This is a genomic window from Desulfovibrio legallii (assembly GCF_004309735.1).
Taxonomy (GTDB): domain Bacteria; phylum Desulfobacterota; class Desulfovibrionia; order Desulfovibrionales; family Desulfovibrionaceae; genus Desulfovibrio; species Desulfovibrio legallii.
Window position 1 is genome coordinate 1 of the sequence record NZ_SIXC01000006.1, and the last position, 55,959, is coordinate 55,959.

General features: G+C 63.6%; 52 protein-coding genes, 1 rRNA gene and 1 riboswitch (1 of these 54 only partly in view). Of the genes, 25 read left to right on the forward strand and 28 right to left on the reverse strand.

The window, feature by feature from the left end:
• Positions 1–21: 21 nt before the first annotated feature.
• Positions 22–136, forward strand: a 5S ribosomal RNA gene (gene rrf, locus EB812_RS05700).
• Positions 137–487: 351 nt separating this feature from the next.
• Here the strand turns inward: rrf and EB812_RS05705 are convergent.
• Positions 488–1,843, reverse strand: coding sequence for a sigma-54-dependent transcriptional regulator (locus tag EB812_RS05705; protein WP_118229257.1), 1,356 nt, complete (start codon positions 1,841–1,843; stop codon positions 488–490).
• Entirely contained in the window at positions 1,840–3,819 is a 1,980-nt protein-coding gene (locus tag EB812_RS05710; RefSeq protein ID WP_130957922.1) for an ATP-binding protein, read from the reverse strand. The genes EB812_RS05705 and EB812_RS05710 overlap by 4 nt, the downstream gene beginning before the upstream one ends.
• A gap of 354 nt (positions 3,820–4,173) precedes the next feature.
• On the opposite strand from EB812_RS05710, the gene EB812_RS05715 reads away from it, so the two are divergent.
• Entirely contained in the window at positions 4,174–4,398 is a 225-nt protein-coding gene (locus tag EB812_RS05715) for an SHOCT domain-containing protein (protein WP_118229255.1), read from the forward strand.
• Between the two features lie 258 nt (positions 4,399–4,656).
• Positions 4,657–5,205, forward strand: a complete 549-nt coding sequence (locus EB812_RS05720) for a hypothetical protein (RefSeq protein ID WP_118229254.1) — start codon at positions 4,657–4,659, stop codon at positions 5,203–5,205.
• A 417-nt stretch (positions 5,206–5,622) separates the two neighbouring features.
• Here EB812_RS05720 and EB812_RS05725 read toward each other — a convergent pair whose 3' ends face one another.
• Positions 5,623–6,156, reverse strand: coding sequence for a hypothetical protein (locus tag EB812_RS05725; protein WP_118229253.1), 534 nt, complete (start codon positions 6,154–6,156; stop codon positions 5,623–5,625).
• 296 nt (positions 6,157–6,452) lie between these two features.
• Between EB812_RS05725 and EB812_RS05730 the strand changes: the two genes are divergently transcribed.
• The 8 genes from EB812_RS05730 to EB812_RS05765 all read left to right on the forward strand — a co-directional run bounded on the left by EB812_RS05730 (position 6,453) and on the right by EB812_RS05765 (position 16,488).
• A complete protein-coding gene (locus EB812_RS05730) occupies positions 6,453–6,905 on the forward strand; it encodes a universal stress protein (RefSeq protein WP_118229252.1) in 453 nt (150 codons plus the stop codon).
• Between the two features lie 109 nt (positions 6,906–7,014).
• Positions 7,015–8,157 carry a histidinol-phosphate transaminase gene (gene hisC, locus EB812_RS05735; protein ID WP_118229251.1) on the forward strand — a complete coding sequence of 381 codons (1,143 nt, stop codon included), beginning with the start codon at positions 7,015–7,017 and terminating at the stop codon, positions 8,155–8,157.
• Complete coding sequence (gene cmk / locus EB812_RS05740; RefSeq protein ID WP_118229250.1) at positions 8,154–8,855, forward strand: (d)CMP kinase; 702 nt, start codon at positions 8,154–8,156, stop codon at positions 8,853–8,855. Before hisC ends, cmk begins: the two co-directional genes overlap by 4 nt.
• Before the next feature lie 407 nt (positions 8,856–9,262).
• On the forward strand, positions 9,263–10,345 hold the full coding sequence (gcvT, locus tag EB812_RS05745; protein WP_118229249.1) for a glycine cleavage system aminomethyltransferase GcvT: 1,083 nt from the start codon (positions 9,263–9,265) through the stop codon (positions 10,343–10,345).
• A 50-nt stretch (positions 10,346–10,395) separates the two neighbouring features.
• Entirely contained in the window at positions 10,396–10,782 is a 387-nt protein-coding gene (gcvH, locus tag EB812_RS05750) for a glycine cleavage system protein GcvH (protein WP_118229277.1), read from the forward strand.
• Between the two features lie 254 nt (positions 10,783–11,036).
• Positions 11,037–12,368, forward strand: a complete 1,332-nt coding sequence (gene gcvPA / locus EB812_RS05755) for an aminomethyl-transferring glycine dehydrogenase subunit GcvPA (RefSeq protein ID WP_118229248.1) — start codon at positions 11,037–11,039, stop codon at positions 12,366–12,368.
• Positions 12,365–13,813 (forward strand): aminomethyl-transferring glycine dehydrogenase subunit GcvPB, encoded by a 1,449-nt coding sequence (gene gcvPB / locus EB812_RS05760; RefSeq protein WP_118229247.1) that lies wholly within the window; start codon positions 12,365–12,367, stop codon positions 13,811–13,813. Before gcvPA ends, gcvPB begins: the two co-directional genes overlap by 4 nt.
• A gap of 647 nt (positions 13,814–14,460) precedes the next feature.
• Positions 14,461–16,488: a methyl-accepting chemotaxis protein gene (locus EB812_RS05765; protein WP_130957923.1), complete on the forward strand. Its 2,028-nt coding sequence runs from the start codon at positions 14,461–14,463 to the stop codon at positions 16,486–16,488.
• 249 nt (positions 16,489–16,737) lie between these two features.
• Here EB812_RS05765 and ychF read toward each other — a convergent pair whose 3' ends face one another.
• The 4 genes from ychF to EB812_RS05785 form a co-directional block, all read right to left on the reverse strand.
• On the reverse strand, positions 16,738–17,838 hold the full coding sequence (gene ychF, locus EB812_RS05770; RefSeq protein WP_118229244.1) for a redox-regulated ATPase YchF: 1,101 nt from the start codon (positions 17,836–17,838) through the stop codon (positions 16,738–16,740).
• 663 nt (positions 17,839–18,501) lie between these two features.
• Positions 18,502–19,113, reverse strand: coding sequence for a FlgO family outer membrane protein (locus tag EB812_RS05775; protein WP_118229243.1), 612 nt, complete (start codon positions 19,111–19,113; stop codon positions 18,502–18,504).
• A gap of 9 nt (positions 19,114–19,122) precedes the next feature.
• Positions 19,123–19,458, reverse strand: a complete 336-nt coding sequence (locus EB812_RS05780; protein ID WP_118229242.1) for a hypothetical protein — start codon at positions 19,456–19,458, stop codon at positions 19,123–19,125.
• A 10-nt stretch (positions 19,459–19,468) separates the two neighbouring features.
• Entirely contained in the window at positions 19,469–20,152 is a 684-nt protein-coding gene (locus EB812_RS05785; RefSeq protein WP_118229241.1) for a FlgO family outer membrane protein, read from the reverse strand.
• A 193-nt stretch (positions 20,153–20,345) separates the two neighbouring features.
• On the opposite strand from EB812_RS05785, the gene ispG reads away from it, so the two are divergent.
• From ispG to EB812_RS05820, 7 genes are all read left to right on the forward strand, one after another.
• Positions 20,346–21,419 carry a flavodoxin-dependent (E)-4-hydroxy-3-methylbut-2-enyl-diphosphate synthase gene (gene ispG / locus EB812_RS05790; RefSeq protein WP_118229240.1) on the forward strand — a complete coding sequence of 358 codons (1,074 nt, stop codon included), beginning with the start codon at positions 20,346–20,348 and terminating at the stop codon, positions 21,417–21,419.
• Positions 21,419–23,146: a proline--tRNA ligase gene (locus EB812_RS05795; protein ID WP_130957924.1), complete on the forward strand. Its 1,728-nt coding sequence runs from the start codon at positions 21,419–21,421 to the stop codon at positions 23,144–23,146. The genes ispG and EB812_RS05795 overlap by 1 nt, the downstream gene beginning before the upstream one ends.
• A 231-nt stretch (positions 23,147–23,377) precedes the next feature.
• The gene (gene xseA / locus EB812_RS05800) at positions 23,378–24,841 is read left to right on the forward strand and encodes an exodeoxyribonuclease VII large subunit (RefSeq protein WP_130957925.1); all 1,464 of its coding nucleotides are present in this window, start codon (positions 23,378–23,380) and stop codon (positions 24,839–24,841) included.
• 150 nt (positions 24,842–24,991) lie between these two features.
• A complete protein-coding gene (xseB, locus tag EB812_RS05805; protein WP_118229237.1) occupies positions 24,992–25,264 on the forward strand; it encodes an exodeoxyribonuclease VII small subunit in 273 nt (90 codons plus the stop codon).
• A complete protein-coding gene (locus tag EB812_RS05810; RefSeq protein ID WP_118229276.1) occupies positions 25,264–26,157 on the forward strand; it encodes a polyprenyl synthetase family protein in 894 nt (297 codons plus the stop codon). The genes xseB and EB812_RS05810 overlap by 1 nt, the downstream gene beginning before the upstream one ends.
• Position 26,158: 1 nt before the next feature.
• A complete protein-coding gene (gene dxs, locus EB812_RS05815) occupies positions 26,159–28,072 on the forward strand; it encodes a 1-deoxy-D-xylulose-5-phosphate synthase (RefSeq protein ID WP_118229236.1) in 1,914 nt (637 codons plus the stop codon).
• Positions 28,073–28,437: 365 nt separating this feature from the next.
• Positions 28,438–29,808 (forward strand): TolC family outer membrane protein, encoded by a 1,371-nt coding sequence (locus EB812_RS05820; protein WP_118229275.1) that lies wholly within the window; start codon positions 28,438–28,440, stop codon positions 29,806–29,808.
• Between the two features lie 355 nt (positions 29,809–30,163).
• Here EB812_RS05820 and EB812_RS05825 read toward each other — a convergent pair whose 3' ends face one another.
• Positions 30,164–30,391: a hypothetical protein gene (locus EB812_RS05825; RefSeq protein WP_118229235.1), complete on the reverse strand. Its 228-nt coding sequence runs from the start codon at positions 30,389–30,391 to the stop codon at positions 30,164–30,166.
• Positions 30,384–31,295 (reverse strand): serine O-acetyltransferase EpsC, encoded by a 912-nt coding sequence (gene epsC / locus EB812_RS05830; RefSeq protein WP_118229234.1) that lies wholly within the window; start codon positions 31,293–31,295, stop codon positions 30,384–30,386. The genes EB812_RS05825 and epsC overlap by 8 nt, the downstream gene beginning before the upstream one ends.
• 232 nt (positions 31,296–31,527) lie before the next feature.
• Here epsC and EB812_RS05835 point away from each other — a divergent pair, with 232 nt between their 5' ends.
• Complete coding sequence (locus EB812_RS05835) at positions 31,528–32,457, forward strand: phosphoglycerate dehydrogenase (RefSeq protein WP_118229233.1); 930 nt, start codon at positions 31,528–31,530, stop codon at positions 32,455–32,457.
• 228 nt (positions 32,458–32,685) lie between these two features.
• On the opposite strand, the gene EB812_RS05840 is transcribed toward EB812_RS05835, so the two are convergent.
• The 12 genes from EB812_RS05840 to era all read right to left on the reverse strand — a co-directional run bounded on the left by EB812_RS05840 (position 32,686) and on the right by era (position 43,089).
• The gene (locus tag EB812_RS05840; RefSeq protein WP_118229232.1) at positions 32,686–33,210 is read right to left on the reverse strand and encodes a serine/threonine protein phosphatase; all 525 of its coding nucleotides are present in this window, start codon (positions 33,208–33,210) and stop codon (positions 32,686–32,688) included.
• On the reverse strand, positions 33,211–34,194 hold the full coding sequence (gene glpX / locus EB812_RS05845; protein WP_118229231.1) for a class II fructose-bisphosphatase: 984 nt from the start codon (positions 34,192–34,194) through the stop codon (positions 33,211–33,213).
• A gap of 115 nt (positions 34,195–34,309) precedes the next feature.
• Positions 34,310–36,004 carry an NAD(+) synthase gene (gene nadE / locus EB812_RS05850; RefSeq protein WP_118229230.1) on the reverse strand — a complete coding sequence of 565 codons (1,695 nt, stop codon included), beginning with the start codon at positions 36,002–36,004 and terminating at the stop codon, positions 34,310–34,312.
• A gap of 18 nt (positions 36,005–36,022) precedes the next feature.
• Entirely contained in the window at positions 36,023–37,897 is a 1,875-nt protein-coding gene (locus tag EB812_RS05855; protein WP_118229229.1) for a UbiD family decarboxylase, read from the reverse strand.
• Entirely contained in the window at positions 37,897–38,409 is a 513-nt protein-coding gene (locus EB812_RS05860; RefSeq protein ID WP_118229228.1) for an NUDIX domain-containing protein, read from the reverse strand. The genes EB812_RS05855 and EB812_RS05860 overlap by 1 nt, the downstream gene beginning before the upstream one ends.
• Before the next feature lie 135 nt (positions 38,410–38,544).
• Entirely contained in the window at positions 38,545–38,814 is a 270-nt protein-coding gene (gene fliQ / locus EB812_RS05865) for a flagellar biosynthesis protein FliQ (protein WP_118229227.1), read from the reverse strand.
• A 39-nt stretch (positions 38,815–38,853) separates the two neighbouring features.
• Positions 38,854–39,651, reverse strand: coding sequence for a flagellar type III secretion system pore protein FliP (gene fliP / locus EB812_RS05870; RefSeq protein WP_242621214.1), 798 nt, complete (start codon positions 39,649–39,651; stop codon positions 38,854–38,856).
• Complete coding sequence (gene fliO, locus EB812_RS05875) at positions 39,584–40,072, reverse strand: flagellar biosynthetic protein FliO (RefSeq protein WP_242621215.1); 489 nt, start codon at positions 40,070–40,072, stop codon at positions 39,584–39,586. Before fliO ends, fliP begins: the two co-directional genes overlap by 68 nt.
• A complete protein-coding gene (fliN, locus tag EB812_RS05880) occupies positions 40,065–40,661 on the reverse strand; it encodes a flagellar motor switch protein FliN (RefSeq protein ID WP_118229226.1) in 597 nt (198 codons plus the stop codon). The genes fliO and fliN overlap by 8 nt, the downstream gene beginning before the upstream one ends.
• Before the next feature lie 71 nt (positions 40,662–40,732).
• Positions 40,733–41,389, reverse strand: coding sequence for a flagellar basal body-associated FliL family protein (locus tag EB812_RS05885; RefSeq protein WP_118229225.1), 657 nt, complete (start codon positions 41,387–41,389; stop codon positions 40,733–40,735).
• A 58-nt stretch (positions 41,390–41,447) separates the two neighbouring features.
• The gene (locus tag EB812_RS05890) at positions 41,448–42,161 is read right to left on the reverse strand and encodes a YggS family pyridoxal phosphate-dependent enzyme (RefSeq protein WP_130957926.1); all 714 of its coding nucleotides are present in this window, start codon (positions 42,159–42,161) and stop codon (positions 41,448–41,450) included.
• A 4-nt stretch (positions 42,162–42,165) separates the two neighbouring features.
• A complete protein-coding gene (gene era, locus EB812_RS05895) occupies positions 42,166–43,089 on the reverse strand; it encodes a GTPase Era (RefSeq protein ID WP_118229223.1) in 924 nt (307 codons plus the stop codon).
• 147 nt (positions 43,090–43,236) lie between these two features.
• On the opposite strand from era, the gene EB812_RS05900 reads away from it, so the two are divergent.
• Positions 43,237–43,737 (forward strand): VUT family protein, encoded by a 501-nt coding sequence (locus tag EB812_RS05900; protein WP_118229222.1) that lies wholly within the window; start codon positions 43,237–43,239, stop codon positions 43,735–43,737.
• A 162-nt stretch (positions 43,738–43,899) separates the two neighbouring features.
• Positions 43,900–44,604: a hypothetical protein gene (locus EB812_RS05905; protein WP_118229221.1), complete on the forward strand. Its 705-nt coding sequence runs from the start codon at positions 43,900–43,902 to the stop codon at positions 44,602–44,604.
• A 409-nt stretch (positions 44,605–45,013) separates the two neighbouring features.
• Here the strand turns inward: EB812_RS05905 and thiC are convergent, their stop codons facing one another.
• A complete protein-coding gene (gene thiC / locus EB812_RS05910) occupies positions 45,014–46,294 on the reverse strand; it encodes a phosphomethylpyrimidine synthase ThiC (protein ID WP_118229220.1) in 1,281 nt (426 codons plus the stop codon).
• Positions 46,295–46,351: 57 nt separating this feature from the next.
• Positions 46,352–46,472, reverse strand: a riboswitch (TPP riboswitch).
• A 75-nt stretch (positions 46,473–46,547) separates the two neighbouring features.
• Here thiC and EB812_RS05915 point away from each other — a divergent pair.
• Both EB812_RS05915 and EB812_RS05920 read left to right on the forward strand, forming a co-directional pair.
• Positions 46,548–47,912, forward strand: coding sequence for a TrkH family potassium uptake protein (locus EB812_RS05915; protein WP_130957927.1), 1,365 nt, complete (start codon positions 46,548–46,550; stop codon positions 47,910–47,912).
• Positions 47,913–47,959: 47 nt separating this feature from the next.
• On the forward strand, positions 47,960–48,619 hold the full coding sequence (locus EB812_RS05920) for a potassium channel family protein (RefSeq protein WP_118229219.1): 660 nt from the start codon (positions 47,960–47,962) through the stop codon (positions 48,617–48,619).
• A gap of 125 nt (positions 48,620–48,744) precedes the next feature.
• Here the strand turns inward: EB812_RS05920 and EB812_RS05925 are convergent, their stop codons facing one another.
• Positions 48,745–49,587: a M48 family metallopeptidase gene (locus EB812_RS05925; protein WP_130957928.1), complete on the reverse strand. Its 843-nt coding sequence runs from the start codon at positions 49,585–49,587 to the stop codon at positions 48,745–48,747.
• 220 nt (positions 49,588–49,807) lie between these two features.
• Between EB812_RS05925 and EB812_RS05930 the strand changes: the two genes are divergently transcribed.
• Positions 49,808–50,281, forward strand: a complete 474-nt coding sequence (locus tag EB812_RS05930; protein ID WP_118229218.1) for a FlxA-like family protein — start codon at positions 49,808–49,810, stop codon at positions 50,279–50,281.
• Between the two features lie 134 nt (positions 50,282–50,415).
• Positions 50,416–50,991 (forward strand): rubrerythrin, encoded by a 576-nt coding sequence (rbr, locus tag EB812_RS05935; protein WP_118229217.1) that lies wholly within the window; start codon positions 50,416–50,418, stop codon positions 50,989–50,991.
• A 294-nt stretch (positions 50,992–51,285) separates the two neighbouring features.
• Here rbr and EB812_RS05940 read toward each other — a convergent pair whose 3' ends face one another.
• The 5 genes from EB812_RS05940 to EB812_RS05960 form a co-directional block, all read right to left on the reverse strand.
• Entirely contained in the window at positions 51,286–51,990 is a 705-nt protein-coding gene (locus tag EB812_RS05940) for an ABC transporter ATP-binding protein (protein WP_118229216.1), read from the reverse strand.
• Positions 51,983–52,768, reverse strand: a complete 786-nt coding sequence (locus EB812_RS05945; RefSeq protein ID WP_130957929.1) for an ABC transporter ATP-binding protein — start codon at positions 52,766–52,768, stop codon at positions 51,983–51,985. Before EB812_RS05945 ends, EB812_RS05940 begins: the two co-directional genes overlap by 8 nt.
• A complete protein-coding gene (locus EB812_RS05950; RefSeq protein WP_130957930.1) occupies positions 52,765–53,991 on the reverse strand; it encodes an ABC transporter permease subunit in 1,227 nt (408 codons plus the stop codon). The genes EB812_RS05945 and EB812_RS05950 overlap by 4 nt, the downstream gene beginning before the upstream one ends.
• 2 nt (positions 53,992–53,993) lie before the next feature.
• Positions 53,994–54,902, reverse strand: coding sequence for a branched-chain amino acid ABC transporter permease (locus EB812_RS05955; protein WP_118229213.1), 909 nt, complete (start codon positions 54,900–54,902; stop codon positions 53,994–53,996).
• 180 nt (positions 54,903–55,082) lie between these two features.
• On the reverse strand, positions 55,083–55,959 hold the 3' portion of the coding sequence (locus EB812_RS05960) for a branched-chain amino acid ABC transporter substrate-binding protein (protein WP_130957931.1). It continues 257 nt past the right edge of the window; 877 of the gene's 1,134 nt are visible here — the last part of the coding sequence; the start codon falls outside the window, past its right edge — the gene reads right to left on this strand; the stop codon is at positions 55,083–55,085.

The window sequence follows — 55,959 nt, forward strand, 5'->3', positions numbered from 1 at the left end:
ATTATATTTTTGACAAATTTCTTTGGTGACCATGGAGGAGAGGGTACACCCGAACCCATTCCGAACTCGGTAGTTAAGCTCTCCATCGCCGATGATACTGCATAACGTCATGTGGGAAAGTAGGCCGTCGCCAAAGATTGCTCACAAAACGCCCCTCGCCGCTCAACAGCGCGAGGGGCGTTTGTTTTTGTGCGCTGTTCTCGTTGCGGTTGTGCGCGGTACTCGTTGCGTTTGTGCGCTGCCCGCGCACTGACCAGCTGTCCTTGCCCGTAAGCCGCCACCCGGCAATGGGTAGTGTTAGAGGTGGTCCCCATTGTGTAGCCGCCAAATGGTTATGCACGGGCTGGGCCTCAAGGCGCTGGCGTGGGACTTGCGAGCGACACATGCAAAGATGCCGGGGCGGCAAGCACCGTGCAGAAGAGCAGGCCGTCGCCAAATAGTCCTCCAATGCCTCGCGCCTCTGCATTGGGCGGTTTTCGTCATCATCCTATTTGCCGAGTTTGGCCAGCAGCGTTTTACGGTTGATGCCTAGGCGGCGGGCAGCTTCGCTTTTGTTGCCGCCCACCTGCTCCAGGGTGTCCTGCACGGCCAGGCGTTCAATTTCTTCCAGCGTCATGTGGGCGAAGTCCGGCCGGGTCGCAGTGCGGGTGGGGTCTTCGGCAGCGATGAGCGTGGGCGGTAACTCTCTTTCACTGACATAGTCGCCCACCAGCAGCACTACGGCACGCTCCACAGCGTTTTCCAGTTCGCGCACATTGCCGGGCCAACTGTGCTTGAGCAGCCGGTCCATGGCCGTGGGGGTGAACCCTTTGACGGTTTTGCCGTTGCGCTGCGCAAAAAGTTTCAGAAAGTGCATGGCCAGCAGAGGGATGTCTTCCCGGCGATCGCGCAGGGGCGGCAAGGTCAGGGCCACCACATTGAGGCGGTAGTAGAGGTCCTGGCGAAAGCGCCCTTCGGCCACTTCGTGAGCCAGGTCTTTGTTGGTGGCGGCCAGAATGCGCACGTCCACCTTGAGGGGCTGGTCGCCGCCCACACGCTGGATTTCCCGCTCCTGAATGACGCGCAGCAGCTTGACCTGCATGGAAAGGGGAATTTCGCCAATCTCGTCCAGAAAAATGGTGCCCTTGTGGGCGGTCATGAAACGGCCTTCGCGGCGTTTTTCCGCACCGGTAAACGCGCCTTTTTCGTGACCGAAAAGTTCCGATTCCAGCAGCGTTTCCGTCAGAGCCGCGCAGTTGACGGCCACATAGGGACCGTTGCGGCGGGCGCTGTTGGTGTGGATAAGCCGGGCCATCACTTCCTTGCCCGTGCCCGATTCGCCGGTAATAAGCACCGTGGCCTCGGAAGGGGCGATGGCCGCAGCCAGATCCAGCACCTGGCGCATAGCCGGGCTTTGCCCGATGATCTGCCGGGCGTCGAAAGCTGAGGCCAGTTCGTGGCGCAGGCTGCGCACTTCGTCCTTGAGCGTGGCGTGGTCCAAGGCCCGCTGCAGGGCCAGCTTAAGCACGTCAAAGGCCAGAGGTTTGGTCAGGTAGTCATAGGCCCCGGCCTTGAGGGCCTCTACCGCCCCGGCCACATCCGAGTAGGCCGTCATGATCAGAATGGGAATGGCCGGATTATAGGCCTTGATGGCCCTGGTGGCCTCCACGCCATTCATGCCGCCCATGCGCACATCCATCAGGATAAGATCAAAGGGCCGTTCGCGGCAGAGGGCCACGGCGGCCTCGCCGTTGTCCAGGCCTGTGGGGGCGTAGCCCCATTCTTCCAGTAGCGCCTGGAGCATCTCGCGGTGGTTGCGGTCGTCGTCCACCACCAGCAGCTGGATGGATGTTTTGGCGTTCATGACTGTTCCTTTTCCGGCGGTTCGTGGGGCGTGGCTACCGGGGTTGCGCTCCGGTTCGCGTCTGCATCTTCCATATTCGCATCGTTGGCGTCAGTGTTCGGACGCAGAGGCAGAATGAGGGTAAATTCCGCGCCTTGGCCGGGCGTGCCGCCCACATTGGCCGCATGCAGCCGACCCCCCAGGCCTTCTACAATCTGCAGCGCAATGGAAAGCCCCAGCCCCGTGCCCGAAGGCCTGGTGGTGAAGTAGGGTGTGAAGATGGAAGACAGGGCCGCCTCGGCAATGCCCGGCCCTGTGTCTGTGACCGTGATGCGATACAACGCATTGCCCGGCAGGGGCGTAAGGCAGACTCGCAGCGTGCCGCCAGAGCTCATGGCCTGGGCTGCATTAAGAAAGAGGTTGAGCAGGGCCTGGGTCAGGCGCTCGGCGTGGATAGGCACGTTGGGGAAGTCCGGCGGCAGATCCTCTGTCACGCGTATGCTCTTGGCCTGCAGATCCGCTTCTGCCAGGCGCAAAGCGTGCCGGATCACCGCGCGTACGTCTCCGTCGCTGCGGGGCATGGCTGCAGGCCGGGCAAACTGCAGCAGTTCGGAAACGACCCGGTCCAGCCGGTCCACTTCGTCCACCATGCGCCGGGCGGCTTCTTCCTCCCGTCCTCCAGGCGTAAGTCGGCGAGCCAGATATACGGCCACGCCCTTGATGGTGCTCAGCGGGTTGCGGATTTCGTGGGCCACGCCTGCGGCCAGGTTGCCCAGGGCGGCCAACCGGTCGTGGCGTTGGGCCTCGGCCCGCAGGCGTTTGACTTCAGTGATGTCGCGCACGGCAAAGACATGTCCCAGGAAGACCCCTGTTTCGTTGCGCACGGCGGCCGCACTCAGGCTAACGGCGGTGGGATCGCGCCCCGGCAGATGCAGGCGGGCTTCGCGGTCGGGGATTTTCCCTTTTTTGGTCAGCTCATGGGCCAAGGCGTTCCAGTCCAGACCTGGCAGGCCGCGCAGGGGCGCGCCCACGGCCTGATCGCGCACAAGGCCCAGCATGTCCAGAGCCGTGGCGTTAATGAGGGCGACGCCACCGGCGGGGTCGCTGGTGATAAGCCCCAAGGGCAGGTTGGCTACCACTTCCGCGGCCATGGCCCGCTGGTCGCGCAGCAGGCGTCGCGAACGGCGATAGTTGTGGGCCCAGAACAGGGAAACCACGGCGGCCAACGCCAGCGCTGCCACCAGAGCGGCACTGACCAGCGTGTTGCGGCGGTCGGCGGCCAGGGTTGCCTCAAACGGGCGCATATCCAGCCCGACCATGGCCAGGCCAAGCGTGCGCCGCACCTGCGGCAAAAGGATGCTTCCTGGCGGCGGGGGCGGCCAGACGCCGCGCTCTTGCGGGATTGCCGGGGCGTTCTGCGCATCGGGGTTGCGGCCCGGTTCCAGGCCGAGCCCTGGCCCCATGCTGCGGCCGCGCATATGCCCCATGCCCCGGCCCATGCCGTTGCCCGGATGTGTGGCGTGTTCGGGCTGCAGAGGGGCAAACAGCCGGTAGACTTCAAAAATTTTGCGATCTCCCCACTGACGCACGCGCCAGGCCGGGCGGTCGCCCACTTCTTCCGGCGGCGGCAGGACTCCGGCGGCCTGTTCCGGCGTGAGGGTTGCCGCGTCGTTGTGGACCAGCATAAGGCCGCCGTTGCCGGCCACGGCCATAAACACGATGCCCGGCTGTTTGGCCGTTTCCATGAGCAGGGGCTCCAGGCTGCGAAAATTATCGGCAGGGCGGCAGAAGCCGGAGCGCCCGCCCGCCTCCAGTGCCCAGATCAGGGCCTCGGCCCTGTCCACCATATTGTGGATCATGGCCGCGCGTTCCCGCTGGCTGCTGCGGACGGAAAGCACTGTTACGGCGGCGCCCAGAATCAGGGCCATGCCCAGCAGCATCCACGGGGACAGGCCGCGTAGCCGCAAAAAGCGGGGAGAAGACAACATCGCTCGCATGGTATGTCCTCGGCCGCGGCTTCACGGCCGGGGCGTGTAAGAATGGCAGCGCACGGGGCATGGCGCCGCAGGCTCTCCTTGCAATAGGTATTTTTTACGCACATGGCAAGATGTTTGGAAAATTTTGGATAGCGTAGCTCGAATGTGGGTAAAATTAGGACAACACCCAGGATTCTGTTTGTGCTGCGCTCATGTCCTGCTGTTGTAGTTTTATCTTTTATTTAAATATGTTGTGCTAATATTTGGGCTATTGGCACGCCCCTTGCTGTATGTCTGGCAACGGCGGCGCACAGCGGTCGGACACGGCAAAGGGCCGTGGCTGACGACGCAAACTGCCGCTGCAAGGATTAATATATGTTCGGGTGCTTTTCAGATGGATTTATGGGCGGAGGCGGCTGGCCGGGCATGCTGGGCATGCTCCTGCTGCTGGTCCTGGCGGGATGGCTCATCTACGGCTTGGTGAATTCCCGCCGGCAAAATCACGGCGACCGGCGCGATTCGCTGGAAATCCTCAAGCGCCGGCTGGCTTCAGGCGAAATAAGCCTGGAGGAGTTTGAAAACCTCAAAAAAGTGCTCTAACCCCACACGGCACGCGGACCAGCGGAGAAACTATGGGAATGCGCGGCACAGTGTTGTTGGGATTGCTGGCCCTGGCAGCGGCCTTATTGAGCGGCTGCCACGGAGCACCGGGGCCGGGTCGGTACGGCGGGTGTGACGGGTATTGGACCCCGCCCGCCGTGCAGGCCCCCCCGCCAGGGGGCCCAGGCTCCCGCCGGTGAGGAAACGTTTTTTTATGATGCGCGGCCTCGGCCGCAAAAACACAAAGGATATACGACCATGAAAAAGACTCGGATGAGCATAGTGACGCTTTCTCTGGCCCTGGCGGCCACGCTGGCTTTTGCCGGCATGGCGGCGGCCCGGCCCCATTATATGGGTGGCCCCGGCGGCCTTACGGTAGAACAGATGACAGCTATGCAGGAGTTGGGCCAGCAGTATGGTCAGAAGATGCAGCCCCTCATGCAGATGCAGTGGGCCAAACAGTCTGAACTGGAGGCGCTGTACGCGGCGGGCGCCAAGGACGATGACGCCAAGGTGCAGTCCGTCCGCAAGGAGCTGACCGACATCAGCAACAAACTTTACGCCGCCGATGCCGACATGCGCAAGCAGATGCAGGATAAGGGCATCCCCTACATGGGCGGCATGGGCATGATGGGCCGCGGTTTTGGCCCTTGCGGCGGCTATGGCCCGCGTGGCGGCATGATGGGCCCCGGCTACGGCCCGCGTGGTCACATGGGCTACGGCTCGCACGGCTACGGTCATATGGGCTACGGCGGCTACGGCGGCATGATGGGCCCCGGCTATGGCCCTGACAGCGACGAGCGCTGATCCCCGCCGACGTCGCCACGGGCCGGATGCAATGCCCCTGCAGGTCCGGCCCTGAGAAACTTCCCCCCTTGTCCGGCCATATGGACACAAACCCCTCCTGAACACGCCAACCTCAACCCCTGCGGCCTCGATGCTCCCCGGCGTCGGGGCCGCAGCTTTTTAGGGCATTGCAACGTTGCAATGCCTGGCGGTTGCGAAAGCAGGCGCCCGCCGCTGAGGCGCAAGCGCAATTCATTTGCGCGGGTCAGCGTCGGAACGGGTGTCCGTAAACGTTGGGCACATATATTCGCAAAAGTAATCTTTCTAGGTGTAGAGTTTTTGCGGCGTGGGGCAACCCCTGTGTGCGCAAAACAAACGGGCCGTCGGCATTGCCGATGGCCCGTTTGCGGGATGCCGCTTGAAAAGGGCGGTCGCAGCTCAGATCAGATAGTCCCCACGGTTGAACTTGATTTTCTCGGTGGTGGTGAGCACTTCCAGTTCGTTGAGCAGGGAGTCGAAGCCAGAGCTCTGCCCGCGCAGGGTCGTAGTGCTGTCCTTCAGCGCGGCGACCTGCCCGTCAATGCCCTGCAGCAGCTCGTAGGCCTGCTTCAGAGAGCCTTGATCTCCGGCGCCCAGGGTCTGCACATAGGTGTCCCACATATCCAGCGTGCCGGCGGCCTGGGATACGGCGTTCTCCAGGCCTGGCAGTTCGGGGGAGGCAGTTGCGGCTGCGGTGGCGGCCTGGGCGTCGGGCGCTTCGGCCAGCAACATCTGGCTGATCAGCGCGGCCTGAGAGGCCTGGGCTGTCTGCCCCACCTGAGCGGACGCGGCGGACGTGTCTTCTGTCGGGCTCAGCTGTTCGGCCAGGGCGGCGGCAAAGGCGTTGCCGTCGCTTTTCTGTCCAGCGGCGGCCCTGGCGGCAAGCTCTTGCTGTCGCAGCAGGGCTTCCAGTTGTTCGTTCTGAATCTTCATGACGCCTCCAGGGGTTGGCATTGCCGTATGGGCAGGCAAATGCAAAAACTTTGCCAGAAATAAGTCTAGACATAAGCCCCCGGTTTTGCAACATCGGCTTGCCCCTAAGGGGAAAATTTTTCCCTTCCGCCGCCATTCTATGGAAAAGACTTGTATATCGCTGTAAAAACCCCTACGATTTACTCCAGGTAAAGGCAAAAATCCGTGAGCGGCGGTTCGTGCTGTAGAGGCGGGGCGAACCGCGTCGTCCCGACCTTGTGAAAAACCTCTCTGCGTTCCGAGAACAGGAGTTTGCCATGAAGGAAATCAAGAAGATACTGTGCGCCGTAGACCTTTCTGACCACAGCAAGGACGTGGCCGAATACGCTTTTCTGCTGGCCCAAAAACTGGGCGCCAGTGTGCTGGTGGTGTATACCGCGCCTTCCTTGAGCCAGTATGTGGGCTTTCATGTGCCGCCCAACACTATTGAGAACTTTGTGGGCGAAATTGTCACCGGCGCGGAAAAGTCCATGGAATCTTTTGTCGCCGAAAATTTTTCGGGCGTGGAGGCCAAGGGCCAGGTGCTTATTGGCTACGCCGCCGAGGAAATTCTCAGCCGAGCCAAGGAAGAAGAGGTAGATCTGATAGTTATGGGCACCCACGGCCGCAAAGGCATTGACCGCATCCTGTTCGGATCCGTGGCTGAAAAGGTGGTCAAGAACGCCGACATGCCCGTGCTGACTGTGCGGCCTACGGATCTTGAGGACTAGGGCAGCTTCACTTTGAAGTTGCTCTGACGGCTGCCTGAGCAGACGTCCGTTTTTGTTCAGGCCCCCGCCCGCCGGGGGCCTGCCTTTGTTCAGCCAAACTGGAGTTTCCATGACCCCCAGCAGCGTCCGGGCGGAAATTGCCGGGCTCAAGCCCTATGTGCCCGGCCTTTCCATTGCAGAAATTCAGGAAAAATACGGTCTTGCCCAGGTCATTAAGCTGGCCAGCAACGAAAATCCCCTGGGCACGCCGCCCCTGGCCGTGGCGGCCGTCCGCCGTCACGCGGAGGGGGCCTTCCGCTATCCTCAGGGCGGCAACCCGCGCCTGGCCGCCGCCTTGGGCCGCCGCCATCAGGTGGACCCCGCGCAAATAGTGGTGGGCAACGGTTCGGACGAAATACTGGACCTGCTCATCCGGGTACTGGCCGTGCCCGGGCGGGATAATCTGGTCTGCTGCCGGCCCTGCTTCAGCATTTATCCCATCCAGGGGCAGATCTGCGGGGTGGAGGCGCGCCGCCAGCCCCTGCGCGAGGATTTTTCCTTCGATTTTGACGGCATGCTCAACCTGGTGGACCAGCACACCCGGCTTATGTTTGTGACTACGCCCGACAATCCCTCAGGCTATTGTCCCCCCCGCGCGGATGTGGCCCGCCTGGCCCGCGAGCTGGCGGCCCGCGCCCCCCAATGCCTGCTGGTGGTGGATGAAGCCTATATGGATTTTGCGCCGGACCCGGCCGGGGCTTCGCTGCTTGAAAGCGGCGAACTGCCGGAAAACGCGGCCTTTATGCGGACTTTTTCCAAACAGTACGGTCTGGCGGGCCTGCGCCTGGGGTACGGCGTGCTGCCGCGCGAGCTGGCGGACTATCTCTGGCGCGCGCGTCTGCCTTTTTCTGTCAATATCCTGGCCGAAGAGGCCGCCCTGGCCGCTCTGGAGGACAGCGCCTTTTACGCCGCCACCCAGGAAGCTGTGCACACCGGGCGGGACACGCTCACTGTGGGGCTCACGGCTCTGGGCTGTACCGTGTGGTCCAGCGCGGCCAACTTCCTTATGTTCCGCCTGCCCGAAGGCGCGCCCGCTGCGGCGGTCTGCTTTGAGGAACTGCTGCGCCGCGGCGTCATCATCCGCCCCCTGACCAGCTACGGTCTGCCCGATCTGCTGCGCGTAAGCGTGGGCGATGCGCGGGAAAACCGCGTTTTCCTTAATGCCCTGGACGACGTCTTGACGGCGACCCACGGCCGGGGAGGCGCGGCATGAGCGTTTTCCTTCCCATAGTGACTCTGGACGGTCCCGCCGGCGTGGGCAAAACCACGCTCGCCCGGCGTATGGCCGAAAGCCTGGGGCTGGCCTATCTGGACACGGGCGCCATGTTCCGGTGTCTGGCCCTCAAGCTGGGGCCGGGCGCGGAAACTCTGCCCGAGGAGGAACTGCGCGCCCGTTGCGGGCAGTACGCCTTTCGTCTGAGCGGGGCCGGGCGGGGCTCCACCCTGTTCTGCAATGATGTGCCTGTGCGGGGCGAGGTGCGCACCGAGGTCGTGGGCATGCTGGCCGCGCGCATCGCCACCGTGCCCGTGGTGCGCGAGGCCCTGCGCGCTATCCAGCGGCGTATGGGCGAGCGCGCTCCCCTGGTGGCCGAAGGCCGCGACATGGGTACGGTGGTTTTTCCCGACGCGCGTTTCAAATTTTTTTTGGATGCAGACCCGGAGGTGCGCGCGGTGCGTCGTCTGCGTGACCTGGAAAATCGGGGACAGAGCGCGGATCTGCACAGCCTTACGGACCAGATCCGCCGCCGCGACGCCATGGACCGCAACCGCGCCGTGGCCCCCCTGCGCCCGGCCCAGGACGCGTTGGTGGTGGATACGTCCCACCTGGATATCGAAGGCGTGCTGGGCGTCATGCTGCATCATATTGACGTACACGGCGGCGCACGCGCTTTGCGGCCGGTGGCGGACTGAACCCCGGTGGTGCGGCAGGCGCGGCAGGCAGTGGGGCCGTCCGCAAAAAAATCCGGACCTGGCGTCCGGCACAGGGCTAGAGCAGTTAGCGAATGAAATGAGCTAACTGCTCTGCAAGGATTTTCTTGAAAATCCTTGCCACGAAATGCGAGAAGGCAGGCTTTTGCCTGCCGTAAGCGAGCATTTCAAGTGTTAAATGCTCTAACGGCTTGACGCGGCGGGAACATATCCGCAAAGAAAGCGCTGTGTGATGGGCAGAGAGTCTGCCCTTTGCGGTCCGTGCCCGCCCTGGCCCGGCCCCTTTTTTTGTGACGGCGTCTTGTGCCCCGGCGGCCAGGGTGCTAACATGCCGCTGCCGCCGGAGAGACCGCGCGGCTTTCGGTTCAATGCAACTTCAAGGAGCTCCCATGTCGGAACTGCGCACGCCGCTCACCGCCTGGCACGAGGCGCACGGAGCCAAAATGGCCCCTTTTGCAGGCTGGCTTATGCCCATCCAATACGAGGGCATTCTGGCTGAGCACCAGCACACCCGCCAACACGCCGGACTGTTTGACATCTGCCATATGGGCGAATTTCTGGTGGAAGGGGCCGGTGCGGACCAGGCCCTGCCCCAGGCCGTCAGCCACAACCTGCAGACGCTCGCTCCGGGCAAATGTCGCTATGGCTTTATCCTTAACGAAGCGGGCGGCGTGTTGGACGACGGCATCATCTACCGCTTTGGGCCGGATTCCTTCATGGCTGTGGTCAATGCCGCCTGCGCCGCGGGCGATTTTGCCACTCTGCGCGCCCGCCTGCCCCAGAGCGTGCGGCTTACCGACGTTTCTGCAGACACGGCCAAAGTAGACCTGCAGGGGCCGGAATCTCTGGCTGTGCTGGAGCAGGCCCTGGGCGAAAAATTTCATGATCTTGGCTATTTTGCCTTCCGCAAAACCCAGTGGCAGGGCGAGCCCCTGTTGGTGAGCCGCACAGGCTACACGGGCGAGCTGGGCTACGAATTGTACCTGCCTGCCGCCAGAGCCGTGGAGTTCTGGGAGCATCTGCTGACCGACGCGCGGGTCAAACCCGTTGGCCTGGGCGCGCGCGACACCCTGCGCCTGGAGGCCGGTCTGCCCCTGTACGGGCACGACCTGGACGCGGAGCATACCCCGGCGGAAGCGGGCATGGGGCGCATGCTTACCAGCGCGGCCGACTATGTGGGCAAGATCGGCGCGCAGACCGTGCGCCAGGTGCTCACCCCGTTGAGCCTTGAAGGCCGCCGCGCCGCCAGGCACGGCGACGCCCTGACCCTGCCCGACGGCACGCCCGTGGGCCAGGTGACCAGCGGCTCTTTCGCCCCATCGCTGGGTCACGGCATTGCCCTGGCCTGGGTGGACGCGTCCCACGTGGGGGCCGAACATTTTGTGGTCCATGCCGCAAAAACGGCACTGCCTGCCGTGAAGGCGGATATCCCCTTCTACAAGGCCGGCACGGCMAGGCAGAAATTGGCGTAAACCCGCCGCAACGGCGGCACGTGAACTTCAGTTTTTTTGAGGAGCAGAACATGGCCAGCAATCCCACAGATCTTCTGTACAGCCAAAGCCACGAATGGGCCCGCCTGGAAGGCGACGAGGCCGTTGTGGGCATCACCTTTTTCGCTCAGGAATCTTTGGGCGACATTACTTATGTGGAACTGCCCGCCGTGGGCGACGCCCTGGGCGAGGACAAGGAATTCGGCACCGTAGAATCGGTCAAGGCCGCCAGCGACCTTATTTCGCCCGTTTCCGGCACGGTAACGGCCGTTAACGCGGCTCTGGAAAACAATCCGGAGCTGTGCAACAGCGATCCCTACGGCCAGGGTTGGTTACTGCGGGTCAGGCTGGACCACAAGCCCGGCGGGCTCATGGATGCGGCGGCCTATGAAGCGTACTGCGCTTCCGTGGCCCACTAGCGTTTTTGCCGCCCCCGTCGGTTCAGAGGCTGCAGCCCCAATGCCCCCTTTGTGGCGACGGCGCGTCCGCAAGGACTCAGGTTTTCCCCTGCGGTTTTCTGCGGCGTTGTGCACCAACGGCAACCGTTTCGGGGGAGGAGTGCGGGGGAGGGACGTTTCCTCCCCACGTTTCTCCCCCGCAAAAAGTTTTGTCACCCATATGCTGCGGCGCAACGGCTTTCTGTTGCGCCGCGCCGTTTGCGCAAGGAGCAACCATGCCGTATATCCCCCACACGCCTGAAGAGCTGCGGGAAATGCTCGATGTGGTGGGCGTGCGCGCGCTGGACGACCTGTTTGCCGACATCCCGGCCAGCATGCGTCCCCGCCGGTTCGATCTGCCCAAGGGGCGGAGTGAAGCCGCCGTGTGCGCCTATTTTGAGGATCTCGCCGCCCGCAACCGTACGGACCTCACGTCCTTTCTGGGTGCGGGCTACTACGCCCACGACATCCCCAAGGCCGTGGACGCCCTGGCCGGGCGCAGCGAGTTCTACACCGCCTACACCCCTTACCAGGCCGAATGTTCCCAGGGCACGCTGCAGGCCATTTTTGAGTTCCAGACGGCCGTAAGCCGGCTGATGGACATGGACTGCGCCAACGCTTCGGTCTATGACGGCGGATCCGCGCTGTTCGAGGCGGCCATGATGGCCGTGCGCAGCACCAAACGCCGCGTACTGGTGGTGGACGAAGCCGTGAACCCCATCTGGCGGGTCATGCTGGCCACCTACATTTCCAGCCTGGACGTGGAGCTCAGAACCGTGCGTCAGGAGCGGGGCGTGAGCCGCGTGAAGGCCCTCAAGGCCGCCATCGACGATCAGACCGCCGCCGTGCTGGTGCAGAACCCCAACTTTTTCGGTGCGGTGACGGATTTTACCGAGGTCTTTGCCGCGGCGCGCGCGCATAAGGCCTTTGGCATCATTTCCGTGTATCCGGTCATGCAGGCCGTGCTTAAAACCCCCGGCGAAATGGGCGCGGACGTGGCCGTGGCCGAGGGCCAGAGCCTGGGTCTGCCCCTTGCCTTCGGCGGCCCCTATCTGGGGCTTATGGCCTGCCGCAAGGAGCATATCCGTCAGTTCCCCGGCCGTATTGTGGGCCGCACTACGGACGTGGACGGCAAAACGGGCTATGTGCTCACCCTCCAGGCGCGGGAACAGCACATCCGCCGGGCCAAGGCCACGTCCAACATCTGCTCCAACCAGGCCCTCTGCGCCTTGCGCGCGCTCATCCACATGAGTCTGCTGGGCCCGGAAGGGCTTACCCGCCTGGCCGAACATAATATGGCCCTCACCCGCTACGCCGTGGAACGTCTTACGTCCCTCAAGGGCGTGGAACTGCTCAACGACGCGCCCTACGGCACAGAAGTTGCCTTGCGCCTGCCCGTGCCTGCCGTCCGGGTGGTAGAGGCCCTCACCGCCCACGGCTGCGTGCCGGGCTATGCCGTGGGCCGGTATTATCCCCAGATGGAAAACGTGCTGCTGTTGGCCTGCACCGAGCAGAACAGCCGCGCGCAGATCGGCATGCTTGCCGAAGCCGTGGGAGGTCTGCTGTGAACACTATTTTTGCCAAATCCGTGCCCGGGCGCTGCGCCTGCCGCCAGGAAAGCGACGCCCCCAGGGCGGCGGACATGCTGCCCCCCGCCTTGTTGCGCGCGCGTCCGCCCCGGCTGCCCCAGTGCTCGGAGCTGGACGTGGTGCGCCACTTTACCGAGCTTTCGCAGCGCAACTACAGTGTGGACGCCAACTTTTATCCCCTTGGCTCCTGCACCATGAAGTACAATCCCAAGTTTACGGAATATGTGGCCGCCTTGCCGGGCTTCAGCCGCCTGCACCCCCTGCTGGCCCAGTCCGGCCGGGGGGCCGCCTGCGTGCAGGGCGCGCTGCAGTGCCTCTACGAGGCCGAGGCCCTGCTTTGCGAGGTGACGGGTATGCGCGCCTTCACCTTCCAGCCCATGGCCGGAGCCAACGGCGAGTTTACGGGCGTGAAACTTATTGCTGCCTACCACAAGGCCAAGGGCCGCAACCGTAAAAAAATGCTCATCCCTGATGCGGCCCACGGCACCAATCCGGCTTCGGCCGCCCTGGCGGGATTTGAAGCTGTCAATCTGGTTTCGCGCGACGGCATGGTGGATCCGGAGGCCGTGGCCGCCGCTGTAGCCGAACACGGCGAAGATCTGGCGGGCATCATGATGACCTGCCCCAACACCCTGGGCCTTATGGAAACCCATCTGCCCCGTATTGTGGAGCTGCTGCACGGGGTGGATGCCCTGCTGTATTACGACGGCGCCAATATGAACGCCATTCTGGGCAAGATGCGCGTGGGAGACGCGGGTTTTGACGTGGTGCACCTCAACGTGCACAAAACCTTTGCCACGCCCCACGGCGGCGGCGGCCCCGGCGCTGGCCCCGTGGGCGTGAGCGAGCGCCTGCTGCCCTTCCTGCCTGCGCCCCGTGTGGCGGCGCGTGAGGACGGCAGCCTGTTCCTGGACTACAACCTGCCCCAGTCCATGGGGTATATGGGGCCGTTTTACGGCAGCTTCGGCGTGGTGGTCAAAGCCCTGGCCTATATGCTGCGTCTGGGAGGAGAGGGCCTGACCCGCGCGGCAGAATATGCGGTGCTCAACGCCAACTACTTGAAAAAGAAGCTGGAAGATGTGCTGGATGAGCCCTACAAAGACCGCTTCTGCGCCCACGAGTTCGTGGCCTCGGCCCCACAGGGGCTGCGTGCTCTGGACATAGCCAAGGCCTTGCTGGAGCGCGGCATCCACGCGCCCACCATTTATTTCCCGCTCATTGTGCACGAATGCCTTATGGCCGAGCCTACGGAAACGGAAAGCAAACAGACTCTGGACGCCTATGTGGCTGCCCTGGAAGATATTGTGGCCCAGGGCCGACGCGACCCCGAAAGCCTGGCGCGCGCGCCGGAAGGCCTGCCTGTGCGTCGGTTGGATGAAACGGCCGCCGCGCGGCATATGGTGCTGACCGAAGACATGGGCTAGAGCAGTTAGCGAATGAAATGAGCTAACTGCCCTCCAAGGATTTTCTTGAAAATCCTTGCCACGAAATGCGAGAAGGCAGGCTTTTGCCTGCCGTAAGCGAGCATTTCAAGTGTTAAATGCTCTAAGACTGCTGGCCCGGACATATGGACGGCCGGCCCTCCGCAGTGGGGGCCGGCCGTCTTTTGATTTTGCGCTGTGGCGTATTGCGCTGCGCAGCGTGGGCCAGCCGCCCGAAAGTCTTTGCATTATCGGCTGTAATGGCGTAAAAAAAGAAAAAAATCACATTGTACGCTCAGGACAAAAACTGGTGGCGGTCTTGGGCCCGGCGGGCACAAGCGTCAAGTAATGTTGACTTAATATTAATATATTATACTAAAAATAGTATTTATTTTTATATGTTATGAGGAGAAAAGTTTGTCCTGAGCCCTATTCCTTTCCAATGTTTTGCCGAATACAAAATAAAAAAGAACGATAAGGCTTGCCGCAGCATGGGTGCTGTAGCGCCGGAACGGCAGGCCGAAACAGACAGGCGGAGTTCTGCCCCCCCTCCGGCGTACGAAGGGCTACCGGAAAGTCGCGTGCGTACGTGGCCGGGACGTGGCCTGAAACCGGCCGGTTTATTGCGTGCACAGTCAAGGAGTAAACCCATGCGTTGGACGCTCATGCACAAGTATGTGGGCTCGCTATTCGGCGCGCTGATCACCTGTTGCGGCGTGGTGTTGTTTGTTTCTATCTATTTCATGAAAACGCCCATTGAGAACGAACTCGACAAGGGCATCCAGCGCATGTGCCAGGTGGTGCGCATGTCCAACGAGAGCACGGCCCAGCGTTTTGCCCAGAGCGCCGCGCTCATGGCCGACGAGGACAGCCTGGCCCGCGCCATTGCGGAAAAAGATCATGAAACGGCCTACCGCCTGGGCCAGACCGCCATGAAGAAGGCCAAATCGGACTTTATGACCATCACCGACGCCGAGGGGGTGGTGGTGGCCCGCGGCCATGCCACCAAATACGGCGACAGCGTGCTCAAACAGGAAACCGTGGCTAAAGCCCTTAAGGGTGAGCCGGCCGTGGCCGTAGTTGCGGGCACTGTAGTGCCCTTCACTATCCGGGCCAGCCAGCCGGTCATGTACGAAGGCCGTCTGGTGGGCAGCATTTCCATCGGCGTTTCGCTGGTGGGGCCGGCCTATATGGACTGGCTCGGCAAGGTCACCGGCTCTCATGTGACCATCTTTAAAGGCGATACCCGCGTCATGACCACCATTGTGCGGGACGGCAAGCGCGTCATCGGCACCAGGCTGGAATCCAAAGACATTGTCAAGGCCGTGCTGGAGCGGGGCGAAACCGTCTATGCCCACAACTCCATTCTGGGCGTGCCGTACAATTCCGCCTACTGGCCGGTCAAGGCCGCCGACGGCAAGACTGTGGGCATGTGGTTTGTGGGCATGCCCATTGACGTGCTGCGCAGTCTGGAAAAAACCGCCATCCAGAAGGCCATCATGGTGGGCTGTGCCCTGCTGGTGCTGCAGTTGGCCATTTCTGTCGTGCTGGGGCGGATGGTAGGTGCGCCTGTGGCCCAAATTACCCGTTATGCCCAAGACGTGGCCGAGGGTAAGGGCGATTTGCACCTGGACGTGCACAGCCGCGACGATATGGGCTTGCTGGCCGATTCGCTGCGCAGCATGGAGGCAAATCTGCGCAAACTGGTGGCTGAGGCCGCTGCGCAGGCTGAGGCGGCCCGCCGGAAAGGAACAGAGGCCGAGCAGGCCATGGCCGAGGCCCGCACGGCTCAAGCCAGGGCCGAAAGCGCCCAGCGCGAGGGCATGATCAGCGCCGCCGACCAGATAGAAGGGGTGGTGGAGCAGCTCAACGCTTCCATCAACGATATGGCCACCAAGGTGGAAAATACCGCCAGGGCCTTGGACCACGCCGCAGGGCGTTTGTCCGAAACCGCCACGGCTATGGAAGAAATGAACTCCACCGTGCTGGAGGTGGCCAAGAATGCCGGCGGCGCGGCGGACATTTCCAACGCGGCCAGAAACAAGGCCGAAACCGGCGCCACAGTGGTTTCCAAGGCCGTGTCCAGCATTCAGGAAGTGCAGCGGCAATCCCTGGCCCTCAAGGAGGGCATGACTGATCTGGACGATCATGCCAGGGCCATCAATCAGATCATGGGCGTGATTTCAGATATTGCAGACCAGACCAATCTGCTGGCCCTCAACGCGGCCATTGAGGCGGCCCGCGCCGGCGACGCCGGACGCGGCTTTGCCGTGGTGGCCGACGAAGTGCGCAAACTGGCCGAAAAGACCATGGCCTCTACCACGGACGTGGGCAACGCCATCCACGCCATTCAGGAAAGCACCGGCCGAAGCATCGGCCAGGTGGACGAATCCGTCAAAAATATTGCTGAAGCCACGGACTTTTCCAACAAGTCCGGCGAGGCTTTGGGCGAAATCGTGGGCATGGTGGAACAGACCGCCGACGAAGTGCGCGCCATTGCCACGGCCAGTGAAGAGCAGTCGTCGGCCAGTGAAGAAATCAACCGCTCCATCGCGGACGTGAATCAGATCGCCGCCAGCACCAGCGCAGATATGCGGGCCGTGAACCAGGAGCTGGACGCTCTGCGTGAGCAAGCCCGCAGCCTGGTGGAATTGATTGAAAAGATGAAGCGGGCCTAAGGCGGGAGCGTGGGCCTGGATGCAAAAAGGGGGGCGAAAGCCCCCCTTGCTGCAGCGGCGGTTGCCAGCCGGAGATTTTATCCTGCGCGCCCTCTGCCAAGCCCCTTTCTAAAGCAGTTAGCGAATGAAATAAGCTAACGGCTCTGCAAGGATTTTCTTGAAAATCCTTGCCACGAAATGCGAGAAGGCAGGCTTTTGCCTGCAGGAAGCGAGCATTTCAAGTGTTAAATGCTCTAAAGGGTACGTGCGCTAAACATTGAACAGGAAGTGCATGACGTCGCCGTCCTGCACCACATAGTCCTTGCCTTCCACGCGCAGCACGCCGTCGGCGCGGCAGGCGGCCTCACTTTCGTGGCTCATATAGTCGTCGTAAGCAATGACTTCGGCCCGGATGAAGCCCCGCTCAAAATCCGTGTGGATGACGCCCGCGGCCTGCGGAGCCTTCCAGCCTTTGTGGATGGTCCAGGCCCGCACTTCGTCCGGCCCGGCGGTAAAATAACTGCACAGCCCCAGGGTGGCATAGCCCGTGTGGATAATGCGGGCGAGGCCGCTTTTTTCAATACCGTAGGAGGCCAGCATTTCGGCCTGCTCCGCCGGGTCCAGGCCCTGCAGTTCCTCTTCCAGCCGGGCGCAGATGCGGGCAAAGCCCGCGCCGCGCGTCCGGGCCAGGTCCTCTACCTGCCGGGCCAGGGCATTGCCCTCGGCGGCGGCCCCTTCGTCCACATTGGCGCAGTAAATGACGGGCTTGGCCGTGAGCAGGCCCAATTCCCGCCAGGCCGCAAGAAAAGCCTCGTGTTCAGGCAGGGCGAAATCCCGCGCAGACTTGCCCGCATTAAGGTGGGCAAGCAGCACCTGCATATGCTCGGCGGCCGCCTTGGCCTCCTTGCTGCCTTTGGCCATCTTCTGCAGTTTTTCCAGGCGTTTTTCCGTGCTCTGCACGTCGGCCAAAAGCAGCTCCAGCTCAATGGTTTCCACATCGCGCAAGGGGCTTACGCTGCCATCCACGTGTGTGACGTTTTCGTCCTCAAAGCAGCGCACCACTTCCACAATGGCCGCGCATTCGCGGATATTGCCCAGAAACTGGTTGCCCAGGCCTTCGCCCTTGCTGGCCCCGCGCACCAGGCCGGCAATGTCGATAAAGTCCACGCTGGCATAGATAGTCTTACGCGGGCGGGCCTTGGCGGTGAGGGCGTCCACCCGCGCGTCCGGCACGGCCACTGTGGCCTTGTTGGGTTCAATGGTGCAGAAAGGGTAGTTGGCGGCCTGGGCGTTCTGCGCCTTGGTCAGGGCGTTGAACAGGGTGGATTTGCCCACGTTGGGCAGCCCAACGATTCCGATGCTGAGCGACATGCTGTCTCCTTGCGGTGCGGGGGCACGCGGCCCGCGCCGGTGTAGTTTGCCGAAGCGGGCCTGTTATAGCCGCAAGCGCGGCCCAGGGCAAGGCGCGGCTGCGGCGCGGGAGTGTGCGTGCGGGATGCGCAGCGGCACAGGTCTGTCGTATCCGCCGGGAGGGGATGGCACGGGGCGGTTCGGGGCAGAGGACGACGCATGATCGCACCGCTTGAGCAAAAACAGCCTTTTTTGCGCCGACGGCGTCAGCGGCGTTTTTTTGCTGCTCACGGACGTGAGTCCGCTGCGCGCAAAAATCCACCGCTTCCTTGCCGGCATCAAAAAAATCTTATTTTTGGCAACCCTCGCGACACCAGCCCCCGCCTCGCAGACTCGGCGGTCCAAGGTGGCTTCGCCCCATGATTCCAGGTCTGTCGACTTCTGGAAAAGGGAAGCCCAAAAAGACAGAGGGCGTGGCTGCGGCGCGGGAGTGTGCGTGCGGGATGCGCAGCGGCACAGGTCTGTCGTATCCGCCGGGAGGGGATGGCACGGGGCGGTTCGGGGCAGAGGACGACGCATGATCGCGCCGCTTGAGCAAAAACAGCCTTTTTTGCGCCGACGGCGTCAGCGGCAGCGGTTGCCGTTACGCACGTCCTGTTTTTCGCCTTCTGTGCGGACAGGCGTCTACTGCAGCCTGGTGCGCACAGTGGGGGTGAGGCCGTCCCCTGCGCCGGGGCCCCGGTCGCGCAGCAGGTTGCGCATGTCGTCGGTAATGGGCACGGTGGCCGTGCCCATGGCCAGCACTTCGCCGCTGGTAGTATGGATAAGACGCAGGCTGAAGCGCACCTGCTCACGGCTGACCACATAGGTGCCGGCCAGCACCGCCTGACCCGTGCCGCTGGCGGCGGCCAGCTTGCGCACATCGCGGGTGAGGTAGAACTCGCCGCGCTGTTTGTCAAAGCGAATGACGCTGCCCCGGCGGATTTCCTGAAAGCGGTACCCCGCGTTGACGAGCCAGCGCGCCACTTCTTCGGTCATCTGCCGGGCCAATGGCGAGGATTCTTCCAGATTGTTGATATTGGCGGGCGTGGTGCCCAAGATCATGATGCGGGCGCGGGCCAAGGATTTGCGTTCCTTACTGGTCATGCCGGGGTCGTCCCCGGCGTAGCGCATCATGAGTTGCTCGTCCATCTGCTTGGCGATGCTGTCCGCCGCGCGGGGCACGGTTCCGGCGGCCGCAGTAAGCGGAAAGAGCAGGGCCGCCAGCATGAGCAGGGTAATAATCCAACGGTACATGACACGACCTCAGCGCATGGTGCGCAGCAAAAGATCCACGCCTTCCAGTTCGCGGCGGATGATCTGCGCCGTGGCGTCGTCGGCGCAGATGGAAAGAGCCTGCAAATAACGCTGCCGGGCCAGCTCATAGCGGCCGTCGACGCGAAATTCGCGGGCCTCCTGCAGGTATTGCAGGCTGTATTTGTTGGCTTTTGCCAAATAGTCGGCATGGTCTTTGGCGGCCTGGCGGGCCGCCGCGTTTTGTTCGCTCTGTTCCCCATAGGCAGAGAGACTGTCTGCCCGCGCCGGGGACGCGACGGCAAGCAGTACGGCAAGGCAGCAAAGAACCGGCAGTGTTCGCAGCATGGTTTTTCCCTCATCGCCCCTGTCGGATGGGCACCACGCCGCTGCTCACGGACTGCATGGGCGTGTACAGGCTTGCGGGTCTGCGCGGCGCGGCGGCCTGCGCCACGCTTACGGGCCTGACTCTGGGGGCGTCGGGCTGGCTCAGACGGGCCACAATGGCCGTGTTGACCAGCACAAGCTGGCCCGTGCGCAGCACCAGGCCATCGCTGGCCCGCACCAGACGGGCGTTCACAAAGGTGGCGTCTTTGTCCACATGGTAGGTGCCCACCACCAGGGCGGCCCACTTCTGCCCCACAGTGCTGACCATCTGGTCCGCAGCCAGGGCAAGGTCTTCTCGCCCGCCCTGTACGGATATGGCCCCGTTCAGGCGGTATTCCCGCGCGGGAAAGCCGCGCTGGTTAAATTCGTAGAACAGCGATTCCGCCAGCAGACGCCCCAAGGCGGAACTGCGCGCGGTGTTGTTCTGGTCCACAAAGGCCGTGGGCATGGCCACCACGCCCTGCAGGGCGTCATTGGGCATGGTGGCGAGCATCTGATCTGCCAGTTCGCGGGCTTTGAGCTTGATCTCCACAGCATCCGTATAGCCGGGGTCCAGCGCGGAAGGCCCGTGCCTGCCGCAGGCAGGCAGCAGAAGCAGCAGAGCGCAGCAGAGGCAACAGCGGCAGAGGCAACAGCGGAGGAAGGGATGCGTCATATTCACCTCAAAAGGGTTCTTTTCCTCTTATCGGCGGCGCGGCCGAAAACTTGAGCGGGGGAAAAATCCGCCTGCTTGTGGGGCCGTGCCCTGAACCTTGCAAGACGTGTTCCAGGTGCGGACTTGGCTTGCGGGGCGAAATGGCATAAAGTATACGTTTGCAAAAAGCGCCCCGACGGGCGCAGGGGGAAGCATGGGCAGACGTAAGACCCGCGCCCTTCGCTTGGGCGGGCTGACCATCGGAGGGGACGCCCCCGTGATGGTGCAGAGCATGACCAATACCGATACCAGGGACGCGGCGGCCACCCTGGCGCAGATCGCCCGTCTGGCCGCGCGCGGCTGCGAGGCCGTGCGACTGGCCGTGCCGGACATGGCCGCCGTGGCGGCCTTGCCCGCCATCCGCGCGGGCACGCCCCTGCCGCTTATTGCGGATATCCATTTTGACTATCGGCTGGCTGTGGCCGCGCTGGAGGCCGGGCTGGAAGGCCTGCGCATTAATCCCGGCAACATCGGCCCCAGGGAACACGTGGACCGTGTGGTGGACGCGGCCAAGGCCCACGGCGCGGTCATCCGGGTGGGGGTCAATTCCGGCTCGGTAGAAAAAGGCCTGCTGCAAAAATACGGCGGCCCCCGGCCGCAGGCCCTGGTGGAAAGCGCCCTCAGCCATGTGCGCATGCTGGAGGCGCGCGGCTTTTATGATACCAAGATTTCCCTCAAGTCCTCTTCGGTGCTGGATACCATAGCCGCTTACCGTCTGCTGGCCCAGGCCTGCGATTACCCGCTGCATATCGGCGTCACCGAGGCCGGGGGGCTCATGCGCGGTACGGTCAAGTCCGCTGTGGGGCTGGGCATTCTGCTGCACGAAGGCATAGGCGACACCCTGCGCGTTTCGCTCACCGCCGACCCGGTGGAGGAGGTGGGCGTGGCTTGGGAGATTCTGCGCGCCCTGGGTCTGCGCTCCCGCGGGCCGGAAATCATTTCCTGTCCCACCTGCGGGCGCACGGAAATTGACCTTTTTGCCCTGGCCCACGCCGTGGAAGACCGTCTGGCCACGTCCACAGCGGACATCAAGGTGGCGGTCATGGGCTGCGTGGTCAACGGACCGGGCGAAGCCCGCGAAGCGGACTTGGGCTTGGCCGGCGGACGGGACAAGGGCGTCATTTTTCGCAAGGGCGAGGTCATCCGCTCGGTCAAGGGGCAGGAAGCCCTGCTGGCGGCTTTTATGGAAGAACTGCAATCACTGCTCAACGAAAAGGAATCACACTAATGCGCTTCAGTGCCTGCTACATCCCCACCCTCAAGGAAAGCCCGGCCGATGCGGAGGTGGTCAGCCACAAGCTGCTGCTGCGCGCGGGCATGGTGCGGCGGCTCACTTCGGGCCTGTATACCTATCTGCCCCTGGGCCTGCGCGTCATGGAAAAAATTTCGCGTATTGTGCGCGAGGAAGTCAACGCTGCGGACTACCAGGAGCTGCTTATGCCCATGGTCCAGCCCGCCGACCTCTGGAAGGAAACGGGCCGCTGGGAGYACTACGGCAAGGAACTTTTGCGCTTTAAGGACCGCAACAACCGCGACTACTGCCTGGGCCCCACCCATGAGGAAGTGATCACGGACCTGGTGCGCGGCGAAGTGCGCTCCTACCGGCAGCTGCCCGTGCGTCTGTATCAGATCCAGACCAAGTTTCGTGATGAAATCCGCCCCCGCTTCGGTCTCATGCGCGGGCGCGAGTTCATCATGAAGGACGGCTATTCTTTTGACGCCACAGACGCGGGCGCGGAGGCAAGCTACCGGGCCATGCACGGGGCCTACACCCGCCTGTTCCAACGCCTGGGTCTGCGCTTTCGCGCGGTGGAGGCCGATTCCGGCTCCATTGGCGGCAATTTTTCGCACGAGTTTATGGTCCTGGCGGATACGGGCGAAGACACCATTGCCTTCTGCCATGACTGCGATTATGCCGCCAATGTGGAGCGGGCCGAGGTGCTCTGGAAGGGCGCGCCCGCAACGGCCGTCTGCCCCCCGGCGGAGCAGGTGCCCACCCCCGGCGCGCACAGTGCCGAGGACGTGGCCGCCCTGCTGGGCGTGCCCGCCGCGCAGGTGGTCAAGACCATGCTCTTCAAGGCCGATGGGCAGACCGTGGCCGTGCTGGTGCGTGGCGACCGACAGGTCAACGACATCAAACTTAAAAATCTGCTCAAGGCGCAGGACGTAGCCTTGGCCGACGCTGCCGCAGTGGAGGCCGCCAGCCGTGCGCCCCTGGGCTTTGCCGGGCCCGTGGGCCTGAATGTGCCTGTCTATGCTGACAACGAGCTGCAAGGCGGCACGGATTATGTGACCGGAGCCAACACTGGCGACGCGCACCTGCGTCATGTGGACCTGAACCGCGACGCCACGGTCACGGCCTGGGCCGACCTGCGCGCCATCACCGGGGCGGACCCCTGCCCCCGTTGCGGCGGCCGCCTGGAGCTGACCAAGGGCATTGAAGTGGGCCACATTTTTATGCTGGGCTACAAGTACAGCGAACCCATGCACGCGGTTTTTCTTGACGAAAACGGCAAGGAAAAAGTCATGATCATGGGCTGCTACGGCATCGGCATTTCCCGCGTGGCCGCCGCGGCCATTGAGCAGAACCATGACGAGCACGGCATTGTCTTCCCGCCGGCCATCAGCCCCTTTGACTGCATGCTGCTCAACCTGGATCCGCGCGACGCGGCCGTGAGCGCCAAGGTTGAAGAAGTCTACGCCATGCTGGGCGATATGGGGGTGGACGTGCTGCTGGACGACCGGGAAGAACGCCCCGGAGTCAAGTTTAAGGACGCAGATTTGCTGGGTTTTCCGCTGCAGTTGGTGGTGGGCGGCAAGGGCCTGGCGCGTGGCGTGCTGGAATGCAAGGACCGCCGCACAGGGCAGAAGGGCGAACTGCCTCTGGAAGGCCTGGCTGCAGCCTTCCGGGCCTGGGCCGATGAGGTCCGCGCCGGCTGGAAGGCCCTGCTGTAATGTAACGTTTGGGGGCCTCCGTGCGGAGGCCCCCTTGCCCGGCGTCCTATCCCGCCGGCGCAACGGAACGCCGCACGTGTATTCCACGTATTCGCCCCCGGTCTGCGCAGATGCGGGCCAGCCCGGACCCGCCTGGGCCAGCCTGGACCTCATCGGGGCTGGACCTATCCGGACCCATGCGGCCAATCGGGAAGGCCTTGCCTTGCCACACTACTCTTCCACGGAGAGCCCATGTCCGACGTCATTCTGAGCGTGCGCGAGCTGACGGAAGAGCTGCGCAGGAGCCTGGAGGGGCGCTTTCCTTTTGTCTGGGTGCGGGGCGAGGTGACCAACCTTACGCGGCCCGGTTCCGGACATGTCTATTTTAGCCTCAAAGATCAGGACGCGCAKCTGCAGTGCGTGTGGTTCCGGCAGCGGCAGGGGCGGGGCGGGCAGGCATTTGATCCGCTCACGGGCGAGGTTTTTGACGCACCCCGGCCTGCCCCCGTGGACCTTTTGCGCAACGGGCTGGACGTGCTCTGCGCCGGGCGCATCAGCGTGTACGCGCCGCGTGGGCAGTATCAGCTTGCGGTGGAGCTGGCCCAGCCCGCCGGAGAAGGGCTTCTGGCCCAGGCTTTTGAGGAGCGCAAGCGCAAGCTGGCGGCTTTGGGCTATTTCGCGGCGGAGCGCAAGCGCGGGCTGCCCTGGGATCCGCAGCGCGTGGCCCTGATCACCTCGCCCACGGGCGCGGCGGTGCACGATTTCTGGCAGTTGGCGGCCAACCGGGGCAGTGGGGCGCGGGTACGCCTGTTCCCGGCCCTGGTGCAGGGGGCGGAGGCCGCGCCTTCTCTGGTGCGCGCGCTGGAAGAAGCCAATGCGCAGGGCTGGGCGCAGGTCATTGTGCTTGTCCGCGGCGGCGGTTCGTTGGAAGATTTGTGGGCCTTCAATGAAGAGAGCGTGGCGGAGGCCGTATTCCGCTCCCGGCTGCCGGTGCTGGCGGGCATTGGGCACGAGGTGGACGTGACCCTGGCGGACCTGACGGCGGACCTGCGCGCGTCCACGCCCTCCCATGCGGCGCAATTGCTCTGGCCCTTGCGTACTGAATTGGCGCAGCGGCTGGACCTGACGGCCGAAGGTCTGTCCACGACCTGGGGGCGGCAACTGCGCTGCCGGGAAGAAGCGCTGGCGCGTTGCGCGCAGGGCTTGCGCTGGTTTGCGCCCCAGCGACGGCAGGCCCGCCTGCAGGAGCGGCTGGCTGGGCTGGACGCGGGCCTGTGTCGGGCCGGACAGCGCTGGCAGGAAGGAAAATTTTTGCGCCTGGCGCGGCTGGAACAGGGCCTGCGCACCGTTGGCCGGGTGGGGCGGTTGGACGGCCCTGCAGCGCGGCTGACGTTTCTGCAAGCGCGGCTGCGGGAAAGCCTGCCCCGTTTGCTGCAGGGATGGGGGCGGGAGCGTGCGCGGCTGACGGCGATGACTACCGGCCTCTGGCGTGAGCGCCTCACCGCTGCGGAACGTCGGCTGGAGCGGCTGGATCTGGAGCTTGGCGGCGTGGACCCACAGGCTCCGTTGCGCCGGGGCTACGCCTTGGTGCGCGGGCCGGACGGGGCTTTGCTGCGCTCTGTGGCGGGCGTGCAGCCGGGTGCGGCTGTGAGCGTGCGCCTGGCCGACGGCAGCCTGGAGGCCGAAGTGCGCCAGGTGCGGCGCGGAGGGGAGTAGGCCGCACGGCGCGTTTGTACAACCGCGGGCAACTGGTGTACAAATTTTTCAGACAGGAAAGCGCCCCTGGGGGTGATTCCCCCTGCTCCGTTCAGGGTACGCCTGAGGTGTACCCTGCGGAAAAAAGAAAAAACCTTCCGGCGGTGGTTCATGAGCGACGATCAGGAACAGAGTTTTGAAAAAAAGATGGCCCGACTGCAGGAGATAGTCACGGCTTTGGAGTCGGACGATCTGCCCTTGGAGCAGGGCATGGCTCTGTACCGTGAGGGCATGGCCTGTTCCCGGTTTTGCCGGGAGCGGCTGGAAAAGGCCCGGCACGAGCTGGAGCTGTGGCAGGACGGTCAGGCCGTGCCTTTTGGGGCCGCCGGCGGCACGGAAGGCGGCGGCGCTGCGGGAGCGGCTGACGCCGGGGAGAGCGAATGATGCTGACTGTGGAGAGCATGAAGGATGTGCTGCGTGCGCGTGCGCGGCTGGTGGAAAACTTTCTGGCGACCTGCCTGGATGACAGGGAGGTGCAGCCCCGGCTTAAGGAGGCCATGCGCTACAGTCTGCTGGCCGAGGGCAAGCGGCTCAGGCCCGTGCTCTGCCTGAGCACGGCAGCCCTTTGCGGGCTTGCGGCGGAACGTGTGTTGCCCTTTGCCGTCGCCATTGAGATGATCCACACCTACTCGCTCATCCACGACGATCTGCCGGGCATGGATGACGACGATCTGCGTCGGGGGCGGCCTTCCAACCACAAGGCTTTTGATGTGGCCACGGCCATTCTGGCCGGGGACGGCTTGCTCACCGACGCCTTTCTGCTCATGGGCCGCGCGCCCTTGCCCGCGGAAAGAGTGCTGGCGGCTGTGCGCGAGATGGCCTTGTCGGCCGGGTCGTCCGGTATGGTGGGTGGTCAGGAGTGGGATATGGTCTATACGGGCGGGCCGCAGATCGGGCTGGAGCAGCTGCGTCAGGTGCACGCCCTCAAGACCGGGGCTTTGTTGCGCGGGGCCTGCGTGTGCGGCGCGCTGCTGGCCGGTGCTTCGGATGCGGTGCGGGAAGCCGTGGCGGCTTACGGCGCTGCCTTTGGCGTGGCCTTCCAGATTGCGGACGACATCCTGGACGAAACTTCGGATACGGCTACCTTGGGCAAACCCGTGGGCAGCGATGCGGCCCACGGCAAGATGACCTATCCGCGCCTGGTGGGGCTGGAAAAGAGCCGGGAGCTGGGCTGGCGGCAGGTGGAGAAGGCCCAGGCGGCTCTGCAGGGACTGGACGGGGCGGAAGCGGACTTTTTGCGTGCACTTGTCCACTATATGATGCAGAGGGCGGCCTGATATGGCTGACGAGCTGCATCTGGACGACATCGCTTCCCCGGCGCAGGTGTATGGTCTGGACGATACGGAGCTGACCCGCCTGGCTGGGGAGGTGCGGGAACGCATCATTGACGTGGTTTCGCACACAGGTGGGCACCTTGCGCCTTCTCTGGGCGTGGTGGAGCTGACCTTGGCCCTTCTGGCCACCTTTAATCTGGACGAGGATAAGCTGGTCTGGGACGTGGGGCATCAGGCCTACGCCCACAAGCTGTTGACGGGTCGGGCCAGACAATTCCACACTCTGCGCACCTTGGGGGGCATTTCCGGTTTTCCCCGGCCTTCGGAAAGTCCGTATGACCACTTTGGCGTGGGGCATTCTTCCACATCCATTTCCGCAGCCCTGGGCATGGCTTTGGCGCGGGATCTGGCCGGGCTCAGGCATCATGTGCTGGCGGTCATCGGCGACGGTTCGCTCACGGCGGGCGAGGCGCTGGAGGGGCTTAATCTGGCCGGGCACATGGGGCGGCGGCTCATTGTGGTGCTCAACGACAATGAAATGTCCATTTCGCCCAATGTGGGGGCGCTTTCGCTGTTTTTGAGCCGCACGCTCTCGCGCCGCTGGGTGCGCCAGACCCGCCGTGAAGTGCTCAAATTTCTGCGCTCCATCCCGCGCATCGGGCAGAAACTGGCCGTGTACGCACAGCGCGGGGAGTGGAGCTTCAAGTCTTTCTTCACGCCGGGCATGCTGTTTGAGGCCTTGCGCTTCACCTACATCGGCCCGGTGGACGGGCACGACATCACAGCCCTGCGCCGTCACCTGCAAATGGCCGCCGCCATTGAGGACGGCCCGGTGCTGCTGCACGTGCGCACCCAAAAAGGCAAGGGCTATGCCCCGGCGGAGCAGAACCCCACCCTCTACCACGGCGTGGGCCTGTTTACGCCGGAGACGGGCAAACCCTTGCCCAGCAAGGGCACGGTGCCTTCGTTTACCACCGTGTTCGGCAAAACCCTGGTGGATCTGGCCGAACGCGACGACAAAATCATCGCCATTACGGCGGCCATGCCCGAAGGCACGGGCACGGACAGCTTTCGGGAGCGCTTCCCCGATCGTTTCGTGGACGTGGGCATCTGTGAGCAGCACGCCGTCACCTTCGCCGCCGGCCTGGCCAGTCAGGGCTTCAAGCCTGTGCTGGCCGTCTACTCTACTTTTTTGCAGCGCGGCTACGACCAGGTGGTGCACGACGTCTGCATCCAGGATCTGCCCGTCACCTTCTGTCTGGACCGCGCCGGGCTGGTAGGCGAGGACGGCGCTACCCACCACGGGGCTTTTGACATAGCCTACCTGCGGCATATTCCCAATATGCGCCTGTTGGCCCCGCGCGATGAGGATATGCTGCGTCACGCCCTGCGCACCGCCCTGGACCTGGGCGGTCCCTGCGCGCTGCGTTACCCGCGCGGCGCGGGCTATGGGGTTGCACTGGCGGGCGAACCACGTCTGCTCACCCCCGGTCGGGGCGAGGTGCTGCAGGAGGGGGAGGGCCTGGCCGTCATTGCGGCGGGCAGCCGCGCGCACCCCGCTTTGGAGGCTGCCGCCAAGGTGGAGCAGGCTTGCGGGGTGCGGCCGCTGGTCTTTGACCCCGTGTGGCTCAAGCCCCTGCCGGAAGAGCAGCTGACCAGGATCGCTCAGGAATTCGACCGTATTTTGCTGGTGGAAGAGGGCGTGCTGGCCGGAGGGTTCAGTTCTGCCGTGCTGGAGTTCTGGAACGACGCCCGGCTGCTGCGCGGGCAGCGCATCAAGCGCGTGGGCTTGCCGGATGCCTTTGTGGAACACGGCAACCAACTGCGCCTGCGAGAAATGACCGGCCTGTGCAGCGGCAATCTGGCGGCGGACATGTTGGAGCTGCTGCAGGGCCGGGGGCCAGCGCAGGGGGCATAGCGCCGTTTGCGGCGGCCTTCGCTGTCCGCAGGCGTTTGTGCTTGTACTGCAAATATATAATATAATATATAAGATATTACTGCGTGCAGAGCCTGTACGGAGAGGCTTTTTCTAGAAAAATTAGTCCTGACAGTTTGTTAGTTCTTCTTTTTTGTGTCTGACAGACAATTCTCCATAAAAGAAATTGCCTTTTATGCGAAGAATGATTATCATCTAAAAGATATGCGTGTCGTTCCCTGATGAATATTGGCGGAATGTGGGCCTCATGCCGGCACGCGGCCCAAGGCGGGAAGGCGCTGTGCGGTACGCTTCCCCTGTCAGGAGTCTGAACCGTGAAACACCTGTTTGTTTTTTTTCTTGGCTTGATGTTTTTATTCCCTGCTGGTGCCCGTGGCGCCGAGTCCGCATATCCGCCGCCGCCCCCTGCGGGACAACCTTTTAGTGTTACAGATACCGTCTATGGCGTGTTGCGTACGCACCGAAACCTGCGCGGCATGCAGGAAAACCGGCAGGTGCTGGAGCATGAGCTGGATCGCGCCAAGGCGGGCTTCGGCCCCCGGGTTGACGTGACCGGCCGTGCCGGCAGCAGCGTGCTGAGCGACTCCACCACCCGCAGCGAAGATCTTGATTCGCAAATGTGGGGCCTGGTGGACGTAAGCGCGCAGCTGGTGCAGCCCATCTGGGACGGTTTTGCCACCCGTTCGCGCGTGCGTTCTGCCCGTGCTACGCTGGAATCGGTCAAACACCGTGTTTTCGACACAGCCACGTCCCTTTCGCTGGACGGCATCATCGCCCACATCGACCTTTTGCGCCGCCGCAACATCCTGGCGCTCTCCGAGCGCAATGTGGCCCGGCACAAGACCTTGGTGGGTCAGGCCCAGGACCGCGCCAGCCTGGGGGCGGATACCGCGGCCGACGTGACCCAGGCCCAGTCCCGTCTGCAACGGGCCCTCTCCAACCTTTCCGAGGCCAAGGCCGCCCTGCTGGTGGCAGAGGAAACCTATACACGGCTTACGGGGCTGCCGGCCATGGGCAGGCTGCAGCCTGTGTCCTTGCCGCCGGAGCTCTATTCCGGCCCCAAGGACGCCATTGCCCAGGCCGAGCAGAACAACCCCAAACTGGCCGCCTACCTGCAGGATATTCGCGCAGCGCGCGGTGAGCGTGAGCTGGCCGATGCGGCCATGTACCCCACGCTCAACCTGGAGGCCGGCCCCAACTACACGGACCGGGGCGGCGCTTCCGACCGCTGGGTCTACAGTTTTGACGTAATGGGCGTGGTGCGCTGGAACATCTTCAACAGCGGGGCGGACATGGCTGAACGCAGCGCCGCCGCGGCCCGCGTGCGCCAGACCCGCCAGACCATGTACAACTTTATGGACGAACTTAAGCTGGACATGGAAAGCACCTGGACCAACTACCAGGCTGCGCAGGAACAATTCAAACATTATTCCAAGGCGATAGAATACAACCAGTACACGCGCACGGCCTATGCAGAGCAGTTTCAGATCGGCCGGCGCAGCATCCTGGACGTGCTGGACGCCGAAAGCGAACTTTACAACTCCGCAACCCAGGCCGAAACCGCCCACGGCAATATTCTGGTGGGCGCTTACCGCATGTGCGCGCTCACCGGCAAGCTCTTGCCGCAGCTTTCCATCAACACGGCACCGTTGACAAAAACTCCCCCCAAGGACAAGGACGACCCGCGCGAGGAATTTGCCCCCGGCTGGTTTAACTGATTTTTCTATTCACAAAAATCCAACGCCCGACACGGATTGAACCATGTCGGGCGTTGGATTTTTTGCTCTGCAAACGTTTTTTGTCGTCTGGACGTTGCGGAATATTCTGATTCCGAGCGTGTCATAAACTTTGAGAATACATATTCTCAAAGGTAATTGCTCTAGAGTATTTAACACTTGAAATGCTCGCTTACGGCAGGCAAAAGCCTGCCTTCTCGCATTTCGTGGCAAGGATTTTCAAGAAAATCCTTGCAGAGCAATTAACTCATTTCATTCGTAAACTGCTCTAACTGTGCAGCATGCGCCCTTGCGCCTCGGCGGTGGGGTCTGATTGCGCCCGTGCCGCACGGAAGCCTTAGCGGCTGCCCACGCCAATGCTGGTCACGCTCTGGCCTTTGGCCTGCACCCGCGCGTTCTGGCCGCAGCCCGCGAGCGCCAGGGTCGCCGCCAGCAGCAGAACCAGGCCTCCGCCGCACAGGCCCGCGCCGATCCTGCCGTTGGGGCGGGCCCCTGTGCGGTTCCGCCAGCCGGAGGGCCGGGCCTTACACCCGCCGCTTTGCCATTGGGCACGGCCTTCAGTCACGGGGGGGGTCCTGGGTTACCCGTCCGCCTGCAGGCACGTCCTGGGTCACCCAGACGTTGCCGCCGATGACTGCGCCAGCGCCTATGGTCACCCGGCCCAGAATGGTGGCCCCGGCGTAAACAGTGACGTTGTCCTGCAAAATGGGATGGCGGGGAATGCCCTTGGTCAATGTGCCGTCGGCATTTTTGGGGAAGGACAAGGCCCCCAGGGTCACGCCCTGGTACAGGCGGCAGTTGTGCCCGATGACGGCGGTTTCGCCGATAACCACGCCGGTGCCGTGGTCGATAAAAAATTCCTCGCCAACGGCTGCTCCGGGGTTGATGTCTATGCCCGTGCTGGCGTGGGCCATTTCCGAAATCATGCGCGGGATGAGCGGTACTTGGAGTTTGTACAGCTCATGGGCGATGCGGTGATGGAACATGGCCCGCAGCGAAGGGTAGCAGAAGATGGTTTCGCCGGGGCTGGTGGCGGCGGGGTCGCCTTCGTAGGCGGCCTTGGCGTCGCCTGCCAGCAGGCGGCGAATCTCCGGCAGGCGGTCCATAAAAGTCAGAGCCGCGTCCCGGCCGTCGGTTTCGCAGGAGGTGCAAGGGGTGGCTTGCCCGGCGCAGCCAAAGCAAAATCCGCGCACCACCTGTTCACTTAATTGGCGGTAGATGCTGTCCAGGTTGGCGGCCAGGTGGTAGCGCATGGATTCGCGCTGTACGTTGGCCGGGCCGAAATAGCCGGGGAAGATGGCGGCGCGCAGACGCTCCAGAATTTCCGCCAGATCCTTGAGGGAAGGCATGGCTGCGCCTTGCGCCGGGCGGTGCCATACGGCGTCCAGGGAATCCGGGTGGCAGAGCCGTTCCACCAGACTGTCCAACAGGGGCATGGAGGTGGCGGTAATGGCGGTTTTTTCGTTCATAAGAAAAATCCTGTTTTTCTTTCTTTGTACACGGGCCGGGCCAGAGCCGCAAGGGCCCGGCTGTTGACAAAGCAGCGCCGCAGGATAAGCCTGAACCGGCGTGGGCGGCCTTTCATAAAAGGCTGGCGGCGCGTTGGCGTATCCGCTATTTTTGGCGCAACACAACAGGCGGTTGCTGCAGCGCGCGGCCGACGCCTGTCCCGGCGCGACCATTCCAGAAGGAGTATACCCTGTGAACGTTCTTGTGACCCCCCGGTCCTTCGGCAAAACCAATCCCGAACTTTTTGACCGCCTGCGTGATGCCGGGCTGACCGTGCTGCGCAACGACACGGGCGGCATTCTTTCTGCCGAACAGATGCGCGTCAGACTGGCCGACTGCCAGGGCGTCATTTTGGGCGTGGACCCGCTGGACGCTTCGGTGCTGACCGTCGCACCCCAGTTGCGCGCCGTGGCCAAGTACGGCGTGGGCCTGGATAATATTGATTTGGAATACTGCAAAACGCGCGGCATCGCCGTTTCGCGCACGGTGGGGGCCAACAGCGAAGCCGTGGCCGACTACGCCCTGACCCTCATGCTCATGGCGGCCCGGCGTGCGGCCCTCATTGACCGCCGTTGCCGCCGGAAGGACTGGAGCAAGATCACCAGCCTGGATCTCTACGGCAAGACCCTGGGCATTGTCGGTCTGGGGGCCGTGGGCCGCTGCGTGGTGCGCCGCGCCCGTGGTTTTGCCATGAAGATTCTGGCCCACGACATTGTCTGGGATGCGGCCTGGGCCGCCGAAAACGGCGTGGAGCGCGCGGACTTGGACCGCATTTGCCGTGAGGCGGACTGCATCACCCTGCACACAGCCCTTACCGACGCCACGCGCAACTGCATCAATGCCGCGCGCCTGGCGAGCATGAAACCCACGGCCATCCTGGTGAACACCGCGCGCGGCGGACTGGTGGACGAAGCGGCTCTGCTGGACGCCCTGCGGGAAAATCGCATCTATGGCGCGGGCCTGGACGTTTTTGCCCAGGAACCCCCGGCCGACCCTGCATGGTACGGGCTGGACAATCTTGTCATGGGCTCGCACTGCGCGGCTTCCACTGCCGGAGCAACCGCCGCCATGGGGCATATGGCGGTGGATAACCTGCTGCGGGATCTGGGCCTGACGGCATAGGGCTTTTTTGCCAGGGCATTGCAACGTTGCAATGCCCTGGCGGCTGCGTATGCAGCTGCCCGCTGCGGAGGTGCAGGCGCAGCTGCAGCCGTTGCGACGCGGGAGCTCAGCCCGTTACGACGAAAGGAAGTGCGAGCAAAGACAGCACCGCTGTGCCGCTACGCGGTTAAGCGCCGGAACGAGCGTGCCGCAGACTTTGAAAAGGCCTACTCTCAAAGGGAATCTGCTCTAGCGGCTGATGGGCGGCACGCTGCTGCCGGCCTTGAGAATACTGCCCAGATGTTTGCGTGCCAGGGCCAGTTCGTCATCGGTCACGTCGGGCATATCACGAGAGCGTGCGCCCATTTCGTTGCCTTCCTCCACAATGGCCAGAGCCGCGGCCATGCGCCCCATGACGCAGAAAAAGCGCACGGGATCCCAATTGCGCTGTTGCACCCAGGCGGCTGCCTGGGGGGAGTAAAGAAAATCCGCCTTGTTGTTGCGCAGGATAGGGTGGGCCTCTTCATTGCCGGCCCGCGCCCAGGCGCGGAACTGAGGCAGCACGTCCAGAAAACGCAGCAGTTCTTTTTCCGTTACCGGCGGCTGTTTTTCATAGACGGAAAGGGCGGCCTTCTGCGGTGCGCTTTTTTTGGCCGGTGCGGCGGCCTGAGCCTCCGGCACGGCGCTGCAGGGCGGCAGAGGCAGGCCGCAGAGCGCCAGCCAGACCCCTACCGCGATCCCCAATCCGGGGCGGAACAGAGCGTTATTATTCATTCAGTACCGCACCGCGCTGAATTTGGTGAGCCGGTCCAGGTTGTGGTAGGATTCCACATACCGCAGGGTACCGGTTTTGCCGCGCAGAACCAGCGAATGGGTCACGGCGTGGCGGGGGCTGTAGCGCACGCCGCGCAGAAAATCGCCGCCGGAAATGCCCGTGGCGGCAAAGAAACAGTCGTCGCTGCGGATCAGGTCGTGCACGGTGAGTACTTCACGCACGTCAATGCCGGCCTCGGTAATGGCCTCTTTTTCCACATAGGACTGAGGGTCGAGCCGGGCCAGCAACTGGCCGCCCATGCCCTTGATGGCGCAGGCAGAAAGCACGCCTTCGGGCGTACCGCCCGTGCCCATCATGATGTCCACTTCAGAGCGCGGGTCCACGGCCATAAGCGCCCCGGCCACATCACCGTCGGTTTGCAGCTGAATGCGCGCTCCGGCGGCGCGGATGTCGTTAATGAGCTTTTTGTGCCGGGGTTTGTCCAGCACAAAAACCACCAGATCCTGTACGCTCTTGTCCAGGGCTTTGGCCACGCGGTTGAGATTTTCTTTCACCGGGGCGTCCAGGTCCACCACGTCGCGGGCTTCGCGGGGCACCACCAGCTTCTGCATGTAATAGCTGGGGCCGGGGTTGAACATGCTGCCGTGCGGGGCCACGCCCACTACGGAAATGGCGTTGGGCCGTCCGTAGGCCAGCAGATTGGTGCCTTCCACGGGGTCCACGGCCACGTCCAGGCAGGGGCCAGTGCCTTTGCCCACCTTTTCGCCGTTAAAAAGCATGGGGGCGTGGTCTTTTTCGCCCTCGCCGATGATCACCAGGCCGTCAATGTTGAGGGTGGCAAAGCTCACCCGCATGGCATCCACGGCGGCGCCGTCGCCGGCTTCTTTGTCTCCCCTGCCGAGCCAGCGGGCCGATGCCAGGGCCGCCGCCTCGGTGATGCGTACAATGTCCAGGGCCAGATTTTTTTCCGGTGCTTCCGCCATGCTGTCCTCCAAGGCAACTGTCGTTACAAAACACTTAGCTCTTACCCCAGCGCGGGGCGGGCTTCAAGGGGAATCCTGCGCGCCCGCGCGGCAAGGTGGTTACAGTAGTAAGGCATCAGGCTTCGGGCAGGCGGTAACGGCCGGCCACGGGCGTCTGCCAGGCCGCGCCGAAGGGCACGCGGCTCAGGTGCAGGGCCAGGGGTTCCTGCCGCCGCTTGAACTCGGCGGCAAAGAGCTTGCGCCGCACTTCCAGGCGTTGGGGCGCAAGCCTTGCCGTGCCCGGCGCAGAAGGCAGCAGCAGGTCTTCCAGAATAGGGTCCAGCTCCTCATAAGGCAGGAGGCTGTCCGAATCTTTCTGGCCGGGGCGCAGTTCCGCTGAGGGGGCTTTGGTAAAGATGTCTTCGGGGATGATTTCCTGGCCCCGGTGGGCGTTGTACCAGCGGCCTACGGCATAGACCTGGGTTTTGGTCAGGTCGCCGATGACGGCCAGCGCGCCCACGGAATCGCCATAGAGGGTGCAGTAGCCCATAGCCCCCTCGCTTTTGTTGCCTGTATTGAGCACCAGGGCCTGGGCGCGGTTGGCCAGCGAAGTGATGAGCGTGCCCCGGATGCGGGCCTGGACATTTTCAAAGGTAACGTCGCCGGGCAGCTGGGGGAACAGGTCCAGACCAGGCTTGAGGGCCACGGCAAAGGCCTCCATGAGGGGGCCGATGGGCATGGTTACGGTGCGTATGCCCAGGTTGGCCGCCAGTGCGGCGGCATCCTTGACGCTGCCCTCGCTGCTGTGGGGGGAGGGCAAGAGCACACCCGTGACATTTTTTGCGCCCAGGGCCTCTACGGCCACACTGCAGACCAGGGCCGAATCCATGCCGCCGGAAATGGCCACAATGGCCTTTTCCAGCCCGCACTTGCGTACAAAGTCGCCGGTGCCCAGCACCAGAGCGCGCCAGCAGGCTTCTTCCTCGCAGGCGCAGAGGGGTTCGGGCGTTTTGCCGCCGTTCTGGTTGGACGCGGTGTCCACCACCAGCACGTCTTCGGCAAAGGCTTTGCCCCGCGCCAGCAGTTGGCCTGTGGGGTCAAACCCCAGGCTTTGGCCGTTGTAAACCCGGCTGTCGTTGCCGCCCACCAGGTTGACGGAAAACAAGTGTACATGGTGCCGGGCCGCCACATGGGAGAGCATGTGTTCGCCCGCTTCCTGCGCGCCCACGCAGAAGGTTGAGGCCGCCATGTGAACGATGGCGTCCACACCCCGCTGCACCAGCTCCATCAGCGGATTGTGCCCACTGGCGTAGCGGGTTTTCCAGAAGGCGTTTTCTTCGCTGAGGGCGTCTTCGCAAAGCACCACGCCCAGCCGCCAGCCGCCCAGGGTCACGATGCCGCAGGAAATGCCCCGGTCGAAATAGCGGGCGTCCTCGTCCTGGTATTGCGCCGCGCCGGGGGCCTGCCCCTGGTTTTGCCCCTGGTTTTGGTAGACCTTGCGCGAAACCACCTGCCAGCCGCCCTTGTGCACCAGCACGGCCGCGTTGGACAAGAGACCGGAGGCGTACACGCTGGGCACGGGCGCGCCCACCAGCAGGGCCGGCCCCTGGGCCAGGGCTGCGGCCAGGCGGTCCAGAGCCCGCCGACAACCGCCCGCAAAATCTTCGGCGCAGAGGTAGTGCCCCGGAGCCACGCCGCAGAGGGCCAGTTCCGGCGTGACGCAGAGCTCGGCCCCGGCGGTGGCCGCCTGGCGGGCGGCTTCAAGGATGCGTTCCGTGTTGCCGGCCACGTCGCCGGTGACGCTGTTGCACTGTAAAAGAGCGATTTTCATGGCGCAGATTCCCCCATATTAAAGAAGGTTGTGCAAGGGGCCGCCGGGGGCGGCCAGGGCTTCCACCCTGCGGACAACGGCCGGATCCTCTTCCAGGGGGGGGGCGTGGAAGGGCTTTTGGCGGGCGTCCACCAGGAGGGGCGCTTCACAGGACCAGTGCTTGGCCTGTATGGCGGCTTTGACGCCATACACGTCTGTGGCCGGGTCTGAGCGGGTGAAGGTCACCCACAAAAAATTGTCCAGGTGGGCGGCGCAGAAGTCCGCGTCGTCCGCCACCACCAGCAGCGGAAAGGCCTCGCGCCCGGGCCAGGCCTCCAGCGCGCGCGTCAGGGCCTCCATGCACGGGTCCGGGCAGTTGCGTTCCAGCGTATGGCGCGGGCCGCCCAGCGCCAGCATGCCGGGCCCGGCCATACGCACGGGGCCGAAGCCCGCGGGCAGGGCGGGCAGGTCCGCCGCCGGGCCGCTCAGCTCCGTGCCCAGCCGCCGCCGGGCCGGACCGGCCGCCGCCCAGATGAGTTTGGAGCCCTCGTGCAGGTCCACGCCCGTGTAGTCCAAGGTGTCGCCTGTGCTGCGGGTGATGTAGTGCAGGTCGCGGGCAAAGTCTGTGCGCTCCAGCACATGACGCAAAAAAGCCGGCACGTCGCGGGCCGAAAGGCCGGGGGCGTCTTCGTGCGCGGCCAGGAGCACGTACTTGGCCAGGGCGGTCTGGGTGGTCCCCAGTAAGTGCAGAGCGGCGGTGAGCAGTTCGCGTGGGCGACGGATTGCTTCATACGGCGTATAGCGCTCACTGCCCAGGGCCAGCAAAAGGGGATGCACCCCGGCGGCGTCCACGGCGTGCACCTCGCGTACCCCGTGGAACACGCGCGGCACCAGCGGTCCGGTGAGCTCGTGGATAAAATCGCCGAAGACCGTATCCTCCTGCGGCGGGCGGCCCACGGCCGTGCAGGGCCAGACCGCGTCCTTGCGGTGGTATACGGCCTCTACCCGCAGTACGGGAAAGTCGTGGGTCAGGCTGTAGTAGCCCACATGGTCGCCGAAGGGCCCTTCAGGTTTGAGGTCGGGCAGGATGTGCCCGCTGAGGCAGAAATCCGCCTGGGCAAGCACGGGCAGGGGCAGGTCCGGCATGCGCGCAAGGGCGCAGCGTCGTCCGTCCAGCAGGCCGGCAAAGCGCAGCTCCGAAAGCCCTTCCGGCAGGGGCATGACCGCCGCCACGGTGAGGCCGGGGGGACCGCCCACATAGACGTGCACGGGCAGGGCGCGGCCTTGCGCCAGGGCGTGGGCATGGTGCACGCCCAAGCCCCGGTGGATCTGGTAGTGCAGGCCCACTTCGTCCGGCGCATAGGCATTGCCCGCCATCTGCACGCGGTACATGCCCAGGTTGGCGGCGTCGGGGCCGGGGCGGTCCGGGTCTTCGCTGTAGACCAGGGGCAGGGTGATGAAGGGGCCGCCATCGCCGGGCCAGGCCGTGATTTGTGGCAGGTCGCGCAGTGTGCAGCGGCATTCCAGCACGGGCGCGGCTTTGGCCCGCTGTGCGCCGGCCCGCTGCACGTGCGGCAAAAGGCGCGGCAGCCCCGGCAGGGCCGTAAGGAATTTCCATGGACGGCGGGCCACGGCGGCGGGGTCGGCGGCGGCCCGCAGCACGGCGCGCGCCGCAGGCAGGCTGTGGCGAAAAATGTGGTAGAGGCGTTCCCGCGTGCCGAACAGATTGGTGAGTACGGGAAAGGACGTGCCGTTCACGCGGGTAAAGAGCAGGGCCGGGGCCTTGGCCCGGAAGGCCCGGCGCTGAATGGCGGCCAGTTCCAGATAGGGGTCCACGGGCGCGTCCACGCGCACCAGCTGACCGTGGGCCTCCAGATCCGTGAGGCATTCCCGCAGATTGCGCCAGCCGGCCATCAGGCCTCCCCGCCGGGCGCGGCGTTCAGAGGCACAGGGGGCTGCAGCCCGGCCAGGGTGCGTTTTCCGGCGAGCACCAGGCAAAAGTCCGTCAGGATATCCGCATGGTCAAAGGCCAGGGGCGTGGGCAGGGCCTCAAGAGGATAGAAGGCGGCCTGGGCCGCGTCGTCGCCGGCGCGGAGGGCTTCGGGGTGGAGGGGGCGGCCCGTAAAGACCACGCTGAGGGTGTGCTGTCGGGGGTCGCGATCGGGCCGGGAATAGACGCCCAGCAGGCCGGTAAGCTCCACCACAAGGCCGGTTTCTTCCTGCGCTTCGCGCAGGGCGGCGGCTTCGGCGGATTCGCCCTCTTCGATAAAGCCGCCTGGCAGGGCGTAGCCCAGGGGCGGATTGGCCCGGCGGATGACGACTACGCCGCGCTCCGGCGTGTAGATGATCACATCCGTGGTGGGCGTGGGGTTGCGGTAGGCGGCATAGGCTTTGCCGCAGTGCGGGCAGCGGACCTGGCGTTGCATGGGTATCTCCGTGGGGCATTTTCTTTCCTGAAAAGTCCGGAAGAAACGCCTGCGGACATAGTAAGCCAGGCCGCGCCGCGCCGCAAGGAGTGCCCGCAGCCCTGGTGAGGGACGGGCGGCAAAGACGGTATATTTTTAGCGTATATATATGGGAATATTAATGATAACATCCCTGGTGAATGTAATCATGCGTTCCATGAGCCAGGGCAGGGCCAGGAGCAGGGCCAGAAACATGCAGACGATTTTGGGGATGAAGGTCAGGGTCATTTCCTGAATCTGGGTAGCGGCCTGAATGACGCTGACCACCACGCCCACGCCCAGGCCCACGGCCAGCATGGGCAGGGCCATCATAAGGCAGAGTTCAATGGCTTGGCGGCCGAAGCCGATGACGAAATCGGGGGTCATGGGCGAGATCTCCCCGCGCCGGGCGGCGCGCGTTGCGGATTATAACAGAAAGCTGTTGACCAGGGAGCCCACCAGCAGATTCCAGCCGTCCACCATGACAAAGAGCAGCAGCTTGAAGGGCATGGAAACCATCATGGGCGGCAGCATCATCATGCCCATGGCCAGCAGCACGCTGGAGATGACCATGTCCAGCACCAGAAAGGGAATGTAGATGAGAAAGCCGATGGTGAAGGCGGTTTTCAGTTCGCTGATGACGTAGGCGGCGGCCAACAGCATGGTGGGGACTTCTTCCTTATTGCGCGGCGCTTCCATGTTGCTGATGGCGTAGAAGACTGAAAGGTCTTTCTCGCGGGTATGCTTGAACATGAAGGTGCGTAAGGGAGCCTGGGCGCGGTCCAGGGCCACCTTGTAGTCGATTTGTTCGTTGAGGTAGGGCTGCAGGGCCTGGTCGTTGATTTCCTTGCCCACGGGGAACATGATGACCACTGTCATAAAAATGGCAAGGCTGGCCAGAATCTGGGTGGGCGGCAGCTGCTGCACGCCCATGGCCTGACGCAGAAAGCTGAAGACAATGATGATGCGGGTGAAGCTCGTGACCGTGAGCATGATGGCCGGGGCCACGGAAAGCACGGTGAGCAGGAAGAGAATTTCCAGCAGGACCGAGACTTTTTCAGGAGATTGGGCCCCGCCCGAAAGGGTCAGCTGCAGCGCGGGCAAAGAAATATCCTGCGCGGCCAAGGCCAGGGCGGGCAGGAACAGCAGGGGCAGACTAGCCGCCGTCAACGTCGCGACGGGCTTTATCCATAACCTGTTGAAAAGGGTTTTCCGGTGGCTCATGGTGCGCCTCTTCCTCGCTCAAAAGGGTAATCCGCTGGTCGGTAACGCCCAGCAGCAACCTTTTATTCAAGAAGCGTACCACCATAAGCCCCTTGCGCGGTCCCAAAGGCAGTTGGGCCTCCATGACCAGCGCGCCGCGCGGCAGCGCGCCCGGACGCGGCAGAAAATTGAACTTGCCAAAGCGCCGGGCCAGCCAGACGGCCAGCCAGAGCACGCCCAGCAGCAAAAAGAGTATGCCTATGGCTTGGGCGTAGCCGCCCCAGGTAAAGGCGCTTTGCCCCAGCATTGCGGCCTGACCTGCGGCCTGCCCCGCCGCTGGGCCAGCGGCCTGCCCTGCAGCCGCGCCCGAACCCGCGGCGGCCTGGCCCCCGGCGTCGGCAAGGCCCACAGCGGCCAGAAGCAGGGGCGCAGGGCTAGCCAAGCTGTTTGACCCTCTCAATGGGGCTGATGATGTCCGTCAGGCGCACGCCGAATTTCTCGTTAATGACCACGGCCTCGCCGCGCGCTACCAGCTTGCCGTTGACGTAGACTTCCAGCGGTTCGCCCGCCAGTTTGTTGAGCTCCACCACCGAGCCCTGCCCCAGCTGCAGCAGCTCATTGATGAGCAGGCGGGTGCGCCCCAGTTCCGCTGAAACGTCCAGGGGAATGTCCAGAATAAAGTCCAGCTCGCGTTTGAGCTTATTGTCGCCGGGTTGGCGGGCCATTTCCGTCATGTCCTGAAAATGGGCGTCCGTGGCGTGCCCGGCCAGACCGGCGTTGTCCTTGGGGGCGGATTCCTTGCCCTCTTCATCCTTGGCCAGGGCTTCAGCCCACTGGGCGGCCAGGGCCTCTTCGTCCTGCTTGGCGTCGCCCGTCGGCGCAGCCGCAGTTTGCCCGGCCGCGCCTGGTCCGCCGACAGGCTGTGCGGCTGCAGGCTGTGTGGCCGCCGGGGCCGCATCGCCGCCCTGCGCTTCCTTTTCCAGTTCCGCCGCCCATTGGGCGGCCAGAGCTTCCTGATCGTCCTGCGCCATGTGTCTACCTCACGCCGTCCATCCGGGTTGAAAAGCCGGACAAACGCTGCGGCCGGAGTTGTGCTCCGGCGTTATTCCACAACAAAATCGGTAAAGTATACGCGGATAACCCGCTGCGCGCCCAAAATCTGGTTCAGCCGCGCCGCCACCTCGGCCTTGAGCAGCACCTTGCCCTCCGGCGAGGCCACGTCCGCGTACGTCTTGCCCGCCAGAAGCATGATCACGGCGTCGCGCACCCGTGCGCTGTTGCCCTGCAGCTCTTTGGAGACGTCGGCGTTGACCTCCACTTCCATGCCCAGCTTGAGGTAGCGCCGTCCGGCGGGGTCGGCCAGATTGACGGTAATGGCCGGCAGGGGCAGCACCAGCCCGGCGCTGCGGGGCAGGTCGCTCTGCCGTTCTATGCGCGCGCCTTCAGGGCCGCCCTGGCCGTTGCCTTGACCAGCCTGGCCTGCTTGGCCTGCGGGCGTTGCGCCGTGGCCGGCCGACGCGTTGGGCTGCGCCTTGTTCTGGGCGCTGGCCGGGGCCGTGGCGGCCGGGTCTTCCGGCGCGGCCTCGCCCGCTGCGGGCGTGCGCAGGTAGAGCCACCAGTATGCGCCCAGGCCGGCCCCGCTCAGGGTCATGAGCAGAATGGCCGCAATAATGATGATGCGCTTGAGGCGCGAACGCTTCTTGGGATTTTCGGCCTGCCCCTCGGGCAGGGCCGGCGCTTCCTTTTCCTTGGCCGCCATAGCGTACTCCAGAACGTTTCCGTCTGCCCCGGGCTGGCCCCGCCGGTCATTTGCCCTGTCAGGCTTTGGCGGGACGCGGCCCGAAAATATCCGTGCCGATGCGTACTAACGTTGCCCCCTCGGCCACGGCCCCGGCAAAGTCGCCGCTCATGCCCATGGAAAGTTCGGGCAGGGGCAGGCCTAAGCGTGTACGCAGGGCGTCGCGCAGGCCGCGCAGGCGGGCAAAATAGGGCCGGGCCGCGTCGCCCGCGTCAAACACCGGGGGCAGGCACATGAGCCCCTGCAGGTCCAGATGCGGGCAGCTTTCACAGACATAATCGGCCAGAGCGGGCAAATCCTCAGCCCCCAGGCCAGATTTTTGCGCCTCGGCGGCCAAATTAACTTCAATGAGCACGGGCTGACGCCGGTTCTGCTCCGCCAGCCGCCGTTCCAGCGCTTCGGCCAGACGGCGGGAATCTAGGCTGTGCAGCAGGTGAAAGGCTCCGGCCACCTGCGCCGCCTTGCGGTGCTGCACATGGCCGATCATGTGCCAGCGGACGTGCCCGCAGGCCGGGTTCGCCGCCAGATCGGCCTGCTTCTGCAGAGCCTCCTGGACGTAATTCTCGCCAAAGTCCACCTGACCAACGTGGGCCAGAGCAGCGATGTCCGCTGCCGGATGCAGCTTGGATACGGCCACCAGAGTCACCTCGGCGCGGGGGCGTCCGGCCCGGTCGCAGGYGGCCTGCAGCCGTTCCTGCAGGTTTTGGTAGCGTCGCAGCAGTGCGTCGTCCATGCCTTTATTCCGCCATGAGGCCCATGTCGCGCAAAAAGGCCACGTCTTCAGTCCAGTGCTCGCGCACCTTGACCCACAGGTCCAGGTGCACCTTGCCGCCCAGCAGTTCCACAATGTCCTTGCGGGCTTCGGTGCCGATTTCTTTGATGCCCGCGCCGGCCCGGCCGATGACCATGGCCTTGTGCATGGGGCGGGCCACATAGATGGTGGCCTGAATAAGCGTCTGCCCGCGTTCCTGGTCTTCTTCCCAGTTCTCCACATCCACGGCCACGGTGTAGGGCACCTCCTGCCGCAGGTGCAGGAAGAGTTTTTCGCGGATGATCTCCGCCGCCATGAAGCGCAGAGGCGCCGTGGAAATCTGGTCTTCGGGAAATTCCGCCGGGGCTTCGGGCAGGCGGGAGCGCACCAGGGCGGCCAGTTCAGGCAGGCCGTCGCGCAACAACGCTGAAGCAGGAAAGATTTCCGATCCGGGCCACATTTCGTGCAGCTGGGTGAGCAGGGGCAGCATGCGGCTTTTGTCCGCAAACAGGTCCACCTTGTTGACCACCACGATCATGGGGCGCGTGTCGCTGGCAAGCGCCTGGGCCACGGGGGCCAGGTCGCGCTCCAGAAATTCCGGATGGCGGATATAGAGGTGCGCGTCCAGCACGGGCATGATCACGTCCGCCTGGCTCAGGCTCTGCCAGACGGCCTGGAGCATGGTCTTGCTCAGGCGGCCACGCATCTGGGTGAGGCCCGGCGTATCCATAAAAATGATTTGCGAACCCGGGTCCGTGAGGATGCCCACAATCTGGTTGCGCGTGGTCTGCGGTTTGGGGGTGACAATGGTCACCTTTTGCCCCAGAAGGGCGTTGAGCAGGGTGGATTTGCCCGCATTGGGCGGCCCCATGAGGGCGACCCGGCCGCAACGGTGGTGCTGGTCCGTCATGCCTTCTCCCGGCCGGCGGGGCCGGCCTTGCGCCCGCTTTGCGGGCCTTGTGGAAACAGTGTCAAAACAGCCTTTCTGTCCCACATCCGCGCGCCGGGGTCAAGCGGCGGTCTTGACGCCGAAGCGGGCGGCGCTTACTCTGCCTTTATGTTTACGCTGTTTACCTATATGGCCCTTATTGTGGGCGTGAACTGGGGCTTTGCCGTCACACCGCTTATCGCGCTGCCCAACGGCGAAATGTGGCCGCCCATGTCTCTGGTGGTGGGCTTCATCTTTGTGGTGCGCGATTACGCCCAGCGTCGCGTGGGGCACAAGGTGCTTTGGGCCATGCTGGTGGGGTGCGTGGTGAGCTGGTATATGGCCACTCCGCAACTGGCCGTGGCCAGCGCCGCAGCCTTTGCCGTGGGCGAACTGGGCGACTGGGCCCTGTACACCTTTACCAACCGGCCTTTTTCGCAGCGCATCCTCATTTCCAGCCTGGTCAGCGCGCCTCTGGACAGCATCGTGTTTCTGGGGCTTATCGGTCTGGCCACGCCTTGGTCCGTCGTCATCATGAGCCTGAGCAAACTGGTGGGCGCGCTGCTGGTTTTCTGTCTGGTGCGGCGGCGCGAACAGCGCGCATACGCTCTGGTCGACCCGCGTTCCTGAGCCGGGGCCGCAGGCTTTGCAGCCTACTGCAGCCCGCGTCATCGACGTGGCGCATTCCTTTTCGTCCGCCCTGGCCGGATGTCCCCAGGTACTGGGCGGGCCGTGGGCTATACTGTTATGGCGCGCACCCCAGCGGTTTTCTGCGCGCAGGAGAACCCCCCTATGAAGAAAGCTCTGCTCCATTCCCTCATGCCCTTGTTGCTGGCGGGTGTCGTTGTGGGCTGCACCACCTCCGGCCCGCAGAAGGTCCTGGACGCCCAGGCCGACGCCCTGAACAAAAACGACAGTACTGCCTTTCTTGCCCAGATGGATTTGAAGACCTTTGCCGCCAATCAGGTCAAAAATATGACCCGCAACGATCAGGCCCTGAGCACCCTGGATTCCATGGGCCGCATGCTGGGCCTGGGCGGCATGGATTCCCTGCTGGGCAGCGTTCTTGATATGGAAGCCCGCCTCAACAAACAGTACACCCGTGGCGTGAGTACGGGCGAACTGGCGGCCCAGTGCCGTGCGGCGGCGACCCCGGACTGCCCCTGGGTACCGGAAAGTCTGCGCAAGGCGCAGGTCACGGAGCTTGGGCAGGACGCCGCTGTGGCCAAGGTGACCACTCCTGCGGGCATGACCAGTTGGTTGGCCTTGCGTAAAAAGGGCGACCGCTGGTTGGTGGTGGGGCAGGCCATGCTGGAAGGTACGGCCAGGGAATATGCCGCGCAGACGGCGCCGCAACCGGAAGCCGGGCCGCAGCAGGCCCCGGCCGCGCCCCGGACGCCTGGGCAGGGAGCGCCTGATCAGGATGCGCCTGCGCCAGACACACCCGCGCCCACCCCGGACAACCGGGCCGACAATCAGGGCGTGACCAAGCTGTAGAGCTGCGTGTCGGCGCGTTCCGGCTGGAGAGCCCTGGGGTGCAGGCTTTCGCCGCAGCCGGTCTGAAGCGGGGCAAGCGCGGTGAAAGGGTGGAAATGCCCCTTGGTCGCCCCACTTGAACAAAAACAGCCTTTTTTGCGCCCACGGCGTCAACGGCGCGGTTTTGCTGCAGAAAGCCCCCGGCCCCGCGTAAGGCGGGAACGGGGGCTTTTGCCGTTGGGCTAGAGCCGTTAGCGAATGAAATGAGCTAACGGCTCTGCAAGGATTTTCTTGAAAATCCTTGCCACGAAATGCGAGAAGGCAGGCTTTTTTGCCTGCCGTAAGCGAGCATTTCAAGTGTTAAATGCGCTAATGCGGGCCCCTGTCGTCATGGCCGGCCGCGCGTCAGGGCGGTCCTGCCGGAGTGCCTTTATTTGCCTTGCAGCATTTTCACGGCGCAGAATTTGCCGCACATGGCGCAGACTTCTTCATCTTTGTGGGCTTCCCGGCGTTTGGCCAGCGTGCTGGGGTCCAGGGCGGCCTTGGCCATGCCGTCCCAGTCCAGGGCGCGACGGGCCTGGTTCATGGCGGCCTCGCGGGCCACGGCCTGCGGACGGCCCAGGGCCACTTCGCCCACCTGCGCGGCCACGCGAGAGGCCATGACCCCGGCGCGCACGTCGGCCTCGTCGGGCAGGGTCAGGTGTTCCGCCGGGGTGAGGTAGCAGAGGAAGTCCACGCCCGCCTCCACGGCCAGAGCGCCGCCGATGGCGCCGGCAATGTGGTCGTAGCCGGGGGCGCTGTCGCAGCACAAGGGCCCCAGCACATAGAGCGGGGCGTTGTGGGTAAGGCGCTTGATGCCCTGAATCTGGGTGCGCACCTGATTGAGCGGTACATGGCCGGGGCCTTCGATCATGCACTGCACGCCGCGCTCCAGAGCGTAGCGGGCCAGCTGCCCCAGGTTGATCACTTCCTCCCACTGGGCCGCGTCGCCCGCGTCCACGCCCGCACCGGGGCGCAGACCGTCACCCAGAGAGAGGGTGACGTTGTAGGGGCGGCAGATTTCCAGCAGGCGGTCAAAGTCTTCCAGCAAGGGGTTTTCGCGGTCGTTTTCCAGCATCCAGCGGGCCAGCATGGAGCCGCCGCGGGAAACAATGCCAAGGGCACGCTTGTCCTTGACGGCCATTTCCGCTCCGCGCCGGGAAAGACCGCAGTGCACGGTCATGAAGTCCACACCCTGACGCGCCTGTTTGGCAATTTCGTCAAACAGCTGGTCCGGGTCCATGCTGGCGATGTCTTTGTCCGCATCCAGGATGCGCTGGCCCACGGCATACAGGGGCACGGTGCCCAGGGGGCGGGGGCAGGCGGCCAGCATGCCCGTGCGCAGGGCGTCCAGATCTCCGGCGATGGAAAGATCCATGACCGTGTGGGCTCCGGCCTCCAGAGCGGCCTTGATTTTGCGCTCTTCAGTGTGGGGGCAGTTGCACAGGGGGGAGGTGCCGATATTGGCGTTGACCTTGACGCTGGCGGGCTGCCCCACCAAAATGGGATCAAGGCCGCCGTGGGCGGGATTGCCCAAAAGCACCATGGCACCCGCTTCCAGGGCGCTGGTGACGGTTTCGGGGGCAAGCTGCTCCTGGCTGGACAGACCGGCAAGGTGCCGGTCGAGCAGCCCGCGCAGGGCGGCGTTCTGGGAAAGGAGTTGCTGGGACATGAGTGCCTCGCGGGTTGCGACGCAGGGCGCTAAAAAAGCCACAAGCAGCGGATGACAGCATTGTGGCCGCGGCTTCCCTCCGGCAGTGCGAACTGCGTCAGGTTCATAGGGTCTGGGTTGGCCCACTCTCAGCCGCAGGGCCCGGTACGGGCGGCTTGCGGCTCCCCTAGCTCGAAGTGCAACATAGCCCCGCTGCGTCCGCTTGTAAAGACCCCGGCTTGCAATCGCGCCCGCCGTGGCATACATGGGGGGCATGCGCCGCAACCGTCTGTTCAGCCCCTTCACCTGGCCGGTATATTCTTTTTTGCTGGTCATCGCGCTTGGCGCGCTGCTGCTGCACCTGCCGGCCAGCTGCCGTTCAGGTCAGAATCTGACGCTGGTGGACGCCGCCTTTTTATCCACCTCGGCCGTATGCGTCACCGGGCTTTCCCCCGTGGACGTGGGCGCGGTGCTGAGCCCCCTGGGCAAGATTGTGCTGCTGGCCCTCGTGCAATTGGGGGGGCTGGGCGTCATGACCTATACGAGCATTATTTTTCTGCTCTGGCGCAAGGCCGTGCCTTTTTCCAGCCGAGAGGCCGTGAGTCAGGCCCTGCTGGGCGGTGATTTCAGTCTGCGGGCTTTTTTGTTTCAGGTGCTCGGCCTGGTGCTGGGCATTGAAGCCGTGGCGGCCCTGCTGCTTTACTGGCACGACCCCGTGGCCTTTTATCCCTTCAGCGCGGTGTTTCACGCGGTTTCGGCCTTCTGCAACGCCGGTTTTTCGCTTAATTCCAACAATCTTATGAGCTTTCGGCAGGATTGGGTGGTTATCCTGATCATCTGCGGCAGCGTTCTTCTGGGCGGCATCGGCTTCGGCGTGCTGCGCGAGGGGCTGGGCTTGTGTACGGGCGGCAGACTGGGCGCGCCGGTGCGGCGTTTCAGCCGCTTCAGCCGGTTGGTGCTCAAGACTACCCTGTTTCTGGTGATTTTCGGCGCGGCGTTCATCTACGGCATAGAGCATCTGCGCGTGGGCAATGAAGCCGACCTGGGCKAAGGCGCGACCCTGGCCAGCACGGCCCTGTTCCAGTCCGTAGCGGCGCGCACGGCGGGCTTTAATCTGGTGGACACCACAACGCTGAGTGAGGCTTCTTTGCTGGTGCTTATGGCCCTCATGTTTGTGGGTGGGGGGCCCGGTTCCTGCGCCGGGGGCATCAAGGTGGTGGCCTTTCGGGTGCTCACGGGCTATGTGGCGGCGCAGTTTCGCGGCGACCGGCAGATTGTGCTGGAAGGGCGGGGCGTGCCTACGGATAACGTCACCAGGGCGCTGACCCTGTTCTTCGTCTATTCTCTGCTCATCGGCCTGACCACCTTTTTGCTGAGCATGACGGAACACGGCATTCTGGGCGGCGCGCAGCCGGGCGGGCCCTCCCTGCTGGGCATTTTGTTCGAGTCCGTGTCCGCCTTGGGTACGGTGGGGCTTTCACTGGACCTCACGCCCCAGCTCAGCCCGTGGGGCAAAGGCATTATTATGGTCAACATGTTTGCGGGGCGTGTGGGTCTGCTCAGTCTGCTCATGGCTGTGCAGAGTCTGCAGCCGCGCAAAGCCTATGCGGTGGCGGAAACCGAGCTGCCCATCGGGTAGCCGCCCCGGCCTTGCGCAGTGGGAAGGACCAAAGCGGGAGAGAAAACATGGCGGAAAAAAAATTGGAAATAGGCGTCATCGGCCTGGGTAAGTTTGGGCTGCGCATGGCCACCACCCTGGTTTCGTTGGGGCATACCGTGGTGGGCATAGACCAGGCCGAAGGCCCGGTGCAGCGTGCCGAAGAGGCGCTGGATTCGGTCTACAAGGCGGACGCCACCAATATTGCCGTGCTGCGCTCCCTGCATGTGCAGGATCTGGACTGGGTGGTCATCAGCGTGGGGCAGAGCGTGGAGCAGTCCTTGAGCATCACCCTCAATGTGCAGGAGCTGGGCGGCCCCAAGATATGGGTCAAGGCTTCCAATGAAGAGCACAAAAAGATTTTGCAGCGCCTGCGTGTGAACCGCGCCCTGGTGCCGGAAATGGAAGCCGCCGTCATGGCCGCCCACCAGCTTACCTACCCCGGCATGCTGGACCTTATCCCCAAATACGGCGGCATAGCCATTCAGGAACTGCGTGTGGACCAGTGGGATGGCAAGACCCTGATTGACCTTAACCTCATGCAGCGCTTCAACGTCATGGTGCTGGGTATCCGCCCCGTGGGGGAGTACTCCTTTATGTTTGTGCCTCCGGCGGTGACCGTGCTGCACCGGGGCGATACGCTGGTAGTGGCGGGCCGGGCCAACGCCATGCGCGAGCTGCAGCCCTGACGCAAAAGCCTTGCAGGCGTGAGGTTTTTTTCTGATTACGGCAGAGGGGGCGCCACACGGCTTCGTGCCTTGGGCGGCACCGCTGTCCACCCCGTCCGACCTTCTCCTCCTTCCCGCAAAAACCGTCAGCCTTCCCTGTGCAGAGCCCAGCGGGGCAGGCTGCGCCAGGCCAGGTTGAGGGCTTTTTCCTGTTCCGGCCAGCGGGGGGAGTAGCGCGCCAGTTCAGCGCGGTAGGCCGGGGAGTGGTTCATGTGGCGCAGGTGGCAGAGTTCGTGCCAGCAGAGGTGTTCCAAAAGGGGCGTGGGCAGGAGCAGGGCGCGCCAGTTGAGGCTGATGCGGGCGGCAGGCGTGCCGTCCGAGGCGGGTTGCCTGGTGCAGCTGCCCCAGCGGCTGCGCTGGTCGCGCACGCGGGTTCTTTCAAGGGCGAAGCCGCCGCGTCGGGCCAGGTTTGCCACGCAGGTGGGCAGGAAGGCTTCAGCCTGTTTACGGCACCAGTGCTGCAGGGCCAGGGCGCAGGGTTCTGCCGCTGTGGCACCATAGAGCCGCAGCAAGCCGGGCGTTTCCACCAGCAGGACGCGTCCTGCCGAGGTCTGCAGCAGCAGGGGCCGTGCGTTTGCGGCCATGGCCGCCGCACGTCCGGCGGCCATGTTGCCGTCGTGGACCACGCCGCAGCGCGTGTCCAGAGGCGGCAGGCTGACGGCCGCGGGCAAGGCCGGTTCCGCCGTACGGGCGTGGTGGTTCGTCCAGGCGCGTTCCAGCCAAGGCAAAAATTGGGGCAGGCTCATCTCAATCAGCTGCAGGGACAGGCCTTGCGGCACGGTCAGGGTCAGCGCGCCACCGGGGCTGAGCGAGAGGCGCGTGCGCCGGGCGCGGGCCGAGGTCCGCACTGTGGCGGTCAGCAGGGTGCCGTCGGCCAGCAGAAAAGGGACGCTCGCTGGCGGGGAGGGAGCGGCAAATTTTGCAGCCATGCGGGCCATGCTGCCACAGGGGGCTGAGGCTGTAAAGGTTGACTGGCGGCGGTTTGCCGGCTTTGGGCCGAGCTATATGGCTTGCGGCATAATTTTTGCTTTTTGTGCGGAGCCTGGAATAGGGCGCGCGCGGGCGCGAAAATTTTTCCCGGCGGGCATACGGGCGGACGGGCGTTGTCTGCGGGGCAGACGGCGATGGTAAACGCACAAGGAGAGCCTTATGAGCATTGGCAGCATCAGCGGCAGCAGTGGCGTCACCAGTATTGAGGAAATTTTCGGCATTAACGGCACGGGCAGTTCAAGCAGCAGCACAGCCGGCGACACGGCTTCCGGCGACACCGTGGATATTTCCGACGAAGCCCGCAAACTCTTTTCGGAGAGCATCCACAAGTACGATTCGGGCACTACGTCCACGACCTCCACAAAAAGCGAAAGCGAAGATGCGGACAGCTCTGCGTCTGAAGAAAGTTCCGGCAGCGCCGGCAGTGCCGCCGCAAGCGGCTCCGGCGGGTCTTCTTCGAGCAGCGATACGGTGGAAAGCATCAAAAAACAGATAGAATCCATCAAAAGTCAGCTGACCAGTCTGGCCAATCAGGCCGGCGCGGGCGCGGACCAGGCCGTGGAGAGCAAGATGAATGTTCTGCAGGCCCAGCTGGCTGCCCTGGAGGCCCAGCTGGCGGCGGCCCAAAGCTGATGCCTTGACAGGCATTCCTAACGTACTTATTTCAAACCTTGGAGGGGATGGCGGCGGCTATCCCCTTTTTGGCGCGGTGTATACTCTTGCAACTAATCCTCAACCCTGCACTTTTTGTGCAAAGAGAGGCAGCGATGAAATCCTTGAAAGGCAGCCAGACCGAGAAGAACATTCTTACGGCCTTTGCCGGCGAATCCCAGGCCCGCAACCGCTATGATTTTTTTGCCGGTCAGGCCAAAAAAGACGGCTATGTGCTGGTGCAGGAAATTTTTCAGGAAACAGCCTTGCAGGAAAAGGAACATGCCAAGCGTCTGTTCAAGTTTCTTGAAGGCGGCGAGGTAGAGATCCAGGCCGGGTATCCCGCAGGCGTCATCGGCGCCAGCGAAGCCAATCTGCGCGCGGCTGCCGGCGGCGAGAACTACGAGCACACCACCATGTACCCCTCCTTTGCCGCCACCGCCGAAAAGGAAGGCTTTGCCGAAGTGGCCGCTGTCATGCGGCACATTGCCGTGGCCGAAGCCTACCATGAAAAGCGCTTCCTGAGCCTGGCCAATGATATCAAGGAAGGCCGCATGTTCGTGCGTAACAAGCCTACAGTCTGGCGCTGCCTTAACTGCGGCTGTCTGGTGGAAGGCGAGCACGCCCCCGAAGTCTGCCCGGCCTGTGCGCACCCCAAAGCCTATTTTGCGGAATTGAACTACTCCTTTTAGAGCATTTCACCTTTGAGAATAGACATTCTCAAAGATTTTACTACGTTCACTTCGGTGGTTACCAGCACAAATATATTGTGCCGAGACCGGCTGGCGGGCGCCTGCTTACGCAGCCGCCGGAGTAATTTCAAAATGAAATTGTTCTGCATGCCGGAGTGGGCGCAGTACCAACGTTGATAGTGTAACGTACCAACAGTACAATATTCTTGAGAAAGAAAGCGTTCTTGAGAAAGAAAGCGTTGCGGGGCGGGAAGTTTTTTTGAAAAAACTCCTCGCCCCGCAAAATGTTTGCGGCTAAACGCCCAGGTAGGCTTTGCGGACCTGTTCGCTTTTAAGAAGATTGGCGGCCGTGTCGTGCATGACGATGCGGCCGTTTTCCATGACATAGCCGCGGGTGGCGATGCGCAGGGCCTGGTTGGCGTTTTGTTCCACCAGAAAAACAGTGGTGCCGTCGGCATTGACCTTGCGGATGATGTCAAAGATCTGCTGGATGATGATGGGGGCGAGGCCCAGCGAAGGTTCGTCCAGCAAGAGCAGTTTGGGACGGGCCATGAGGGCGCGGCTGATGGCGAGCATCTGCTGTTCCCCGCCGGAAAGCGTGCCGCCCAGCTGGCGGCGGCGTTCGGCCAGGATGGGGAAGAGGCTGAAGACGTAGTCCTGGTCCTGCTTTATAGCGGCGGCGTCTTTGCGCAGAAAAGCGCCCAGGTCCAGATTTTCGCTCACGCTCAGGTCGGGAAAGATCAGGCGGCCTTCGGGCACCTGCGAGATGCCCAAAGCCACTATTTCGTGCGGCGGCAGGGTGTGGATGGGCTTGCCGTACCAGAGTATTTCGCCCTGGCGGGCCCGGTTGATGCCGCAAATGGTCATAAGCGTGGTGGATTTGCCGGCGCCGTTGGCCCCGATGAGCGTGGCGATGTCGCCTTCCTCTACGGTGAGAGAAATATCGCGCAGGGCCTGGATATTGCCGTAGTAGGTATCCACATGGCTGAGCTCAAGCATCGCTTTCTCCCAGGTAAGCCTTGATGACGCGGGGGTTGGCGCGGATTTCCGCCGGGGTGCCCGTGGCGATGCAGGAACCGTATTCCATGACATAGATGCGGTCGGAAAGAGACATGACCATGCTCATATCGTGCTCAATGAGCAAAATGGAGATTTTTTTGGCGTCACGGATGGAGAGGACCAGGTCTTTGAGTTCGTTGGTTTCCTGAGGGTTCATGCCGGCGGCGGGTTCGTCCAGCAAGAGCATGCGGGGTTCCGTGGCCAGAGCGCGGGCGATTTCCAGGCGGCGTTGTGCGCCGTAGGGCAGGTTGTGGGCGGCTTCGTTCCAGAATTCTTCCAGTTGTACCAGTTGGAGCAGGGCATAGCTCTGGTCAATGCTCGCTTGCTCTTCCCTGCGGGAGCGGCTGTCGCGGACCAGCGCGCCCCAAACGCCCGTGCTGGTGCGGCAGTGGCGGCCAATCATAACATTTTCCAGCACGGTCATTTCGCCGAACAGGCGGATATTCTGAAACGTGCGGGCCATGCCCATCATCGTGATTTTGTGCGGCTTTACGCCGTTGAGCAAATGCTGTTGCCCTTGCGCGTCATAGAGGTGCACCTTGCCCTCGGTGGGGGTGTAGATGCCCGTGACGCAGTTGAAAAATGTGGTCTTGCCCGCACCGTTGGGGCCGATCAGGGCCACAATTTCCCTTTCCTCGACCGTCAGGGAAACTTCGTTGAGGGCGCGCAGGCCGCCGAAATCCTGGGTCAGATCCTGTACTTCCAGCACGGGGGTCACGAGCGTTCTCCTTTGCCTTCGCCGTGCGGGGCGCTGATGTGGTATCGCCGCCGTTCGCCGCTGATGAGCCCCTGCGGACGGAAGAGCATCATGATCACCATGGTCAGGCCGAAGAGCAACATGCGGTATTCGGAAAAGGCCCGCAGGTATTCCGGCACCAGAATGAGGATGAGGGCCGCGATGACCACGCCGGTAATGGAGCCCATGCCGCCCAGCACTACCATGGAAAGGATCATGGCCGATTCCATGAAGGTAAAGCTGGAGGGATTGATGTAGGTGGTTTTGGCCGCGAAGATGACCCCTGCAAAGCCCGCCCAGCAGGAGCCCAGGGCAAAGGCCGAGAGCTTAACGCGGGTGATGTCTATGCCCATGGCCTCGCAGGCAATTTCATCCTCGCGCAGGGCCTGCAGGGCCAGCCCCACGCGGGAGTTCTTCAGCCGGCTGATGACCACGATGGTTACGATGACGGCGGCCAGCACCAGATAGTACACATAGGTAGTGCTGGCGCTGATGTCCATCGCTATGCCGAACAGGCTGGGCCGGGGGATGTCGCCGATGCCGCGCGGCCCGCCGGTGACGGAGGTCCAGTTCTGCAGGGTCAGGCGCACGATTTCGCCAAAGCCCAGGGTTACGATGGCCAGATAGTCGCCGCGCAAGCGCAGTACGGGAAAGCCCAGCGCCAAGCCGAACAGGACGGCCATGACCCCGCCCACGGGCAGGCAGGTCCAGAAACCCAGGCCGAAAAACTGGTTAAGCAGGCCGTAGGTGTAAGCCCCCACGGCGTAAAAAGCCACATAGCCCAGCACCAGCTGGCCGGCCAAGCCTACCACGATGTTCAGGCCCAGGGCCAGCATCACGTAGAGCAGAGCCGAGATCATGATGTTGGTCTGGTAGAAGGAGCTGATCCAGGGCATGATGACCATGACGCCCAAAAGCGCACCCAGCGCCGCCGCCAGCACGCGGGGCCGCTCACGCAGCAGGGCCAGACGGGCAGGAAGGCCGCCCGTGTGCGGCAGGGAGAGCAGGGGCAGTCCGCGGGCCTTGCGGGTGAAACACCAGTCCCAGATCAGGGCCAGGCCGAAGATGGCCACGCCCAGAATAAGGATGCGGTCGAAACGCCAGCTGACGGTGCGGTCCACGGTGTTGAGCTTGATGCCCAGCACCGGCAGGGTCAACAGCATAAACCAGACTGCGGCAATGGCGGCTTTACGGATGCGATGCATGGCTAGACCTTCTGCACGGTGGCTTTGCCCAGAATGCCCTCGGGCCGGAAAATGAGGATGAGGATCAGGATGCCGAAGGCCAGGATGTCCTCATAGTTGCCCGAAAAGTATCCGGTAGTGAAGCTCTCGGCCAGGCCCAGCACCAGGCCCCCCAGCATGGCGCCGGGAATGGAGCCGATGCCCCCCAGCACGGCCGCGGTAAAGGCCTTGAGCCCGGCCAGAAAACCGATGCCGAAGTTGACCTGCCCCATGTGTGAGGCGATGAGTACGCCGCCCAGGGCTGCCAAAGACGAGCCCACAATAAAGGTAAGCGAAATAATGCGGTCGGCGTTAATGCCCAGCAGCAGAGCCATTTTACGGTTCTGCGAGGTGGCGCGCATGGCCTTGCCCATGCGGGTGTAGCGGATGAACAGCGAAAGGCTGACCATGGCGATGGTGCTGACCAGCAGAATCAGAAAGTCGCTGGGGCCCATGACGTAGCCGATGTGTTCCAGAAAATCCATTTCGGGCAGAAGGTTGGGAAAAGGCACGAAATCCGAGGTCTGGGCCAGCAGCACATAGTTCTGCAAAAAGATGGACATGCCGATGGCCGAGATAAGCGGCGAAAGGCGTGGCGCGGTGCGCAGGGGCTTGTAAGCCACCTTTTCCAGTGTGTAGCCATAGGCCGCACACCAGACCATGGCCGCCAGGGCCGCCACCACCAGAATGCCGGCCGCGGGAAAGCCGTAGACCCCCAGTACCCCGGCTACCAGCAGGGCCGTGAAGGCCCCCAGCATGTAAATCTCGCCGTGGGCAAAGTTGATGAGCCCGATGATGCCGTAGACCAGAGTATAGCCCAGAGCGATAAGGGCATAGATGCTGCCCCGGGTGAGGCCGCCGAAAAAAAGCTCTATGAAAAATTGGATGTCCATGCCGTCCTGCGCGCGTTGCGGACCGGCCCGCCGGGCCGCACGCCGGTTCTTGTGCCCATGACGGGCGTCTGCTGACCCCTTGCCCACCAAACCGCGACAGCCTGATCGCGGGGGAGGCAGGGGGCGGATATGCGGGAGGGCGCGCAGCAGCCCCTCGCCCTCCCGCAAGGCGGCCGCAGGTTAGTTCAGCGTAATGCTGTGGTCGAGTTCCACAAACTTGCCGCCCTGCACCTGGTAGATGGAAAGGCCCATGCCGGCGGCGTCGCCCTGGGCGTTAAAGTTGATCTTGCCCAGAGGCGTGTCCACGAGGTTGTTGCGCAGCACTTCCTTGAGCTTGGCCGTATCCGTGCTGCCGGCCTTTTCAATGGCGGCCAGCAGGCACTGGGTGGCGGCGTAGGCATTGTAGTAGCCGAAACCGGGCTCGCTGCCGAAGGCCTTGATGTGGGCCTCGCGGGCTTCCTTGTACTGGGGCAGGGCGCTGGTGTCCTTGGGGTAGGAGGCGTAGGTGCCTTCGCTGTCCTTGCCGGTCATTTTGAGGAAGGTTTCGTCCTTTACGCCGTCGGGGCCGATAAGCGGCACCTTGAGGTGGTCGCGGCGCATCTGCTGGATGAGCTTGGAGGCCACGGGCTGGTAGCCGCCGAAGACCAGGATGTCGGGCTTGGCGCGGCGCAGTTTGCGCACCACGGCCGAAAAGTCCACGGCGTCGGGGGTCACGGCTTCAAACAGCACGGTCTTCACGCCGGCTTTTTCCAGAATGGCGCGGTTGTTGTCGGCAAAGCCCTTGCCGTAATCGCCGTTGTCGTGCAGATAGGCCACGGATTTGGCCTTGAGCTTGTTGAGGACAAAGTCGCTGGTGAGCTTGGCCTGGGCGTTGTCGTTGGCCACGGTGCGGAAAAAGAGCGGGTTCTTGCCGTCCTCGGTCAGGCCTGGCGTGGTGGCTGTGGGGGAAATAGCAATAATTCCGGCCTGCTGGAACAAGGGCAAAGAGGCTTTGGTGGGGCCGGAGCAGATGGGCCCGACCACGGCTACGGCCTTGTCGGAAATCAGTTTGGTGGCC

What these genes read in the sequence shown, in the direction of transcription:
- EB812_RS05705 (WP_118229257.1), bottom strand. Translation starts at nt 1,843, where the DNA reads ATGAACGCCAAAACATCCATCCAGCTGCTGGTGGTGGACGACGACCGC.
- EB812_RS05775 (WP_118229243.1), bottom strand. Translation starts at nt 19,113, where the DNA reads ATGTACCGTTGGATTATTACCCTGCTCATGCTGGCGGCCCTGCTCTTT.
- EB812_RS05860 (WP_118229228.1), bottom strand. Translation starts at nt 38,409, where the DNA reads ATGCAACGCCAGGTCCGCTGCCCGCACTGCGGCAAAGCCTATGCCGCC.
- EB812_RS05810 (WP_118229276.1), top strand. Translation starts at nt 25,264, where the DNA reads ATGCTGACTGTGGAGAGCATGAAGGATGTGCTGCGTGCGCGTGCGCGG.
- EB812_RS05855 (WP_118229229.1), bottom strand. Translation starts at nt 37,897, where the DNA reads ATGGCCGGCTGGCGCAATCTGCGGGAATGCCTCACGGATCTGGAGGCC.
- EB812_RS05710 (WP_130957922.1), bottom strand. Translation starts at nt 3,819, where the DNA reads ATGCGAGCGATGTTGTCTTCTCCCCGCTTTTTGCGGCTACGCGGCCTG.
- EB812_RS05905 (WP_118229221.1), top strand. Translation starts at nt 43,900, where the DNA reads ATGAAGAAAGCTCTGCTCCATTCCCTCATGCCCTTGTTGCTGGCGGGT.
- gcvPA (WP_118229248.1), top strand. Translation starts at nt 11,037, where the DNA reads ATGCCGTATATCCCCCACACGCCTGAAGAGCTGCGGGAAATGCTCGAT.
- EB812_RS05820 (WP_118229275.1), top strand. Translation starts at nt 28,438, where the DNA reads ATGTTTTTATTCCCTGCTGGTGCCCGTGGCGCCGAGTCCGCATATCCG.
- EB812_RS05765 (WP_130957923.1), top strand. Translation starts at nt 14,461, where the DNA reads ATGCGTTGGACGCTCATGCACAAGTATGTGGGCTCGCTATTCGGCGCG.
- EB812_RS05720 (WP_118229254.1), top strand. Translation starts at nt 4,657, where the DNA reads ATGAAAAAGACTCGGATGAGCATAGTGACGCTTTCTCTGGCCCTGGCG.
- EB812_RS05940 (WP_118229216.1), bottom strand. Translation starts at nt 51,990, where the DNA reads ATGCTTGAGCTCAGCCATGTGGATACCTACTACGGCAATATCCAGGCC.
- fliP (WP_242621214.1), bottom strand. Translation starts at nt 39,651, where the DNA reads ATGAGCCACCGGAAAACCCTTTTCAACAGGTTATGGATAAAGCCCGTC.
- fliN (WP_118229226.1), bottom strand. Translation starts at nt 40,661, where the DNA reads ATGGCGCAGGACGATCAGGAAGCTCTGGCCGCCCAATGGGCGGCGGAA.
- gcvH (WP_118229277.1), top strand. Translation starts at nt 10,396, where the DNA reads ATGGCCAGCAATCCCACAGATCTTCTGTACAGCCAAAGCCACGAATGG.
- hisC (WP_118229251.1), top strand. Translation starts at nt 7,015, where the DNA reads ATGACCCCCAGCAGCGTCCGGGCGGAAATTGCCGGGCTCAAGCCCTAT.
- era (WP_118229223.1), bottom strand. Translation starts at nt 43,089, where the DNA reads ATGACGGACCAGCACCACCGTTGCGGCCGGGTCGCCCTCATGGGGCCG.
- EB812_RS05780 (WP_118229242.1), bottom strand. Translation starts at nt 19,458, where the DNA reads ATGCTGCGAACACTGCCGGTTCTTTGCTGCCTTGCCGTACTGCTTGCC.
- EB812_RS05900 (WP_118229222.1), top strand. Translation starts at nt 43,237, where the DNA reads ATGTTTACGCTGTTTACCTATATGGCCCTTATTGTGGGCGTGAACTGG.
- EB812_RS05925 (WP_130957928.1), bottom strand. Translation starts at nt 49,587, where the DNA reads ATGGCTGCAAAATTTGCCGCTCCCTCCCCGCCAGCGAGCGTCCCTTTT.
- ychF (WP_118229244.1), bottom strand. Translation starts at nt 17,838, where the DNA reads ATGTCGCTCAGCATCGGAATCGTTGGGCTGCCCAACGTGGGCAAATCC.
- EB812_RS05930 (WP_118229218.1), top strand. Translation starts at nt 49,808, where the DNA reads ATGAGCATTGGCAGCATCAGCGGCAGCAGTGGCGTCACCAGTATTGAG.
- nadE (WP_118229230.1), bottom strand. Translation starts at nt 36,004, where the DNA reads ATGAAAATCGCTCTTTTACAGTGCAACAGCGTCACCGGCGACGTGGCC.
- fliQ (WP_118229227.1), bottom strand. Translation starts at nt 38,814, where the DNA reads ATGACCCCCGATTTCGTCATCGGCTTCGGCCGCCAAGCCATTGAACTC.
- epsC (WP_118229234.1), bottom strand. Translation starts at nt 31,295, where the DNA reads ATGAACGAAAAAACCGCCATTACCGCCACCTCCATGCCCCTGTTGGAC.
- EB812_RS05840 (WP_118229232.1), bottom strand. Translation starts at nt 33,210, where the DNA reads ATGAATAATAACGCTCTGTTCCGCCCCGGATTGGGGATCGCGGTAGGG.
- EB812_RS05715 (WP_118229255.1), top strand. Translation starts at nt 4,174, where the DNA reads ATGTTCGGGTGCTTTTCAGATGGATTTATGGGCGGAGGCGGCTGGCCG.
- EB812_RS05920 (WP_118229219.1), top strand. Translation starts at nt 47,960, where the DNA reads ATGGCGGAAAAAAAATTGGAAATAGGCGTCATCGGCCTGGGTAAGTTT.
- EB812_RS05725 (WP_118229253.1), bottom strand. Translation starts at nt 6,156, where the DNA reads ATGAAGATTCAGAACGAACAACTGGAAGCCCTGCTGCGACAGCAAGAG.
- glpX (WP_118229231.1), bottom strand. Translation starts at nt 34,194, where the DNA reads ATGGCGGAAGCACCGGAAAAAAATCTGGCCCTGGACATTGTACGCATC.
- EB812_RS05885 (WP_118229225.1), bottom strand. Translation starts at nt 41,389, where the DNA reads ATGGCGGCCAAGGAAAAGGAAGCGCCGGCCCTGCCCGAGGGGCAGGCC.
- cmk (WP_118229250.1), top strand. Translation starts at nt 8,154, where the DNA reads ATGAGCGTTTTCCTTCCCATAGTGACTCTGGACGGTCCCGCCGGCGTG.
- ispG (WP_118229240.1), top strand. Translation starts at nt 20,346, where the DNA reads ATGGGCAGACGTAAGACCCGCGCCCTTCGCTTGGGCGGGCTGACCATC.
- EB812_RS05950 (WP_130957930.1), bottom strand. Translation starts at nt 53,991, where the DNA reads ATGCATCGCATCCGTAAAGCCGCCATTGCCGCAGTCTGGTTTATGCTG.
- xseB (WP_118229237.1), top strand. Translation starts at nt 24,992, where the DNA reads ATGAGCGACGATCAGGAACAGAGTTTTGAAAAAAAGATGGCCCGACTG.
- EB812_RS05955 (WP_118229213.1), bottom strand. Translation starts at nt 54,902, where the DNA reads ATGGACATCCAATTTTTCATAGAGCTTTTTTTCGGCGGCCTCACCCGG.
- dxs (WP_118229236.1), top strand. Translation starts at nt 26,159, where the DNA reads ATGGCTGACGAGCTGCATCTGGACGACATCGCTTCCCCGGCGCAGGTG.
- EB812_RS05730 (WP_118229252.1), top strand. Translation starts at nt 6,453, where the DNA reads ATGAAGGAAATCAAGAAGATACTGTGCGCCGTAGACCTTTCTGACCAC.
- thiC (WP_118229220.1), bottom strand. Translation starts at nt 46,294, where the DNA reads ATGTCCCAGCAACTCCTTTCCCAGAACGCCGCCCTGCGCGGGCTGCTC.
- rbr (WP_118229217.1), top strand. Translation starts at nt 50,416, where the DNA reads ATGAAATCCTTGAAAGGCAGCCAGACCGAGAAGAACATTCTTACGGCC.
- EB812_RS05785 (WP_118229241.1), bottom strand. Translation starts at nt 20,152, where the DNA reads ATGACGCATCCCTTCCTCCGCTGTTGCCTCTGCCGCTGTTGCCTCTGC.